The sequence below is a fragment of the Terriglobales bacterium genome (genome assembly GCA_035624455.1).
Lineage (GTDB): Bacteria > Acidobacteriota > Terriglobia > Terriglobales > Acidobacteriaceae > DASPRM01.
Genome location: DASPRM010000153.1, coordinates 1 through 57671, shown reverse-complemented (window position 1 = coordinate 57671; position 57671 = coordinate 1). Strand labels below are relative to the sequence as shown.

The 57671-nt window shown below is 56.9% G+C and carries 53 protein-coding genes (1 of these 53 running past the window's edge); 34 read left to right on the top strand and 19 right to left on the bottom strand.

Translation table 11 applies throughout. The annotated features are described in order from the left end of the window. Positions 1-236: the end of a hypothetical protein gene (locus VEG30_17185; protein ID HXZ81666.1), read on the top strand. Its footprint begins 403 nt before the window's first position; only the last 236 of its 639 coding nucleotides appear in the window; its start codon lies off the left edge, out of view; the stop codon is at positions 234-236. A 5-nt stretch (positions 237-241) separates the two neighbouring features. Further along, positions 242-1216, top strand: a complete 975-nt coding sequence (locus VEG30_17180; protein ID HXZ81665.1) for a hypothetical protein — start codon at positions 242-244, stop codon at positions 1214-1216. 76 nt (positions 1217-1292) lie between these two features. On the opposite strand, the gene VEG30_17175 is transcribed toward VEG30_17180, so the two are convergent. Beyond that, entirely contained in the window at positions 1293-2288 is a 996-nt protein-coding gene (locus tag VEG30_17175) for a radical SAM protein (protein HXZ81664.1), read from the bottom strand. A 238-nt stretch (positions 2289-2526) separates the two neighbouring features. Here VEG30_17175 and VEG30_17170 point away from each other — a divergent pair, with 238 nt between their 5' ends. Next, positions 2527-2904 carry a hypothetical protein gene (locus VEG30_17170; protein HXZ81663.1) on the top strand — a complete coding sequence of 126 codons (378 nt, stop codon included), beginning with the start codon at positions 2527-2529 and terminating at the stop codon, positions 2902-2904. Positions 2905-3022: 118 nt separating this feature from the next. Here VEG30_17170 and VEG30_17165 read toward each other — a convergent pair whose 3' ends face one another. The 4 genes from VEG30_17165 to VEG30_17150 all read right to left on the bottom strand — a co-directional run bounded on the left by VEG30_17165 (position 3023) and on the right by VEG30_17150 (position 6918). Further along, complete coding sequence (locus VEG30_17165; GenBank protein ID HXZ81662.1) at positions 3023-4126, bottom strand: carbon-nitrogen hydrolase family protein; 1104 nt, start codon at positions 4124-4126, stop codon at positions 3023-3025. A 95-nt stretch (positions 4127-4221) separates the two neighbouring features. Continuing rightward, positions 4222-5760 carry a hypothetical protein gene (locus tag VEG30_17160; GenBank protein ID HXZ81661.1) on the bottom strand — a complete coding sequence of 513 codons (1539 nt, stop codon included), beginning with the start codon at positions 5758-5760 and terminating at the stop codon, positions 4222-4224. Beyond that, the gene (locus VEG30_17155; GenBank protein HXZ81660.1) at positions 5757-6119 is read right to left on the bottom strand and encodes a DUF485 domain-containing protein; all 363 of its coding nucleotides are present in this window, start codon (positions 6117-6119) and stop codon (positions 5757-5759) included. The genes VEG30_17160 and VEG30_17155 overlap by 4 nt, the downstream gene beginning before the upstream one ends. A gap of 112 nt (positions 6120-6231) precedes the next feature. Continuing rightward, positions 6232-6918: a hypothetical protein gene (locus tag VEG30_17150; protein ID HXZ81659.1), complete on the bottom strand. Its 687-nt coding sequence runs from the start codon at positions 6916-6918 to the stop codon at positions 6232-6234. A gap of 195 nt (positions 6919-7113) precedes the next feature. Here VEG30_17150 and VEG30_17145 point away from each other — a divergent pair, with 195 nt between their 5' ends. The 3 genes from VEG30_17145 to VEG30_17135 all read left to right on the top strand — a co-directional run bounded on the left by VEG30_17145 (position 7114) and on the right by VEG30_17135 (position 10528). Continuing rightward, on the top strand, positions 7114-8091 hold the full coding sequence (locus VEG30_17145) for a DMT family transporter (protein ID HXZ81658.1): 978 nt from the start codon (positions 7114-7116) through the stop codon (positions 8089-8091). A gap of 97 nt (positions 8092-8188) precedes the next feature. Then, complete coding sequence (locus tag VEG30_17140; protein HXZ81657.1) at positions 8189-9772, top strand: Do family serine endopeptidase; 1584 nt, start codon at positions 8189-8191, stop codon at positions 9770-9772. Positions 9773-9937: 165 nt separating this feature from the next. Beyond that, positions 9938-10528, top strand: coding sequence for a peptidoglycan-binding domain-containing protein (locus VEG30_17135; GenBank protein HXZ81656.1), 591 nt, complete (start codon positions 9938-9940; stop codon positions 10526-10528). 51 nt (positions 10529-10579) lie between these two features. Here the strand turns inward: VEG30_17135 and VEG30_17130 are convergent, their stop codons facing one another. The 5 genes from VEG30_17130 to VEG30_17110 form a co-directional block, all read right to left on the bottom strand. Then, positions 10580-11302: a CpsB/CapC family capsule biosynthesis tyrosine phosphatase gene (locus tag VEG30_17130; protein ID HXZ81655.1), complete on the bottom strand. Its 723-nt coding sequence runs from the start codon at positions 11300-11302 to the stop codon at positions 10580-10582. A 76-nt stretch (positions 11303-11378) separates the two neighbouring features. After that, a complete protein-coding gene (locus tag VEG30_17125) occupies positions 11379-12596 on the bottom strand; it encodes an aminotransferase class I/II-fold pyridoxal phosphate-dependent enzyme (protein ID HXZ81654.1) in 1218 nt (405 codons plus the stop codon). Positions 12597-12647: 51 nt separating this feature from the next. Beyond that, positions 12648-13070 (bottom strand): hypothetical protein, encoded by a 423-nt coding sequence (locus tag VEG30_17120; GenBank protein ID HXZ81653.1) that lies wholly within the window; start codon positions 13068-13070, stop codon positions 12648-12650. Further along, positions 13067-13282 (bottom strand): hypothetical protein, encoded by a 216-nt coding sequence (locus VEG30_17115; protein ID HXZ81652.1) that lies wholly within the window; start codon positions 13280-13282, stop codon positions 13067-13069. Before VEG30_17115 ends, VEG30_17120 begins: the two co-directional genes overlap by 4 nt. Before the next feature lie 83 nt (positions 13283-13365). Beyond that, on the bottom strand, positions 13366-14877 hold the full coding sequence (locus VEG30_17110) for an aldehyde dehydrogenase family protein (protein HXZ81651.1): 1512 nt from the start codon (positions 14875-14877) through the stop codon (positions 13366-13368). Positions 14878-15172: 295 nt separating this feature from the next. Here VEG30_17110 and VEG30_17105 point away from each other — a divergent pair, with 295 nt between their 5' ends. The 20 genes from VEG30_17105 (at position 15173) to VEG30_17010 (ending at position 39196) form a co-directional block, all read left to right on the top strand. Then, a complete protein-coding gene (locus VEG30_17105; GenBank protein HXZ81650.1) occupies positions 15173-16453 on the top strand; it encodes a FecR domain-containing protein in 1281 nt (426 codons plus the stop codon). A gap of 216 nt (positions 16454-16669) precedes the next feature. After that, complete coding sequence (locus VEG30_17100; protein ID HXZ81649.1) at positions 16670-17728, top strand: rod shape-determining protein; 1059 nt, start codon at positions 16670-16672, stop codon at positions 17726-17728. 96 nt (positions 17729-17824) lie between these two features. Further along, positions 17825-19048, top strand: a complete 1224-nt coding sequence (gene mreC / locus VEG30_17095; GenBank protein HXZ81648.1) for a rod shape-determining protein MreC — start codon at positions 17825-17827, stop codon at positions 19046-19048. Then, positions 19048-19563 carry a rod shape-determining protein MreD gene (gene mreD, locus VEG30_17090; GenBank protein ID HXZ81647.1) on the top strand — a complete coding sequence of 172 codons (516 nt, stop codon included), beginning with the start codon at positions 19048-19050 and terminating at the stop codon, positions 19561-19563. Before mreC ends, mreD begins: the two co-directional genes overlap by 1 nt. A 148-nt stretch (positions 19564-19711) precedes the next feature. After that, positions 19712-21961, top strand: a complete 2250-nt coding sequence (mrdA, locus tag VEG30_17085) for a penicillin-binding protein 2 (GenBank protein HXZ81646.1) — start codon at positions 19712-19714, stop codon at positions 21959-21961. A 45-nt stretch (positions 21962-22006) separates the two neighbouring features. Beyond that, positions 22007-23098, top strand: a complete 1092-nt coding sequence (gene rodA, locus VEG30_17080) for a rod shape-determining protein RodA (GenBank protein HXZ81645.1) — start codon at positions 22007-22009, stop codon at positions 23096-23098. Between the two features lie 519 nt (positions 23099-23617). Beyond that, positions 23618-26605 (top strand): Rne/Rng family ribonuclease, encoded by a 2988-nt coding sequence (locus VEG30_17075; protein HXZ81644.1) that lies wholly within the window; start codon positions 23618-23620, stop codon positions 26603-26605. Positions 26606-27147: 542 nt separating this feature from the next. Further along, a complete protein-coding gene (locus VEG30_17070) occupies positions 27148-27735 on the top strand; it encodes a hypothetical protein (GenBank protein ID HXZ81643.1) in 588 nt (195 codons plus the stop codon). Between the two features lie 170 nt (positions 27736-27905). Next, positions 27906-28193 carry a hypothetical protein gene (locus tag VEG30_17065; GenBank protein HXZ81642.1) on the top strand — a complete coding sequence of 96 codons (288 nt, stop codon included), beginning with the start codon at positions 27906-27908 and terminating at the stop codon, positions 28191-28193. A gap of 146 nt (positions 28194-28339) precedes the next feature. Then, entirely contained in the window at positions 28340-29068 is a 729-nt protein-coding gene (locus VEG30_17060) for a hypothetical protein (GenBank protein HXZ81641.1), read from the top strand. Positions 29069-29195: 127 nt separating this feature from the next. Continuing rightward, entirely contained in the window at positions 29196-29855 is a 660-nt protein-coding gene (locus VEG30_17055) for a response regulator transcription factor (GenBank protein ID HXZ81640.1), read from the top strand. Between the two features lie 411 nt (positions 29856-30266). Beyond that, on the top strand, positions 30267-30950 hold the full coding sequence (locus tag VEG30_17050; GenBank protein ID HXZ81639.1) for a lipid-binding SYLF domain-containing protein: 684 nt from the start codon (positions 30267-30269) through the stop codon (positions 30948-30950). A gap of 63 nt (positions 30951-31013) precedes the next feature. Next, positions 31014-31913 carry a lysophospholipid acyltransferase family protein gene (locus VEG30_17045; protein ID HXZ81638.1) on the top strand — a complete coding sequence of 300 codons (900 nt, stop codon included), beginning with the start codon at positions 31014-31016 and terminating at the stop codon, positions 31911-31913. Positions 31914-31979: 66 nt separating this feature from the next. After that, positions 31980-32969 carry a UDP-3-O-(3-hydroxymyristoyl)glucosamine N-acyltransferase gene (lpxD, locus tag VEG30_17040; protein ID HXZ81637.1) on the top strand — a complete coding sequence of 330 codons (990 nt, stop codon included), beginning with the start codon at positions 31980-31982 and terminating at the stop codon, positions 32967-32969. 5 nt (positions 32970-32974) lie between these two features. Continuing rightward, positions 32975-33598, top strand: coding sequence for a hypothetical protein (locus VEG30_17035; protein ID HXZ81636.1), 624 nt, complete (start codon positions 32975-32977; stop codon positions 33596-33598). Positions 33599-33673: 75 nt separating this feature from the next. After that, positions 33674-34558, top strand: coding sequence for a dihydrofolate reductase family protein (locus VEG30_17030; protein ID HXZ81635.1), 885 nt, complete (start codon positions 33674-33676; stop codon positions 34556-34558). 15 nt (positions 34559-34573) lie between these two features. Further along, positions 34574-36214 carry an apolipoprotein N-acyltransferase gene (gene lnt, locus VEG30_17025; GenBank protein HXZ81634.1) on the top strand — a complete coding sequence of 547 codons (1641 nt, stop codon included), beginning with the start codon at positions 34574-34576 and terminating at the stop codon, positions 36212-36214. Further along, positions 36214-37336, top strand: a protein-coding gene (prfB, locus tag VEG30_17020) for a peptide chain release factor 2 (protein ID HXZ81633.1) whose coding sequence is annotated in 2 segments (ribosomal slippage) — positions 36214-36282 and positions 36284-37336 — 1122 coding nt in all. Because the reading frame shifts where the segments join, the coding sequence is not laid out codon by codon here. Before lnt ends, prfB begins: the two co-directional genes overlap by 1 nt. A gap of 61 nt (positions 37337-37397) precedes the next feature. After that, complete coding sequence (locus VEG30_17015; protein ID HXZ81632.1) at positions 37398-38066, top strand: HD domain-containing protein; 669 nt, start codon at positions 37398-37400, stop codon at positions 38064-38066. Further along, a complete protein-coding gene (locus VEG30_17010) occupies positions 38054-39196 on the top strand; it encodes a hypothetical protein (GenBank protein ID HXZ81631.1) in 1143 nt (380 codons plus the stop codon). The genes VEG30_17015 and VEG30_17010 overlap by 13 nt, the downstream gene beginning before the upstream one ends. 11 nt (positions 39197-39207) lie before the next feature. On the opposite strand, the gene VEG30_17005 is transcribed toward VEG30_17010, so the two are convergent. Then, positions 39208-39582: a VOC family protein gene (locus tag VEG30_17005; protein HXZ81630.1), complete on the bottom strand. Its 375-nt coding sequence runs from the start codon at positions 39580-39582 to the stop codon at positions 39208-39210. 90 nt (positions 39583-39672) lie between these two features. Between VEG30_17005 and VEG30_17000 the strand changes: the two genes are divergently transcribed. The 4 genes from VEG30_17000 (at position 39673) to VEG30_16985 (ending at position 42976) form a co-directional block, all read left to right on the top strand. Then, entirely contained in the window at positions 39673-40077 is a 405-nt protein-coding gene (locus VEG30_17000; GenBank protein ID HXZ81629.1) for a CoA-binding protein, read from the top strand. Between the two features lie 146 nt (positions 40078-40223). Further along, positions 40224-41246, top strand: coding sequence for a YncE family protein (locus VEG30_16995; GenBank protein ID HXZ81628.1), 1023 nt, complete (start codon positions 40224-40226; stop codon positions 41244-41246). An 87-nt stretch (positions 41247-41333) separates the two neighbouring features. Next, positions 41334-42539, top strand: a complete 1206-nt coding sequence (locus tag VEG30_16990) for a YncE family protein (protein HXZ81627.1) — start codon at positions 41334-41336, stop codon at positions 42537-42539. 140 nt (positions 42540-42679) lie between these two features. Further along, positions 42680-42976: a hypothetical protein gene (locus tag VEG30_16985; protein HXZ81626.1), complete on the top strand. Its 297-nt coding sequence runs from the start codon at positions 42680-42682 to the stop codon at positions 42974-42976. Between the two features lie 32 nt (positions 42977-43008). Here VEG30_16985 and VEG30_16980 read toward each other — a convergent pair whose 3' ends face one another. The 8 genes from VEG30_16980 to VEG30_16945 all read right to left on the bottom strand — a co-directional run bounded on the left by VEG30_16980 (position 43009) and on the right by VEG30_16945 (position 51105). Then, complete coding sequence (locus VEG30_16980) at positions 43009-43500, bottom strand: chemotaxis protein CheX (GenBank protein HXZ81625.1); 492 nt, start codon at positions 43498-43500, stop codon at positions 43009-43011. A gap of 2 nt (positions 43501-43502) precedes the next feature. Next, the gene (locus VEG30_16975; protein ID HXZ81624.1) at positions 43503-43946 is read right to left on the bottom strand and encodes a response regulator; all 444 of its coding nucleotides are present in this window, start codon (positions 43944-43946) and stop codon (positions 43503-43505) included. Positions 43947-43986: 40 nt separating this feature from the next. Next, positions 43987-45081, bottom strand: a complete 1095-nt coding sequence (locus VEG30_16970; GenBank protein HXZ81623.1) for a chemotaxis response regulator protein-glutamate methylesterase — start codon at positions 45079-45081, stop codon at positions 43987-43989. Next, a complete protein-coding gene (locus VEG30_16965; GenBank protein HXZ81622.1) occupies positions 45078-47222 on the bottom strand; it encodes a chemotaxis protein CheA in 2145 nt (714 codons plus the stop codon). The genes VEG30_16970 and VEG30_16965 overlap by 4 nt, the downstream gene beginning before the upstream one ends. Beyond that, entirely contained in the window at positions 47219-48118 is a 900-nt protein-coding gene (locus VEG30_16960; protein ID HXZ81621.1) for a protein-glutamate O-methyltransferase CheR, read from the bottom strand. Before VEG30_16960 ends, VEG30_16965 begins: the two co-directional genes overlap by 4 nt. 66 nt (positions 48119-48184) lie before the next feature. Then, a complete protein-coding gene (locus tag VEG30_16955) occupies positions 48185-48661 on the bottom strand; it encodes a chemotaxis protein CheW (GenBank protein ID HXZ81620.1) in 477 nt (158 codons plus the stop codon). A gap of 11 nt (positions 48662-48672) precedes the next feature. After that, positions 48673-50694, bottom strand: a complete 2022-nt coding sequence (locus VEG30_16950) for a methyl-accepting chemotaxis protein (protein ID HXZ81619.1) — start codon at positions 50692-50694, stop codon at positions 48673-48675. A 60-nt stretch (positions 50695-50754) separates the two neighbouring features. Further along, positions 50755-51105 carry an energy transducer TonB gene (locus VEG30_16945; GenBank protein ID HXZ81618.1) on the bottom strand — a complete coding sequence of 117 codons (351 nt, stop codon included), beginning with the start codon at positions 51103-51105 and terminating at the stop codon, positions 50755-50757. Between the two features lie 355 nt (positions 51106-51460). On the opposite strand from VEG30_16945, the gene VEG30_16940 reads away from it, so the two are divergent. From VEG30_16940 to VEG30_16925, 4 genes are all read left to right on the top strand, one after another. Continuing rightward, positions 51461-54784: a PAS domain S-box protein gene (locus VEG30_16940; GenBank protein ID HXZ81617.1), complete on the top strand. Its 3324-nt coding sequence runs from the start codon at positions 51461-51463 to the stop codon at positions 54782-54784. Next, positions 54781-55182: a response regulator gene (locus VEG30_16935; GenBank protein HXZ81616.1), complete on the top strand. Its 402-nt coding sequence runs from the start codon at positions 54781-54783 to the stop codon at positions 55180-55182. The genes VEG30_16940 and VEG30_16935 overlap by 4 nt, the downstream gene beginning before the upstream one ends. A 130-nt stretch (positions 55183-55312) precedes the next feature. Beyond that, the gene (locus VEG30_16930) at positions 55313-56716 is read left to right on the top strand and encodes a sigma-54 dependent transcriptional regulator (GenBank protein HXZ81615.1); all 1404 of its coding nucleotides are present in this window, start codon (positions 55313-55315) and stop codon (positions 56714-56716) included. A gap of 318 nt (positions 56717-57034) precedes the next feature. Beyond that, positions 57035-57671: histidine kinase dimerization/phospho-acceptor domain-containing protein (locus tag VEG30_16925; GenBank protein HXZ81614.1), on the top strand; the 637-nt coding region annotated here is incomplete at its 3' end.

Below are 57671 nucleotides of genomic sequence, written 5' to 3'. Positions count from 1 at the left end.
ATCCCGACCGCGTTTGCCAGCACGTCCATTACCTGATCACGGCTCCCGGACACAAGCCGCTCATCACTCAGCTCTACTTCGCAACCGATCCCGTGTTCGAAGGTGATCCGGCGAAGAACTACAACCGCGATCCTCTGATCAGCAGCCGCGAATTGGTCCGTCCAGTGATGCTCGTGGGCGATCCCAAGGATGTGCATGCCTCGGTGCATTTCGAACTAGTTCTGGAGAAGGCATAGCAGTGATGACTGACAGCTTTCGCATGCGAAATATCCTGCTGATATTTGCTGTCGCTCTCGCGATGACCGCCGGGGCGCAAAATCTTCGTCGCGCAACCCGAGTTACCCTGCCTGCCACTCCGCGCAGTGTGCAGTTCTCGCCAAGCGGGCAGCAGGTCGCCGTGCTTGCCGGAGACGACAAGCTTCGGCTCATCAATCTGCCTTCCGGGCAAGTTCTGCTTGCTGTCGATGCGCAGGATAAGCGCCGCATCACCGCCTTTGCCTATTCCGGAGATGGCCGCTGGCTGGCGGTCGGAGATCGCGCTGGAGCCGTCAGCTTAATAGACAGCAGGAGTGGCTCAGTGGCGAAGAAGTGGACAGCTGCGGAAAAGGGAATCGATACCCTAGTGCTCTCCGCTGACGGAAGCAAACTCGCGGTCGGGGCCGGTGATCTTCCCGGTCGAGTCTGGGATACCGCAAGTGAACCGGCCCTGCGCCTTACCACTCATCCTGAATTCGGCGGGCTGACGTCGGCGGCTTTCAGTTCCGACGCGCACCTCCTCCTGACTGCGGACGGCGATACCGTCGTGCGCCTCTATGACGTGAACTCGGGAAAGAAATTGGCGAGCAATCGGGATCTGCTGCTCGAATCGTTTGGCACGGCCTTCATCCCTGATGGCCACTACGCCGTCGTCGGAGGCGCAGACCCGGCGATCCTGTTCTTCGATCCAGCTACAGGAAAAACGAAACGAAAACTCGGCTCTCATCCCGGCGTAGTTGACTCGATTACGGCTGCGCCGGATGGAAAGCATCTCATCGTGACCTATTTCGATGCCACCGGTCTGACTAAGCCGATGCCGATCCTTTATTGGGACATTGCGACGGAAAAGTCTCAAGTCATCTCCGACGGCAAAGGAGTGATTGGTTGCGGCGTTGCGAAGGATCAGATCTGGGTTGCCACTGCAAAGGACAACACTCTCGAACTCTGGCGCTGGGAATAGTCGCCGAACGGTTCATGACCTTGTCCTTTCTAAACAAGTCTGACTTCTGACTGATGCAGAGTGCTGACTACTCTCCTCACCCGAACAGGCCTATCTGCTCCGGCAATGCCGGCAAAGATGTTTCCGCTTCTAGCTCCGCAAGGCGTTCGCTTCGTAAGAGCATCCCATGTTTCTTCTTCAGTGCCGACATCATCTGCGATATTCGCTTGCGATAGGCCGTGGGAACGAATGCCCGCTCCTGATATCGCTTGCGATAGCTTTCCACTAGCTGCGGGAATTCTCTCTCCAGGAACGGCAGGAAGACTGCCGCCGAGCACGGCTTCAGAAACAGCGGATTAGCGAAGATGTGCCTGGCACCGGCTTCTTTGGCTGCGGCTACCAGCGGAGCGAGATTGCGCATGCTGTCCGTGATCCCCGGAATGACCGGCGCACAACTGATTCCGGTCTCGAGGCCGTAGCGGCTGAGCGTCCTCACCGCCTCCAGCCGCAGGTCGGGACGCGGAGCGCGTGGTTCCAAAATTCGCGCCAGCTGCGTGTCAAGCGTGGTGATGGTGATGTTTACGGATATCTGGTTATGTTCCGCGATTCGCCGCAGCACATCCACATCGCGCAGAACCAGGTTTGATTTGGTCACAATACCGATCTCCAGCCCCAGATGATGAGCGAATTCTTCCAGGATCGCCCGCGTCACCTGATACCGGCGCTCCGCGGGCTGGTAGGGATCAGTGGCCGTGCCGATGGCGATCATCTCGCCGGGCTTGGTCTTCTTCAGGTCGCGCCGAAGCTGTGCCGCCACGTTCTGCTTAACATAGATTTTGCGTTCGAAGTCTTCGCCGTTACGCATCTCCATGAACTCATGCGTGTAGCGCGCATAGCAGTACTTGCAGGCAAATTCGCACCCGCGGTAGGGGTTGATGGTCCACTTGAACGGCATGTAGGGTGCGCTGCAGCGATTCAGGATAGACCGCGTATCGATGGTGAAGTATTCGACATCATGCCCCTCACGAATCGACTCACCCTGTGCCGCCAGACGCGCAATTCCCACCAGACCTTGCGGTTGCGATTCTTTCATTGAGGGTTTAAGGACGAGGGGAAGTGTAGCCATAGGTCAAAGCCCCACTTTCGCTTTTTATTCGCCTATGATACCACAAACGCCTAATGGTCTTCATTGAGGCGATTGAATGTATTGATCCTTTTTTTGAGGGGGGGTGACGACATTCTTGCGACAGAAAAAGCCGGCGCTACATCGATGGAGTTAGTGCGCACTGTGTACCAAGCACGCATGAGAAGTTCTGACCGGGGTTTCGACTATGAAATATCTGCTTACTGCAATCATGATCGCCAATGCTGCGCTCTTCGTGTTCGGAGCGGTGCAGCACGTAGGCTTTACGATTGGGCCATTTCACGAGCCGCATATTATTCCCGCCGCAATTGTGGAATCGATATGTGCGCTTTCGCTTTTCCTGGGCGCGACTGCGCTTGTTAGGCGCTGGTCGAATTCCTGGGGAACGTCTTTGATTACCAATCTAATCGCAATGTGTGGTGTCTTTTTGGGGATGATAGCTCTGGCTGCAGGCAGGGGACCGCGGACCGCCAGTAACGATCTCTACCACCGCATCATGCTCATCCTGATTGCTGTGAGCGTGCTGATCTTGTTCGCGGCGCGATCGGCGTTGAAGCAGAGTTAAGCGAGGTTGCCCTGAGGGGGCGCAATCTTGAAGGCTCTGTCTGCTTTCCCAGCGTAGGGACGAGAAAAAGGGCCGCCGTATCGACGGCCCGTTAGTTGCGAATTCCAAGAGTAGACTGTTATCTCTCAGCCAAGCCGGCTCGGACCCTCACCTTCTTTGCAGCGGCTGCTTCCTCATCGTCTGTCAGTTCTTCGTAATCGCACGGGGAAGGCACGTAGTCTTCAAAGGTGCTGGCGGTCTCGTACAGGCGGACCGGTTTAATTCGAGTCTGGTTCACACGGAGCTGGAAGACGTCGAACCGGTTGTACCGGCCGATGATGTCGTGCGCTTCTTTCAGGACGATTGATTCGCTGACATCGATATCGGCAATGGCAAAGCCCTCGCCGCCGACGATGGGCTCTCCAATGACCTGTCCATTGGGTCCCACGATCATCGAGGCCGATTTGGTGGCATTCTCAAGTAGCGTCCGGTTATCGGGAACTCCACCTGAGATCTGCTCGATGGCGTCATCGTCGAGCGAAGAGGATGAGGCAATCACAAACACCTTGCCTTCAAAGGCATGTGCGGCCGAGCGTAGGCGGATGATTTCTTTCGTGTCATAGGACCCACCTGCCGCGACACTGCGGCGGAAGGGCCAAGCCGGCGGATAAGTAGCGATGTGGATCTGCTCGCCCTGTGCAAGCAAAGAAAAACGAGCGAGAGTATTGGTGTTCTCACCGCAAATCAGAGTGCCAATCTTGCCAATCTCGGTCATCACGGGACGCAGATCGGAAGCATCGCCGGGAGTCCAGGCGAGCATTTCCGCCCAAGTCGGCATCAGCTTCCGATGGCGGTTAATGAGTTTGCCCTTTCTGTCAAACAAGAGCTGCGTACACCACATGGCACCCATGCTGTAGTCGCTCTTCTCGGTGCAGCCCACGGACAGGAAAATCTCGTTGGCCCACGCGATTTCTCCCAATTTTCGAGTACGAGCGCTGGGCACCAGCACGGCATTCTCGAAGAGCCGCTTGTAGTAATCGTGCTGATCAATCGGTGCGTGCAGGATCGTCCACACGGGAAAGGTAGGAATGAAGGATTCCGGGAAGACCACCAGATCTGCGCCCTTCTCTTTTGCCTTTGGGACCAACTGGGCGATCTTGTCAATGGTAGCGTCCCGGTCAAGGAATACTGGTGCCGCCTGCGCAGCGGCAGCTTTAAATACAGGGTACTTGTCGCCTGGCATCAAAGTCCTCCTTCGACGTGCTAATGATGCTGGTACGGAGCCGGAATTTGTCAGACTCGCGAACAGTGGCGTTACTGAGGCCTCCGATTTGGTCTTCAGGACTCGGCGCCCAGGCCGCTGCGCGACCGGACGGCAAGTTCCCGGAACTTAACGGCAGATGCTTTGTCCTGAGTGAAAACAGAACCTAGATACGTGAGCAAGAAGCCGATGGGCACGGAAACAATACCTGGGTTATTGAGTGGGAAGAGGGCATTCTTGCCCATGATTGCCGGTCCAGTTACCACGCAGAGCACGGCCACCAGGGCTCCGCCTAACATGCCCAGGAAGGCGCCCTTCGTGGTTAGACCTTTCCAGTACAAAGAGAAGATCAGGGTTGGCAAATTTGCCGTCGCAGCGATGGCAAATGCCATGCCTGCGAGGTACGCGACGTTCACATGTTGCACTGCCAAGCCGCCTAGAATGGCAAGGACGCCAATGGCGAATGCCGCCAGACGCGCCGTGCGAACCTGTCCCGCATGCTCCTGCTGGCCACGCTTAATCACGCGGAACCAGAAGTCGTAGGAGAAGGCGCTGGAGGCGGCAATGCAGAGTCCGGAGGTAGCCGCAATGATTGTAATGAACGCGACCGCTACCAAGAATGCCATGAACAGCTCACCGCTTAATGTGCCCGGACCGCCGGCCACAGTTCTGGCCAGCAGAGGCACGGCAATGTTGCCACCCGCATCGAGGGCCTTGATGACTTTGTTGCCCACCAGTACCGCAGCACCTAAGCCGAAGATGAAGGTCAGGATGTGGAACATCATCATGAAGGTCAGGCTCCACATCGCACTACCCTGAGCGTGCTGTTTTGTCGGTACGGTATAGAAGCGCATCAGCACATGAGGCAGAGCGGCCGTGCCGAACAGCAGGGTGAAGCCCAACGACAGTCTCTCGATGGGTGTCTTCACCATCGGCCAGCGTCCAGGTTCCAACCACGCGGTTCCCAGGTCCTTGGAATTGGCTACGGCGGCGAACAAGGCATTAATACTGAAGTGGAACTGCCGCATTACCAGGAAAGCCAGAATATAGGCGCCACACAGCAGAATCATGGCCTTGAGCACCTGTATCCACGTGGCTGCCACCATGCCTCCAAAGGTGATGTAGATGATCATCAACACGCCTACAACAACCAGCCCTGTGGAAGCCGGCACGCCAAATAGCAATTTGCTGAGTGCTCCAGCCGCGACCATCTGCGGGATGAGATACATCAGACTGATTAGAAACGCATTGACTGCCGCCAAGGGCCGAATGACCCTCTCGTCCAGACGGTAAGAAACGATGTCAGCAAAAGTGTATTTACCGGAGTTACGAATCGGTTCAGCCACCAGCAACAACACGACGAGATATGAGGCGAACCAGGTGATCGAGTAGATCTGCCCATCCACGCCCCAGAAGGAGATCAGGCCTCCGATCCCCAGGAAGGCGGCAGCGGTCAGGAATTCGCCAATAATCGCAAGGCCGTTCTGCCAACCTTTGATTTGCCGTCCGGCCGCGTAAAAGTCGGTGGTGGTCTTTACCCGCTTGGCTGACCAGTAAGTTATGTAGAGGGTGATTGCAATCAAGACCAGAAAAAGGGCGATAGCCAGATGATTCATTGTTTCGGCCCCCTTTCAAATTGACGGTTAAGCTCACGCTCCAGCGGATACACCTTGCTGCGGATGTAACGCACAAAAAGAAAACCGAGAATCCAAACAAACGGGAAAATCGCCATGGTGTAAATGAAGTTCACATTCACATATCCATAAACGCGATAGCGGGCCACTGCAGGAAACATGCTTTGAATGATCCAAAGCACAAGGAATACAGCGCTGAACGATAGCAGCGCTGGAATGACGAAACTGAACCGCTTGCGTGAAATCTCCTTGAAGGTGGCTGACTCATAGGCCTCAGCCCATTTGTCGGGGACGACACGCAGATCCGGTTTGGGTTTGAGTTTAGGGACGGCAGTGCTCATAGATTGCTCCTCACTTCTCGGAATCGGTGCTCCTGACACCCCTTACCGGACCCATTGCCGGCTGAACGAAAATTCGCATCGACGATGGGGAGCAGGGGTGCAGGTAAGTTCGCTACGCTGCAGCAGCTACTCGGCGAAAATTCGGGATCTGCACATAGGTTTGCGGAAGAAACATCTTCTGTGCCGCTTGCAAAAGCTCCCGCGGCACGGGACGAGTTCCTTTGCATTTCTCGGCTCTCCTCTTCTCCCATAACTCCCGCGTCAGAACGTAGGTGGGGCCGCCGCCAAGTTCGTGCCACTGTTCTGGACGAAAGATCAGTCCATACTCTTCCATCCAGCGCCGAAGACCGTTGGGACTCTCGGCAACTATCCAGACCTCCTCCTGCTTGAGGAAATCGAGATGGTGCTCCATCTTCGCGGCAAAGAGATGAGCGCCAATGCGGTCACCGCGACGGAATGCGAGAGTGTGGTATGACATTCCGATCCTATCGGTCAGCTTGCGGCTGTTCACGAGGCCGACAAGCTCGCCATTGACCGTGCCGACAAGACAGAACTCGTCTTTTACGCGAAAGCGGTACCAGCCCAGCAGCTCTGCATAGGTGCGGGCGGCAACGATGTCGTAGTAATCGTCGTTCACGCTTATGAGGGGCTTGACAGCTTCGAGCAGATGAGGCACCGCCTCCCGTTCGACCTCGTGTACAACCATGCGCTCGCCGCTCTTTAAGTCGATGACCTTTGCGGGATAGGGAACCATTGCTGACTCAGGCGGACGGAGTGCTGCTTCCACCTTGTCGACCATTGATGTTCCTCCTGATTTGGAATTGAGAATTGATGGCCCAAATATTGGCCGCGATCGGGGGCCTAGGAGTAGAGGTTCAACGCGCCAACAGCATCCTGCTGACATCGTGGAGCATGCAGTGACCAGCATCACGAGCGGTGGTGAGTTCTTGGTGCAGTATGCACTTCACTCCATCACACTCTGGTAGTCTAGGCAGTGTCGCGTTCCGCCAAAGCCCAGCTTCTTCTGGTGTTCATAACATTTCTCTGGGGTGCGACGTTTGTGATCGTTAAGAGTGTGCTGGGCTCGATCTCGCCGCTCCTCTTCAATGCCGCGAGGATGGTGCTGGCTGCCGGCCTGCTGGTGGCGATCTTCGCACGCCACTTGAAAAGCCTTTCCTGGGATGCCCTTCGTGCCGGTTCGCTCGTAGGTTTCTTTCTCGGTCTGGGCTACACATTTCAGACGACTGGATTGCGTATAACGACGCCTTCCAAATCAGCGTTCATTACCGGTCTCTACGTGATCCTGGTGCCCATCTTCCTGGCGATTGGCTGGCGCAGGATTCCCAACCGCTGGACGCTATTGGGGGTGATGGCTTGCTTGGCTGGCCTGTATCTGATGACCATCCCCGCCGGTAGCGGAGGAACCTGGAGCTTTGATCTGTCAAGGGTGAATGGCGGCGATCTGCTGACACTGGCATGTGCGGCGTCATTCGCGCTGCACATTATTTTTTTGGGTCGCGCCATGCAGCGCTTTTCCTTCGAGCAGATCTCGGTGCTGCAAATCGTGGCTTGCGCTATCTTAATGTTTGCGCTCGTCCCACTCTCCAGGCAAACTTATGTAACCTGGTCGGCGCGGGTAGTCGGAGCAATTGCGGTTACCGCCGTTCTCTGCACGGTGTTGGCCTTTACGCTGCAGGCCTGGGCGCAGCAATATACATCGCCGGCTCAAACCGCCCTCATTTTCGTTCTGGAACCGGTGTTTGCCGGGCTGACGTCTTATGTGGTTCTGGGGGAACGCCTTGGACTGAGAGCGACGCTGGGCGCAGCGCTAATCCTGGCTGGGATTCTGCTTTCGGAACTCAGAAGCCCTTGCGAGGAATCAGAGCGTGAGATTGAGCCCTCCACCTCGATAGTTGAAGAACAAAATGGAGGAAGCGCAAAACGTATTACCGCCGAATCGCGTCTAAAGTAACAGGGTGAGGATCAGTGTATCTTCCGATTCCAAGCCTCGGCAGCATTCCTGCCAGCTATAATTCCAAAGTTCTTAGAGTAAGTGGAGGAAAGACGTTATGAACCCGCGCGCAAGCGCTTTCTGGGCAAAGCTAAGATCCCATCGTTTTGGCTCAGTTCTGATGGTTTTGGCGACCCTGGCGCTGGGAATCCTGATTGGCACCGTCATTTCATACAGTGTAAAGGGCCAAGAAAAAAAGGTCGCGAACTCGAGTGACGCGACCCCACTGCAGATCCCGTCTCCGAAGCAGCTATCAACTGCGTTTTCGCAAATTGCCAAGCAATTGGAGCCGGCGGTAGTCAACATCAATACCGAGGCGACGATCAAGAACCCGCATCGGCGACGCCGCTCTCCCTCCCCGGGGGGGCCGGACGAGGACAACCCCTTCCAGGACTTCTTTGACCGCTTCTTCGGAGGACAGGGCCCGGACGGCCAGGGGATCAGGCAGCGTTCCTTAGGTTCCGGTGTAATCGTAGACGCGAAGGGGTACATCCTCACCAACCGCCACGTTGTGAACAAAGCGGACCGCATCCAGGTGAAATTGAAAGATGATCCGCCTGGAGCCCAACCGCATGAGGCCAAGGTGATCGGCACGGACGAAGAGACGGATTTAGCCGTAGTCAAGATCGATGTGAGCCGCCCTCTGCCCATTGCCAAATTAGGAAACTCCGATGGTGCAGAAGTAGGCGATTGGGTGCTTGCCATCGGCAGTCCCTTCGCGCTGGAGAACACGGTGACGGCGGGTATCATCTCCGCGAAAGGCCGCAGCAATGTGGTTCCCAATCGGCAATTTCAAAATTTCATTCAGACCGATGCGGCGATCAATCCGGGAAACTCCGGTGGCCCACTGGTCGATATGGCGGGCGAAGTCATAGGGATCAACACCGCAATTCTGACCGAAGGCCAGGGCTATGAGGGTGTGGGATTCGCGTTGCCTTCGAATCTGGTGGCGAGGGTTTATAACGACCTGATCGGACCCGACCACAGGGTATCCCGCGGATCCATCGGCGTGCAGTTCCAGGCGGTTCCTAACCCAGCGGTTACCCGCATCTATGGCGGAGGCGAAGGAGTTGTGCTTTCTGACGTCGTGGCCAACAGTCCGGCTGCGGCCGCAGGCTTGAAGGTTGGTGACGCCATCATCTCTGTAGACGGCAAGCCCGTAAAGTCCGGCGACGACCTGGTGGATGAGATTGCCGGCCGCAAACCCGGCACCAAAGTTGTGGTTGGATACGTGCGCGCGGGCAAAAAGCAGGAGACCACGGTTACCGTAGGCAATCGCAGCAAGCTTTTCGCCGGCCAGTTGGGTCTTGAAGAGGAACAAGGCGAAGAGGCTCAGCCTCAGCAGAGTAAGCTGGGTTTGAGCGTAGAAAACGTGACCAAGGAACTGGCTGATCGCTTCGACCTGCCTTCCACCAAAGGGGTGGTAGTGACGGAAGTACGTCCCGGTGGCTTTGCCGATGATGTTGGCTTATCGCGCGGCGATGTGATTTTAGAGATCAACAAACAGGCGGTGAATGACGCCAACGACTTCAGTCGCATTCAGCAGCAACTGAAGAAGGGGGATGACGTGGTGTTTCTGGTGCGTCCGGCGCGGGGTGGACGCAATGCTGCAACCGCGTTTCTGGGAGGGACCCTTCAGTAAGAATCACCAAGGTGGGGTAACCGCGGGCTGTACTTCCGAGAACTGGCACTGGGGAAGATGCTTCTGGCATCCTAGTAACAGTTACTGTAGGATATGTGACCTTCAGTGACTGTAGATGACTGATTCAGGGCAGGTTGCAAGATCGGGGCCTGCCAGGATATTAGCTTGCTGCAAATCGAAGGCCGGAGATCGAGGCGTTTCTTCATGGTGGGCTCGGTGCTCGTTGCCTTGGTGTGCGCTGCGGCCGGCACTGAGACCAGCACAAAAAATCCTCAGACCGCGTCAAAGCCGCAGAGTAAGTCCACTAAATCGGGAAGCAGCAAGTCCTCCACATCAAATCATCACTCCAGCACCACGCATCACGCCAACACCAGCCATTCCAAGTCACGCAAGTCGAAAAAGTCGGCAAAATCCTGGAAGAAGCACGGACAGCACGGGATTCAGTCAGACCGCACACATGAGATCCAGGAGGCACTCATCAAGCAGCATTACCTGAGTGGGGAGGCCGACGGAGTTTGGGACGTGCGTACGCAAGACGCGATGCGACGTTTCCAGGGGGATAACGGGTGGCAGACCAAGGTTCTGCCGGACTCTCGCGCTCTGATTAAGTTAGGCCTCGGTCCCGATCACTCTGGGGTGTTGAATCCCGAGACTGCGGCAACCAGTCCCTACCAACCCGGGGGTGGAGAACGCAGCGGCAATCCCAATAGCGATACGGCAAAGTCCCCTCAGCAGACTAAACCTGTTTCCCAGTAGATCGGATTCGAGCAGCGCGGAAATCTGTGCGGAATGCGTCTTCGCGTACCTCTATCTTTGTCCCCAGGCCAGGTCTTCACCGTCAACAATGGCCTGCGGATTTTGTTCCACCAGCATGTTGGCGGTTTCTTCACTGCTCAGGCGAGCGACCATATCACGTGCTTTCGAAAGTATCGGCAGGCGATCGTCAACACCATGAGCATCGCTGGCGAGCACATGAATGGCGCGCCGCTTGAGCAGCATCTCCGCTACCTCGCGTGCTCTTTTCCCCCAACGGCCGATGAAAGCTGAGGCGGTAACCTGAACCACACAGCCCAAATCCACCCACTTCAAGATTCTTTCCGGGGTGCGTTGCAGGATCAGGTTGCGCTCGGGATGCGTGATGATGGGCGAAATTCCAATCGAGAGAAAGCGGCGCAAGCTATCGGAAATTCCCGGAGGCATCGCGAATTCGCTCAGTTCCACCAACAGGTAGGGCGTGTCTTCAATGGTGTAACGTTCGGGATTGGCCATCGCGTCCTGGATGTTCTCGTAGGAGAGATGGAAATCGCATCCCAGGGAGAGGCGCACCGAGCCGGCCACTCTTTCCCGCAACTCCTGGAGCAGCCGGAGATTCGTATTCCGATCGTAGGAGAACTCGTCATTCGCGTGAGGAGTGGCAACGATGTGTCGAATGCCATCCTGTTCTGCCATTCGGCACATCGCCACGGAGACATCCCAGGATGTGGCGCCGTCGTCTACACCCGGAAGCAGGTGACAGTGAATGTCTACCATATTCGCATTAAATCACACGCCTGCAGGAGTGAGAGCGCCGTCAGATAAACAGAAGGTGCAGGCGACAACGGCACATCTAGCGGTAGTGTTCCCTCATGAAATCGCCCAGAGCAGCATAGGCCCGGCTGAGGGTGGCTTCGTCGGGCAGGAAAACAATGCGGACATGCTTGCTGCCGGGTTTCTGACCGAAGCCGCTGCCATGTACCAGCAACACATGCTTTTCGACGAGTACTTTCCTCACGAATTCGAGATCGTCGTCCGGAATCTCTAGTCGCGGAAAAGCATAGAAGGCACCTTCTGGCGGAATGCAGCTGACCCCGGGCGTCTCCCGGCACCACTTCATGGTCAGATCGCGCCGCGAGCGGAGCTTGCGATTGACTTCGGGAAGATGATCCTGCGGTCCTTCCAATGCGGGTCTAATCGCGTACTGCATCGGATGGCTGGCGCAAAGGCGCGCCCGCAGCAGTTTGTTAATGCCTTCAACATATTGTTTGCTGGCGGCGCTGTCTCCGCTGACGATACCCCAACCAACCCGCCATCCCGGGGCTAGGTAGGATTTGGACAAGCCACCGAAGGTCACGATCGTCACATCCCTGGCGAGTGAGGCCAGTGGGACGTGTGGCTTGGCATCGAATACCAACTTGTCGTAGATCTCGTCCGCAAAGATCACCAGATTGTGCCGGCGTGCGAGTTCGATGACTCGCAGAAGCGCATCTCTGGAATAAAGTGCGCCGGTGGGATTGTTGGGATTGATAACAACGATACCGCGGGTTCGCGCTGTGATCTGGCGCTCGATTTGCTCGAAGTCTGGCTGCCAGTTATGGTCTTCATCTAGATCATAAGGGCAGAGCGGCATCTCCAGTTTGGCCAGCACGGCTGAGTAGAGCGGGTATTCAGGACTCGGCGTCAGCACAGACTCACCCGGGTTGAGCAGTGCGCTTAGGCAGATATCGACAGCTTCACTGACGCCTGTAGTGATGAATACGTCGAGCACATTGCGGATGCCCTTGCGGTCTGCCTCCCCACGAATCGCCTCGAGGGCTTCGGTGACTCCCGAGGAAGGTGCGTAGCCATTCATCCCATCGTGCATGGCTTTGTGCACGGCTTGAATCAAGTGCGGCGGGGTCTGAAAGTCGAACTTCAGCGGATCGCCAATGTTCAGCGGCAGGATCTTCTTCCCGGTTTTCGCAACCTCATCGGCGAGAACCGCAAGGTCGCGGATGGCGTAGCGCACGTTCACCAGGCAAGAAGCCGGGGTGATCTCGCGAGTGGCGGTGACGGCAGGAGTTGGCATGTCGAGCGCCTCGATATTCGCAATTATTGTGGCATGCCGGAGTGAGGCGTGTCAGTCACGAATGCCAGAAGCACCGCGAGGAGACAGAATAGGAATGACTTCGCGTTTGTTGCGCCGATAGACACGGAAATTGCTCTCGTCCACCGTGAGGACAGTGTGGCTGGGATACAACTCGCTCATGCGGATCAGGCAGAGATCGGCCAGGTCAGGATTGCGATCCTCGTACTTCTCCGCCAGACCCCTCAATTGTTTGAGATTAGCAGGAAAGTCGAATGCGACCTGCAGGACCCCGCGGTCAAGTAGTGCCAGCACATAGCCAACCGATTTCAACTGGAAGGCAGTTTCCGCGAGGACGGCTTCACATGACAGTGCCGGCTCTGTTACCTGCTTTGCTACTTCGGTGGCCCAGCGATGATGAACGTCGTTGTCGCTTCCCAGGGCAACAATAAAGCCAGTATCGGCAATGACCTTCATCGGCTGGAAAATCCCTTGCGCTGGGAGAGGTCGGGAGGCCGCCCCTTCAGCTTGCCGGCAAACTGCACCAGCCGAGCTTTCTCGCCCGCGGATCGAGCCTTTTCCAGGTGCTCACGGATGATCCTGCCGACGGGAAGTCCGGTGGTTCGAGAGACTCTCTCCAGCCAAGCAGCAAGATCTTTCGTAAGACGGATGGTGATTGTCTGACTCATCTCACAAAATTGTAACACAAACGAGTTAAACTGCCCTTCCGGTCGGAGAGTGCGCAAGGCCGCAGTTGGGATTTTCCGACCCTCTACTCCGGCCGGTCGATCTGCGCTTTCTGCAGCTTGTCGGAAAAATCCACGTATACCGACTTCCACTCGGTATAGAAGTCGATCGCGCCCAAGCCGCCTTCACGGTGCCCGTTGCCGGTTTCCTTGACTCCCCCGAATGGCAGGTGGACTTCCGCTCCAATGGTTGGAGCGTTGATATAGGTAATCCCCGCGTCAAGGTCACGAATGGCGCTGAATGCGCGGTTCACGTCCTTGGTATAGAGCGCCGAGGAGAGGCCGTACTTGATGTCGTTAGCAATCTCGATGGCGTGCGCAAGATCGCGGCATGCAATAACCGACACGACTGGACCAAAGACTTCTTCTTGCGCGATGCGCATTTTGGGATCGACATCGCCAAACACAGTAGGCTCCAAAAACCACCCATGTTTGTGAACACCGCTGTCGAGCCGGTTGCCGCCGCACAGCAGCTTCGCTCCCTCTGACTTTCCGATCTCGACGTAACTCAAGTCGGTTTCCAGTTGCGCCTTGTTGATGGCAGGACCCATTTCTACCGACTCGTCAAGGCCATTGCCGACCTTCAACCTCTTGGCGCGATCGACCAGACGACTTACAAAATCGCCGTAGACACCTTTCTGCACGATGATGCGGCTGGTAGCCGTGCAGCGCTGGCCGGTGGTGCCGAAAGCTCCCCATAGCGCGCCATCGAGCGCGAGCTCAAGGTTGGCATCATCAAGGACGATCATGGGATTCTTGCCGCCGAGTTCCAGAGAGCAGCGCTTGAAAGTGCGAGCGGCAGCTTCGCCCACGACGCGGCCAACGTCGGTCGAGCCGGTTAGCGATACCGCGCGGATTTCGGGATTTTCAGTCAACGGACCACCGATCCGCGAGCCAAACCCGGTAACAATGTTCACCACGCCGCGAGGCAGACCGGCATCCAACAACGCCTGAACCAGGTTGAACACGGAAAGCGGTGTATCCTGCGCCGGCTTGATGATGCAGGTGTTCCCCGCGACGATCGCCGGCAGCAACTTCCAGGAAGGAATGGCCATGGGAAAATTCCAGGGAGTGATCATGGCACATACTCCCAGGGGTTGGCGGACCGCCATAGCGTACTTGTCAGGAAGCTCTGAGGGCACGGTGACGCCGAACATGCGACGACCCTCACCCGCCATGTAGTACGCAGTATCGATCGCCTCCTGCACATCGCCCCGAGTCTCATTCAGGATCTTCCCCATCTCGCGGGTCATGTCGCGAGCGTAGTCTTCTTTACGTTCGAGGAGGATCTCCGCGGCGCGGTAAACAATCTCGGCACGCCGAGGAGCAGGCACCAGGCGCCACTTGGAAAACGCGCGTTTGGCGGCATCGACCGCAGCGTCCACGTCGGCCTTGCCAGACTTCTGAAAAACCCCGACGATTTCGCGCGTATCGGCAGGATTGATGTCTTCAAACGTCTCACCTGTGCTGGCTTCGACCCACTCACCATCGATCAGGTTCTTGAAAATCGTGGTTACACGCACTGCCTCGGTCGCCATGGCACTCCTCCATTCCCAAAATAACAAGGTTCATCCTAGACGCGCGCTCTGGCCGCAGGCAAGTCTGCGGGAGTATAGGTTTCCACATCCGGGAACGTGCAATTTCGGAAAGAAATTCACGGGGCGCGCTCTGGGCCGCCCTTTTCGGCCAGACATCGATTGCCATTGTTGCAGTCGTAGCACCTTCGATTGCAAGCCATTGAGAGAAAAGGTATCAGCCTATTGCGCACTGCTTACTTTGTGCTAACCTCAGGCCCGAACCCTAGATTTTGCAGTTTCAGGTTTCTTGCGGGAAGTGGCCCCGAAGAACGACATTCCGAAGTTCTACATTTCATGGACGACGGTTACGTACCGGAGTGTCCTGGGCGCGATCTTGCTCGTCGCCGCGATCGCTACCGGGGCCTCCTACTTTACCTTTCCAGAACCCACCAAGAGGGCGGTGAACAATTCGCTTAATTACCTGCTCCAGTTGACGGATCGGCTCGCACCAGGCAAGACAAGCAGCAAGCCACCTGCCGGGCAGCAGCAAGCTAGCTTCACCATGCTGGAAGGCACAGTGCGCGTAAAGAAGGCGAACAGCAATTCCTGGGTTAACGCCGACTACACCCTACCGCTGGAGAAAGGAGATGTGGTTCAGACCGGCTCAGAAGGTATCGCCAAAGTGGTATTTCCCGACGGGACGAACTACAGCCTCAAGCAGGATTCGCTGATGGTGGTTCAGGAGAACTCCTCGAACGAAGAACAGCAGACCCAGGTAGCGGTACAGCTGAACACCGGAACCGTGGATCTAACAACGGGCACGTATACCCAGGGGTCCAAGTCGCAAGTGATTGTCGGCGGCGCTACGGCTTCGTTTGCTCAAGATAGCTCGGCTCTAGTGCGAAATGATCCTCATAGCGATCAGCATCAGATCCTGGTGAAGCGCGGTTCGGGCGAGGTCACACGCGGCGTCGAGAGCGTGAAACTTGCTGGCTACGAAAGCGTATCGTTCAAGAGCGAGTCTCCCAAGCTTGAAAAGCAGAAGGAAATCGCCCCACCCACGCTTATCGCTCCCGCGAATATGATGCCCATCTTCCTTTCGGACCAACAGGATTCCATCCAGTTTTACTGGTCGCCCGTGGTGAACACGGCGGAGTATCACATTCGCGTTTCACGCAATCCGTTTTTTTCCTCGACCCTGTTTGACCGGCGGGTGAATGAGCCCAAGGTTACCCTGCCTAACCCGGGAGAAGGAGCGTATTACTGGACGGTGCAGGCCGTGGACGCTGCGGGGAAGGAATCAGTCGACAGCGAAAAGAACCGTTTCACAATCATCCGCAAGGGGCCGGAAAATGTCTCGCTGGCTTTGGAGATCGCTCCCTTCGTGCAGCATGGCCATGTGCTGGAATTGCGAGGCAAGACCGAGCCCCACGCTCGCATTATGGTCAATGGGCAAGAAGTACCGGTGATTCAATCTGACGGCTCATTCCAGTTTTTTACCCCGCCCCTGCCCAACGGCGAGAACACCATCACCATCACCGCGCAAAACGCCAAGGGCGGCGTCAGGACGATGCAGAAGAAGGTAGTAATTCAGTAGGGACCACTAAGTTCAAGCCGGGTTTTTTTCTGGCATGATGAGCAGGTTTAGGAACTGTCCAGTTTCGGGCCGAAGGTGGTTGCGTGCAGCCGTGACCGAGGGGCAGACACTTCGGTGACGGTTGCAAATATCAACATCGAATACAATGAGAGTTGCTGCTGTCTTGCTTCGCGCAAGCCGGAACTCCCTGATGTGAAAGAATAAAGAATTATCCGTATGACATCGAACGGCTTCTCGAATTCGCGCTTTCATAATCTGCGCTCCCTGTTCAGCGTGTTTTCCAGTGATCTGGCCATTGATCTAGGTACCGCTAACACTCTGGTGTATGCGCGCGGCAAGGGCATCGTCGTAAACGAACCTTCGATCGTCGCTATCAACAAGAACTCGGGCGAAGTCGAAGCGGTAGGCAAGGAAGCCAAGGAGATGCTGGGGCGCACTCCCGGGAACATCGTAGCCATCAAACCCATGAAAGATGGCGTGATCGCCGACTTTAAAGTCACCGAGAAGATGCTGAACTACTTCATTCAGAAGGCGCACAATCGCAAGATGCTGGTACATCCGCGGATTGTTATCGGGGTGCCTTCAGAGATCACGCAGGTAGAGAAGCGTGCGGTGATGGATTCCGCGTATCGCGCTAAAGCCAGTGAAGTTCATCTGGTGGAGCAGGCGATGGTGGCGGCGATCGGGGCCGGCCTGCCTATTACTGAACCCAGCGGCAATATGGTGGTGGACATCGGCGGCGGCACAACAGATATTGCGGTGATCTCGCTGAGCGGCATCGTGTATTCCAGGTCCGTGCGAATGGCGGGTAATCAGATGGATGAAGCCATCATGAATTACCTCAAGCGCAAGTACAACCTGTTGATCGGCGAGCGAACGGCCGAGCAGATCAAGATCGAAATCGGTTCTGCCTACGCGTTAGACAAGCCGCTGACCATGGAAATTAAGGGGCGCAACCTGATCGAAGGAGTGCCGAAAAGCATTACCATTGATGATAGCGAGATCCGGGAAGCCCTCAGCGAGTGTGTGGCCACCATCATGAATGCGATAAGGGTGGCCCTGGAGCGCACCCCGCCCGAGCTATCGGCCGATATCAGCGACCGCGGCATCGTGCTGACTGGGGGCGGCGCTCTGTTAAAGAACCTCGACAAGCGCATTCGCGAGGAAACCGGATTGCCGGTCTCGATCGCTGATGATCCTCTGGCCAGCGTGGTGCTGGGCACCGGAAAAATGCTCAGCGACTTCAAGCTGCTGCGCAAGATCTCGATTGAATAGATTGGTTTCGCTGCCGTGGGATGCTGTGAGATGGAGAGCATGTCCCGGCGAGAAGCCTTCCTGCGACCAAGCGACTAAGTACTGGCGAGTGCTGTTATGGAAAACGTTATCGGCCGGCATAAGAACCTCGCCAACCTAGTGGTGTTGCTGCTCGTAATTTTCCTGCAGGTTCTCGGCTTGGCCATCCAAGTGAAGCGTCCCACCGATGCCGGTTCCGCCCGCCTGATCCAGGTGTGGAGTGTCTCCGCCATGACGCCGTTCATGAAGGGGGTGGTCCACAGCCAGCAATGGTTTACCGACACCTGGCATGGCTATTTCGATCTGCGACGGGTACGCAACGAGAACCGCAGCTTGCGTGACGAGTTGGCCCTCATGCGTGTGGAACAAGTCCGTCTCATGGAGGACGCCAACCAGGCGCGGCGCTTACAGCTATTGCTGGGATTCAAAGAAACGTACATTTCCCAGACGCTGCCCGCGCAAGTCATCAGCACCACTGGCTCGGAATTTTCCCGCGGCATCTATATCGACAAGGGGTCTCACGACGGGGTGAAGGTGGACATGCCGGTGATTACGCCCGAAGGAATCCTGGGAAAAATCCTGCGCATATATCCCACTACCTCACTGGTGCTGGAGATCAATGATCCCAGCAGCGGCATTGGTGTGATTCTCGAAAAGTCGCGTCTGCAAGGTATTCTCAAAGGAGACTCTACCGGGACCGGCGAACTTCAAATCCACTACATCATGAGTGATGAACATGTTGAGGTTGGAGAGCGGGTATTCACCAGCGGTGGGGATCGCATTTTTCCCAAGGGTTTGCCAGTTGGTGTCGTAGCCGAAGTGGCGCCCGCCACCGACCGCACCTTCCTCAAAATCCGGGTGAAGGCGGCTGCACAACTGAGCCGGGCCGAGGAAGTGCTGGTGATCACAAAAGTGGAGGATCGCTCGCCGCAGCTGGCGGACAACGGCCAGCCGGTGCGTGCAGTCGATGTCCTTGCTGAGCGACTTCCTACGGTGACTCCGCCCGCCAAAGACGCCAGTGCCGCGGAAGAGAAACCCAAGTCCGCTCCCGGTACTGCCACCGCCTCCGGCACAGGTACTACGCCGAAATCCAAACCAACTACGGGACCGAACAATCCAGCCTCTGGTGCAGGGCAGACGCGAAGCACTCCCACTGACGGCTCGAAACCGGCGGCACAGGTTATCTCGCCCAATACGGATGCTAGTGCTTCCCATGACCGCAATCCCTCTGGCACTCCCTCAAAGGCTGTAGCCGAGCAAACTCCGACAAGTGATTCCACTGCCAAGGACAATCCCCGCTAGTGCAGATCACCTACGGCAGAGAAGAGCGCATCGAGGTTTACCACTTCAGTATTTGGGTGACCGTGCTGGTGCCTCTGTTCGCGCTGGTGTTGCAAGCCTTTCTGCCGATCCGGCTGCACTTTTTCAGCATCTTCGACCTGCCGTTGCTGGTAACGATTTTCTTCGCGGTGGCACGGCGCAGCCAGATCAGCGGGCTGATGACGGGCGCGATTATTGGCCTGCTGCAGGACTCGCTAACGCATCAGCCGTTGGGAGTGTATGGAATTTCAAAATCGATAGTTGGATATGCGGCTTCGTCAGTGGGCGCCAAGATCGATGTGGAGAATCCAGGATCGCGGCTGCTGCTAACCTTCTGCTTCTATATCCTGCATCAGTTGATTTTTTTTGCCGTCGCGCGCGGGCTGGTGGGAGCCGATCTGCGTTGGATATGGATGCACGAGGTGCGTGGCGCCATCGCCAACAGCATCGTGGCGGTGGTGCTGTTTTATCTGCTGGATCGGTTCAAACACCAATAGGCAGGCCGGACTACACCGGTGATTCTTTCCAGCCGTACACGTCCTTACGGCGTGTCCAAGGCAGGCAAATCCGCACGCTGACCTTCTGAACCTGCTACACTCTTGGTGAACCTGCGGGCAGGTCCCTTCCCACAGTTGGCCCAAGATCATGGTGTTTGGCCGCGAAGACAAAGTCTCTCCCATCCGCATTTCCGCGGTGCAGTACACAATTCTTCTGATTTTTCTGGTACTCGCATTTGGGCTGTGGCGGCTGCAGGTCGCCGGGTCGGACTACTACGCGTCCCTCGCCGAGAAAAATCGCGTACGAACCGTGCCTATTCTCGCTCCACGCGGCAAAATTCTCGACCGTGAAGGTCGCATAATCGTTGACAACTACCCGTCTTTTTCGGCACTTCTGCTGCGCGACCAGAGCCGCGATATTACGGGCGACGTAGAGAAGATTGCAGCCGGTCTGCACATGGATCCCCAGGACGTAGCCGAGCGTATTCGTCGCTTTGCCTCCATGCCGCAATACCAACCCATTTTCCTCAAGGACGACATCACTCCCGACGAACTGGCCTTCATCGAGTCGCATCGCAACGAGATGCCTGAGCTCGACACGATCATGGCCCATCGCCGCCTTTATCCCAAGAACGGCTTCATGGCGCATGTCGTCGGATATGTGGGTGAGGTGAGCGAGGACATGCTCAACCAGGCGCAATGGGAGTTCTACCATCCCGGCGATATCGTGGGGAAATCGGGGGTGGAGCAGTACTACAACGACATCCTGATGGGTAAGGACGGCTCACGGCGTGAAGTTGTGAACAGCCGCGGCAAAGTGATGCGGCCGTTGGACGAAATTCCGGCTGTGCCCGGGCGGCCTCTGCGTCTGACCATTGACCTCGACATCCAGAAGGCAGCGGAGCAGGCGCTGGAAGGGAAGAGCGGCGCCATCGTGGCCATGAATCCCAAGAATGGCGAAATCCTCGCCATGGTAAGCCGTCCGACATTCGACCCGAACTCTTTTGCTGTCCGCATATCCAAAGATGAATGGTCGAAGCTGGTCAATGACGAGGGCAAGCCCCTGCTCAACAAAGCCATTCAGGCTCAGCTTGCGCCCGGCTCGACTTTCAAGATCATCATGGCGACTGCGGGCCTGCAGGAAGGGATTGCCCAGAACCTGCACGTTAACTGTGGAGGTGGCGCGACCTTCTACGGGCGTTACTTCAAATGCTGGGTCACCGCCGAGCATCGTGTGCACGGCGCGGTCGATATCCGGAAGGCAATTTATCAGTCCTGCGACGTCTTCTTCTACACCCTGGCCGAACGCCTGGGGATAGGACGCATCGCCAAATGGGCGACCTTGTTAGGTATGGGGCAGCGCACGCACGTAGATCTTCCGCAGGAAGCGACGGGGGTGATGCCCTCGGAAGAGTGGAAGATCAAGAACTTCAAACAGAAGTGGTACGCAGGAGAAACCATTTCTGTAGGCATTGGCCAGGGAGCAGTAGCTGCCACCCCGATTCAGCTCATGCGTGCTATTTCTGGTATCAGCATGGGGGGAGAATTGTTCCGCCCACATGTGGTAGCGCTGGGTGGAATTCCCCAGGATCTGCGACCGCACTATAAGGAAATTGCCGCTAAATACGAGGATGAGACACGGGTTCCTATCGATCCCAGCAACTGGGAAATCGTCACGGACGCTATGTCGGAGGTGGTGAATCCGATCGGCACTGCGCCCAGCGCCCACCTGCAGGGGATCGATTTTGCGGGCAAGACCGGCAGTGCCCAGACCATCAGCAACCAGGCAAAGGCAAAGATCGCAGGTGGGAAATCGAAATTCAAAGACAATGGATGGTTCGTGGGTGTAGCACCACGACGCAATCCGGATATTGTTGTCGCGGTCTTGATGGAGGGAGGCGAGCACGGCTACCTGGCGGCACGCACAGCTTCGCAGGTGATCAAAGCCTTTGTCGAGAAGCAACGGCGCGTGCTCAACAATGTGGCGTATGCCGCGCCGCCGGGATACGTGCCTCCGGCGAAGCCTAAATCATCGGAAACCGGAGCTCTGGGTTCTCCTGCAGCCGAGGTATCAACTAGAGCTACTGTTGCCGCGACGCAGGTTAAGCCGGCAGCGGAGCGATCGGTGGGATCGGCAACGGCGCCGGAATTAAAGACTGCTCCGAAGAGACTGCCCGCTGCGCCTGCTCCTAAACCGCAGCCTTCGCGTAGTCCGGAGAACAACCAGGCTCCCGGTTCACCGACCGCTTCTCTGAGCCCTCCAGTGGAGATCAGCGGAGTGTGGAACGCTGCCAGCGAGGACGGAAATGATGCTATTGGCGCGGGAAAATTCCAGGTAGCCGCTGGCACTCCGGCGGCGGCCATGGTAGCCGCTCCGGGCATTCCAGATTCGCGGTAGCGATTACGAATAGTAAATGCGGGCCTGAGCCCGCCGGGTCAACACATGCAACGTTACGTCTCATTGCGCGATTTCGATTGGGTTCTGCTGGCCTTCGTGCTGGCCATCTGCACGGTGGGCGTGGTTGAAATCTACAGCGCCACCCTGCACACCAAGTTTGTTGGATCGCATATCCGCCAGGTCTACTGGGTCCTCGGCGGCATTCTGGTAATGCTGATTGTCAGCCGGATTAACTATCAGACATTGCTGGAGAACGTGCCGTGGATGTATGTGATCTCGGTGGCCTCGCTGTTGGCGGTGCTGATCTTCGGCCAGAAGTATCTGGGAGCGCGGCGCTGGATCAAAATCGGCAGCGGGGTTCACTTCCAGCCATCGGAATGGGTAAAGCTGGTGCTCATTCTTGCGATGGCCAAGTATTTTGCTGACAACCGCCAACCGGAACAGACCTTGGGGGAAGTGGTGAAGGCAGGTTCGGTGGTCGGTATTCCCATGTTGCTGGTGCTGGTACAGCCGGATCTTGGCACGGCGTTAACTTATATGCCGATCGCGATCATGGGACTGTTTCTGGGGGGATTGCGCTTCAAGTACAGCGTGATCATCGTCCTGGTAGCGGCTCTGGCGATGCCATTGGCGTGGCACGGGCTGAAACCCTACCAGAGGGATCGACTCACGAGCTTTATGCGCCCCGAGGCCGACTCCCAGGGGAAGGGGTATCAGGTTATTCAATCCCTGATTGCCGTTGGAGCTGGCGGATTGTGGGGCAAAGGAACGACGCAGGGCTCACAAACACAGGGGTTATTCCTTCCGGTCCCGCATACCGACTTCATCTTCGCTGCTTTCGCGGAGGAACATGGTTTTGTGGGAGCCTTAGGTGTTCTCCTGCTATACTTTATGGTGCTGATGCGGTTAATCCACAATGCCCAGACGGCTCCCGACCGGGCAGGGGCGTTCGTGGTAATGGGAGTGGTGGCGGTATTGGCTTTCCACATCCTGGTGAACGTCGGCATGGTAGTCGGATTTATGCCGGTTACCGGAATACCCTTGCCATTAATGAGTTATGGCGGGTCATCGGTTTTGTTCACGTTCCTGGCACTGGGCATTGTTATGAACATTCGTATGCGCCGGTTCGTGAACTGAGTCGAATGGAGCAAGCGGGATCTGCTCCAAAGAAGTTTGTGCAATATCGGTTTCGAGATCACGATCACTCTCACGTAACGAGAGTACCCGGCTGAAAGTGCCGGACAGGATTGCAGTTATCCCAAGCGGCGCAGCCGTGAGGGATGCGGACAGCGCGACAGGGCGGGTAACGGCCCCCTCGCCGCTCGGAAGGAGTTTCGCGATAGGGATCGCGGTAACGTTCCAGACGAAGGCGCAGAGAGCGGTCACAAACCATGTTGGCGCATGTAACAGGTGCGTAAGATTCTAAAGCTCAGCCAACGAATCCAGCCCACCGACATAGTTCGTGGGCACGGCCACGCGAAGAGGTCTCTCGCTGCAGGCATAGACCGCCTGCATGGGAATGAGCAACTTCGGCATGGCCCGCATCTTTTGGCACGTCCTTCCTGCAAGCCTTTCTGCTTGACCTTCGGTTTCTGATCCGGAGGGCACTCGGCCGGAAGCGCGGCTCTGGGAGAAGAGCTAGCGCCCGGAGTCTCAATGACAAAAGAACTATACGTTTCTTCAACGCCGCATCAGACCAAGATTGCGCTTGTCGAAGACGATCAACTCGCAGAGGTCTACTTTGAACACGAGAACGAATACACCCTGGCGGGCTCCATCTACAAGGGCCGAGTTACGCGGGTGCTACCCGGAATGCAATCGGCGTTCGTGGATATTGGGCTCGAACGCGACGCCTTCCTTTACGTCTCCGATTTTTACGAGGTGGAAGACGAAGAGGAGACTGGTGAAGCAGTGCCGGTTGCCCGCCCGTATGAGGTAAAGCCGGAACCCCGAGCCTCCGTGCCCGATGAGCTTCGCAACGAAGCTCGCGGGGAGGCAGAAGACAGCTCAGCCGAGGCCAGGGACGTCGAGGACACCTCCCGCTCTGAAAATGGCAGCGACGAGAGCGAAGGAGGGCGACGCTGGCGCGGCCGGCGTCGCGGACGGCGCAACCGCAGCCGCGGATTTTCCGAATCCAAGTTTGCCCACCCAACCGCACCAGAAGCCCAGGAATCCGGAAGTGGGCCAGCAACCGAGCCTCCGATCTTGCCGGGCGAGTCATTGGCAAGATTTCGACGGTCTGAAGAAGAAACGGAAGCAGCGCAGGAAACCGAAAGCGAAGTTGAAGCCCCAGCGGCGAGGGAAGCCCACGAGGAGAGCAGGGAAGACGTGCGGCCGGCAATTCGTAACGAAGAGCCGCCGTCCTCACGCCATCAGAAGCAACCCGTCATTCTCCCCGGCGAATCCTTCGCCAAGTTCAACCGCAAAAACGAGACAACATCTAGCTCCTCTGAAATTCCTAAGCAAGGCCGGCAAGAGTCACGACGTCAAGAGTCACGAGGTCCACAGTCGTATCGCCCGTTCGAACCGATCATTCTTCCTGGCGAGTCCATCTCCAAGTACGAGCGATTGCGCGGTCACCGGGTGGAAGCTGCAACTGAAACTCATCACGCAGAGCCCTCACAGGAATCCGTAAGCAGCCATGCTGAGGCGGCTGCCCGGAAGGAGGCGACCGCAGAGGCACAGCATCCGGAGCCGCCGGTATCCGAATGGAGCCGAGCGGAGGAACCCCAGTACCACACGCTGGAGGCGACCACTCATGCAGGAGAGGACATTACGCCGGAACCCTCAACCGAGTGGCAATTGCAGCCGCCCACTCTTGCAGAGGGGCAACGTTCAGAGGAGTCCGAAGAGAAGTTTCCAGGACCCGAGCTTGCCGCTGATAGCGATAGCTCTGAGATCTATGGGACTTCAGCTGAGGAGCCGTCTTTGCAGTGGGAAGCGCGGCAGATTTCTTCCCATGACGAAGCGCTGGGAGAGCCGATAGCCCCCGCACCCAGCTACGAAAATGCACCCGCTGGCGCATTTGAAGAACAGGAGATCGAAGAGGATGAGGCTGACTTGCCGCATCCCGCGGAGTCGCTGGATGAGGGCGAAGATTTCATCGAATTGGAGGAGGAGACCTTCGAGCCGGGTGCGGCTCGAGCGGCCAGCGAACTTGCAGATGCCGTACAGGAGGTAGCCAAGGAGCGTGAGATCTTGGGAGGCTACAGTGCCGAGGGCGAAAACGACTTGAGCGAGCTCGAGGAGATTGAGCAGGACGTTTATCCCACTGCGAATGGGACGGTAGGGGAAGAGAACGAAATTTCGCGGGCAGAACTTCGCGGTCCTGCCGGTACGGCTGCGTTCCAGCAGCGCGCTGCCGCACGCCCTGAATTCGATCGTTACCAACGCAATCGACGCGGTGGGCGCAGGTTCCGTGCTCGCCGCGAAAATCAGCGACAGCCCGTGTTGATCAGCGACATCCTCAAGGAGGGCCAGGAGGTCCTGATCCAGATCGCCAAGGAGCCAATTGGCAAGAAGGGTGCGCGCATTACCAGCCATATTGCACTTCCCGGGCGATTCCTTGTGTACATGCCGACCGTGAATCATGTGGGAGTCTCACGCAAGATTTCCTCTGACGAGGAGCGGCAGCGGCTGAAGAGGATTGTGTCCAGCGAACGTGAGAATGGCCACGGCGGATTCATCGTGCGCACGGCGGCTGCGAATGTCAGCGAGCAGGAGTTGCGTGCCGATATCCGCTTCCTCAAGAGCCTGTGGAACGATATTCGTACGCGCGCGGACAATTCCAAAGCCCCGGCGCTGATTTACCACGACCTGAACCTGGTGGAGCGCACCCTGCGCGATCTCGTGACCTCGGACTTTTCCGCCATCTGGGTGGACAGCGAAGCCGAATACGAGCGCGTTCTTCGTTTCGTGAACCGCTTCCAGCCATCACTGGTGAAGCGTGTCAAGCTCTACACCAAGGAGACGCCGCTGTTTGAACAATTCGGCATCGAGGAGGAGATTAACAAAGCGCTCAAACCCAAAGTCTGGTTGAAGAGCGGTGGCTACATTGTCATCAACCAAACCGAGGCCTTGGTCGCCATCGATATCAACACCGGAAAATATGTAGGCAAAACATTGCGCCTGGAAGACACCATCTTCAAGACTAACGTAGATGCCTGTAAGGAGATAGTGCGCCAGGTCCGGCTGCGTGATCTGGGCGGTATTATCGTGATCGATTTCATTGATATGGATGAGCGCCGTAACCGCCAGCGCGTGATGCAGGCTCTGGAGGAGGAACTCAAAAATGATCGCGCGCCCTCTAAGGTTCTCCAGTTCAACGATTTTGGACTGGTTGCAATCACCCGCAAACGGGTAAAGCAGTCGCTCGAGCGCACCCTGGGAGTCACCTGTACATATTGCACCGGAAGCGGGTTCATCAAGTCGCCCCAGACGGTATGTAATGAGATTTATACCGAGCTGCGAAAGATGGCTTCGCGCCTGGAGAAGGACACTATCATCCTTCGCGTGAACCCGGAAGTCGCCAAGGAACTGAAAGCAGACAATGGGCGTTGGTTGAATGACATGGAGGAACTTACCGGGCGCAACCTTATTGTCAAGCCTGACGCCACGCTCCACCAGGAGCAGTTCGACATGTGAGTTCCTGGGGAACGCAGAAATCAATCCGATCCAAGGCCTACGCTGGAACTCTTTACTTGATGATTTCAGCAAGCGCGAAAGCCGCAGCTTCTGCGGCTCTCTCCTTATCCCGGGTTCCCGTTTCCTTCCTATAAACTGCAAATGGTTTCAGCCGATGACGGGAGGGCTGCCAACCCTCACATATTCCCCAACAACTTACGTCGGGAAAAGCTGGTAATCAACGTGCAGTTACTAAAGGACAACTCAAGTAGAGTGGGCACTCCCCCTGCTGACACGAATTTTCTATCGGCAGGCACTACGAACCCGCTGGGGCACGGACTTGGCGCTCGGCCCACAAGCAGCCAGGTCATTCGAGCCGTGCCCCGGCGTCTTCCCATGGAACTCTACTGATCAACCTCTGTACTTTCGAGACTTGGCAGAGGGCTGAGGTTTGCTCTGTTATAAATCGTACGGATACCCCTGGAATGCATTTAAGAGACTACCTAGGCCGGGTAAGGGAAGCGCTTCTGCGGAGATGGAGAAGTTGGTCTTCGGCGACTCGTTTGAGCGTGGTTGCAACTCTTTTCGTAATGTTCACATTGTGCTCGTATTTCGTGCTACGCGCTGAGTCAGCGACTCTTCAGTTCAGCGTGCAACATAATTTTCGTAGTGCCAAACTCAACCTCTTCGTCGACGAAAGACTGGTTTTGGCCAGCGATCTCTCCATTACCAAAAAACGGCTCGGAATCTTCGGTCACGCCCAGGGGGCTTTTTCTCGCACCATTCGCATTGCTGCCGGTCAGCATCGCGTGCGTGTGCATATTTGGGAGCCAAACGGCAGCTTTAACCAGACCCGCGAAAATTATGCGGAATTTGCGCGTGAACCCCAGGCGCACCTGCAGGTTGTTTGTGGCTCCCATGGGGGGATGGCCCTGAATTGGGAAAACCTTCCAGAACTTAGTCAGGAATATGGCACGACCCCAGCATCATCGAAGGCCGCGGCATCCACCCTGCCGAAATATTTGATCTCGGTGTTTCTCAGTTTGCTTTGGACTCTGGGTTCAGCAGTGGTTGGATTCTACCTGCAGGAATACATGCGTTCGCGCCGCCGCACGCAAGCGCTCGGCGCACCTCCGCAACGAACGAGTTAAAGGACACGAGCCGAGAACTCGTGGCCAGCGACCTTCCGCAGTCTGGCGTAACTGGAGAGCAGGACTGCATCTACGGTTGGCGCGGCACGCCCTGAATATCAGGTCAAGCGATAGGCATCTGCGTTACTTGCGTGTAATATCTCCGAGATTCAGGGCGGAGGAACGTCAGCATGACCTCGCTTAAGAAGGCGGTGGTAATCGGCTCTTTTTCTGTTGGGGCATTACTGCTTTGCAAAGGGAAGCGAACAGCGGGACTGGCGTTGACCACGGTTGGCGTTGCCGTGCTTGCCGCTGAATATCCAAAAGGGTTTGCTGTGGTCAGCGTTTTCATACCCGGCTACTTCTCACGTGCCGCCAGGATCTACTCAACCGTTACACAGATTGCCGATCAATTCCGCCGGCGGGATGATGTCGGCGCTGGCTATCCCCTGCAATACAGCCCCGACTACACAGATTGAGTTGTGGCAGGCTGTACTTGCAGCGTCGGCACAGAATTGGGCCCAGTTCTCTAAGCTATCTGCAATTCGTTGCACATAAAACGCTGCAAAATTCTGAGAAATGTAAACAATTTTGCTTTCCAGTTGACTTCTTCTCGATTGAGCGCATGATTGGCGCAACGGGGTGTGCTGTGGGGCAGCGTTCCTTCCTTTTGCTTCTCACTTTCGCCTTCGTTTCCGCGGCAATGGCGTTTGGCCAATTGCAAGGTGACGCGCATGTCACGCTTGATCGCGCCAGCGCATTTTTGCAGAAGTCCGCGTTTGCACACGGCTACATGCACGGATACGAAGAAGGCTTCCACGTGGCCGATTCCGATCTCCAGATGTACCGGGATTTCCGCGAAGTGAAGTCGATGGAAAAATTCCGCAAGTGCATAGGCTATCGCCCCGAGTATGGTGAGCGCCACATGTTTGACAGCGGATACCACGAGGGGTTCCGGGTCGGTTATTTCGATGGTTATGCGGGACGCCGCTTTCGTGCAGTAGAGGGAGTCCGCAGAGCTGCCGGCGATCTGCTGGATCACCAGCAGATGAATTTTCATCCCTCGCATAGCTTTGATGAAGCGGTGATGGCCGGGTACCTCACCGGCCGCACGCAGGGTCTGCAGGATGGTCGCGAGGCAAGCAGTTATCGCTCTGTGGCTGGGAACTGCAGTTCCATCCTCGACGCACGGCACGCCGGTGCCGGCCCTGAATATTGCGAAGCGTTCCGCCGGGGTTACCAGATCGGCTACGGCGATGGCTACACCAACCAGCGCCCGCCTTCATCTGAACGTGATTCTCCACCCGCAAAAGAAGCAGAAGTTGCCGCCAGCGAGCAATCCGGAGGACGGTAAGCGGACGGCCATTGGCCATTGTCCAGGCGTCCAGTGTCCCTTCGGGCATTGTACGAAGCGATTCCCCTATTCCCGCTCCGGTCAAATGCAGCTATGCTTTGTGCGAAGTTGATAGGGGACCCCACCCATGACGAAATCATCCAACTCACGGAAACCCAAGATTCACATTGCGGTCGTAGAGACAGACCCTCTGCGGCTGATTGGTCTTCGCGCGCTCTTTGATTCCGAATCGGACTTCGAATTGTCTTCTGCCGCACTCGCCCAGATCGCCACCTTGCCGAACGTCGATATCGTCCTCCTAGGCAACCAGGCCGGGCAGAATCTGTTCGATGTGATGGCTGGCCTGAAGGCCGCTCGGCCGGACCTGCGCATCATCGTTACCGGGACGGGAGCCGATGATGAAGCCATCCTGAAGGCTCTCGCGGGTGGGGCCAAGGGCTACGTAGACGAAGCTGCCAGTCCCGAAGAATTCATCCAGGCTATCCGCATCGTTCATCAAGGTTCGGTCTGGGCGCCACGCCGCGTTCTTTCCATGTTCATCGAGCGAGTCACATCTTCACCGGGGAGGATTTTCCCTGCTGGACGTGTGACGTTTACCGATCGCGAAAAGCAGGTGCTGGAGTTATTGGTAGCCGGCAGGTCTAACAAGGAGATCGGTAGCGTATTGGGCATCGAAGAGCGTACGGTCAAGGCGCACGTAGCCAAGTTGATGCGCAAAGTGGGCGTACAAAACCGTATTGCGCTCTCTGTCCATGCCATCACGCACTCGCTGGTTACCAGCAAGTAATCTTCTCAAACAAAGGCGTTTAGGTTCTGCCGCCTATTAGCTGGCATATCGGCCCGCGGCTGGTTTCCGCCAACAGTTACTTACTAAATTACCTTCGGACATTGGCCGAATTCGCACCTCCTTCTAATCTAGCGTAACTTGAGGACTTCGCGGGGCTGTCGCATACTCGGTGCACCTACCACAGAACCTGGGAGACGGGGGTTGGAGCCGGTAACGAGGGTCACTGGTTTCAACCCCTCATTTTTTCCCGTCCACAGTGAACGCCTCCGCAATCCAGGCTTTCATCCCTGGCGGAAAGTCGTGCGCGCTTCGTGCGGGTAACCAACTCAGCCAATGTTGTGCGGTCTCCGTTAGCCTTAGTATTCAGCTGTGCCTTTCGTCCGTTCACTCCAACCAAGAGGTTCTGCTGGCATGAAACGCTCATTGCTCGCGGTCTTGTTCCTGATTCCAGGCTTGCTATGGGGAGACGTTACTCGCGATAAGCCTGTAGAGCGCATCGACTCCGCCGCGGCGGTGCTCAAAGAAATCATGGATGCTCCCGATGCTGGAATTCCGGAGGAGATCCTCACATCATCGAAATGCATTGCGGTAGTTCCCTCGATGCTGAACGCTGCCTTCTTGTTCGGCGGAAACTATGGAAAAGGTGTGGCCAGCTGCCGTACCGATCACGGATGGAGCGCTCCCGCATTCTTCAATCTCAAGGGGGGCAGCTTTGGGTTTCAAGTCGGCGGGCAAGCGGTGGACTTGATCATGGTGATCATGAATGACCAGGGTATGCAGCACCTGCTTTCCAGCAAATTCGAATTGGGTGCAGACGCCTCCGGTGCAGCCGGACCTGTTGGCCGGCATGTGGAAGGCGATACCGACTGGAAAATGCGCGCTCAGGTTCTTACCTACAGCCGGGCTCGGGGAGTCTTTGCCGGGATCAGTCTGAAAGGCGCTGTGCTTACCCAGGATAAGGACGACACGCGGGCGTTCTACGGTCGAATGATTCGCTTCCGGACACTACTGACCGGCGAGGCCACGCCTACCGCCGACTCGCAGCCCTTCTTGGAGCAACTGAACAAGCAAGCTGGCGGCTCGGGCGGAAAATAGAGAGCCCGCCGGAATCCGGTTTGACACTGAAAATCTGCCGATGGTACCGTCCCCGCGTTGGCCATGCGCCACAAGCTCGAATTTGCCCTGGTATGGCTATTGGTAAAGCTCCTTGGCTGGCTGCCACGGTCCTTCTCGCACGCTTTGGCGATTTCGCTGGCATGGCTCGTGTATGTCATACACGGTCGGCTACGCCATGTGGGCAAGCGCAATCTGGAGCTGGCATTTCCCGAGAAGACCCTGGCGCAGCGCAAGAAAATCCTCAGAGGCGTTTTCACCTCAATGGGGCGGCAGCTTTCCGAATTCTGCCGCTTTCCCCGATACGACCGCGAAAATATCTCGACCTTGGCGGCTTACGAAGGCTTTGAGGCCTTCGATGCTGCTAATAAGCGCGGCAAAGGTGTGTTGTTCCTGACAGCACACATGGGTGGCTGGGAGATCGGTTCCTTTGCGCATGCGCTATACGGACATCCTCTGCAGATTGTGGTGCGCCCGCTCGACAACCCTTACGTGAACCAGTTAGTTGATCGCTACCGAACGATGCACGGTAACTCAACGTTTGAGAAGCAAGACTTCGCTCGCGGTCTGCTGTCGGCTATGAAGGCCGGAGAAACGGTAGGCGTGTTAATGGATCAGAACATGACGCCGCCCCAGGGAGTCTTTGTCGACTTCTTTGGGATTCCCGCGTGCACTGCCAGCGGGGTCGCGCGGGTTGCATTGCGCACCGATGCTGCGGTCGTTCCAGCATTCACGATTTGGGACGACCGGCTGCGCAAGTACCGTGTGTACTTCAACCCTGCGATCCCGTTGGTGAAGACTGGGGACGATGAGCGAGATGTGGTGGCCAACACCGCAGCCTTCACTCGTGTGATCGAGGACTACATCCGAAGATATCCGGATCAGTGGCTCTGGGTGCATCGGCGTTGGAAGACGCGTCCTACGGGCGCGTCGCCGTTATACTGAGTCTAGCTAGCATCAATTACGTAGACGCCGGGCGTGTGTAAAGAACTTCGTCACGCGGGATCCAGCATGAAACTGGAGAAAATCGCCGCCTCCCTGGGAGCCAAGCTGATCGGCCCGGCCTCAGTCGAGATTGTGCGGGTGGCGAGTATCAAATCTGCAACGGCTGGTTCGCTGGTCTTTGTTGAAAGCGAGAAAACGCTTAGCCTGGCTTTCGATTCGCCCGCGTCCGCCATCATCGCTGGTGATTTTGGCCGGCAGAGTGACGGCCGTAAGCCTCTGCTCATCGGTCAACAACCGCGATTGCTCTTCGCCAAGGCTGCCGCCCTCTTGGAGCCACCCCGGGACACGGTTGGTGGAATCCATCCCACGGCTGTGGTTTGCGACCAATCCGGCCTCGGGCCAGGCGTGTCGATCGGAATGTATTCGGTGATCGGGCCCGGAGCTGTGCTTGGCGAGGGCACTCGCATTGATTCAGGAGTCGTTATTGGAGAAGGCGTGCAACTGGGAGAGGGATGCGATATTCGACCCAACGTCACCATATATCCAGGAACGTGCTTGGGCAATCGCGTAATCGTGCATGCGGGAGCGGTTCTGGGTAGCGATGGATTCGGGTATGTTCGCGACGAAGGCACTGGAAAGTACCAGAAATTTCCCCAGATCGGAAGATTAGAAATCGGAGATGATGTCGAGATTGGCGCCAACAGCACCATTGACCGCGGGGCGCTGGACGCAACCGTTATCGCCAGCGGCGTAAAGATCGACAACCTCGTGCACATAGGCCACAACGTCAGCGTCGGAAAGAATGTCGTCATCGCTGCGCAAACCGGGGTATCCGGTAGTTCGGTCATCGAAGATAATGTGGTCGTGGCGGGCCAAGTGGGGATCGCCGATCATGTGCGCATAGAGGAAGGAGTCATCCTGGGCGCCCAATCCGGTGTCCCCAGCAACAAAATTATTCGGGGGAAGGGAATTCTGTTCTGGGGGACGCCAGCACGGCCGATCCGCGAGTATCTGAAAGAACTGGCGGTCTTGGCTCGTCTGGCAAGGAAGAAATAGTAGCCATGGCGATCGTGGTGGTGGGTGGACATTCGCGCAGCGTGGGCAAGACTAGCGTAGTTGCGAGCCTGATCGCGGCGTTGCGGGATAGACGGTGGACTGCGATCAAACTCACACAATATGGCCACGGCATCTGCTCGGCTGACGGCAAAGACTGCGACTGTGCATCCGATGACCACACCTGGGCAGTTACTGAGGAACGGGATCCAAAGGGAGACTCCGACACATCACGGTTTCTGGCTGCGGGGGCGGCGAAAGTATTTTGGGCGCGAACTCGTCAAGGCTACCTGGCAGAAGCCATGCCAAAGCTGCGAACCATCATTGCGCAAGCCGAGAATGTGATTTTCGAATCGAACAGCCTGATGAAATTCGTTCGGCCGGATCTTTACCTGGCCATCCTGGACTACGCGAACCCAGATTTCAAAGCATCTGCACGCGAGTTTCTAGATCGTGCCAACGCGATCATCCTGCATGAGCCTCAGGGGCATACCGTGCAATGGACTGGCGTCTCGCTGAAGCCAGTCGCGGGCAAGCCGATGTTCCGGATCGAGCCGCCGACATACGTCACTCCCGAGATCGTGGAATTCGTGCGGGGGAAGCTGGAGGCGGTGCACACCCCGGTTCGATAGTGCTCTCGTAGGTTTTCAGCGGATGCTGGCAGTCGTTCTCTGAATATCTGATAGCCTGTGTTTAGCCCGCATCTCATGCGCGACTTTGAAATTCTGTTCGATTACGGTGAGCCTGGGCCGATCAGCGACGCCGCCTATGCCCCCTACGGAGGTCTTGGCTTTCCTGAACCGCCGTCTGATCGTCCCTGGATCTATTCCAATTTTGTGCAATCGCTGGACGGGATCGTTTCATTCCTGGGCTTGGATGCGTCGGGCATGGCAATTTCCCAATCCGCCGAGGATCGTTGGCTGATGGACCTGCTGCGTGCCAACGCCGATGCCGTCCTCCTGGGAATGGGCACCTTGCGTGAAGAAACGCGTCTCGGCGGAACAGAAAGCCGGGGTCCAGTCTTTCGCATCATGAACGACAAATTGCGCGCCTTGCGAACACGCCTCGGGCGCGGCCGCGAGAAGAACATATTCGTGACAGGCTCGGCGTCGCTGGAATTTGGAAAATACCGGGTCTTCGATGGGAACCTGGTGCAGCCAATAATCGTGACTAGCACCAGCGGCGCTTCCAGGCTAACAGCTCAGGGCTACAAGCAGGTGACGGTGATTGCCACGGGGGAAGGTACACTTGTTGATCTGCAGGAAATGGTGCGCATTTTGCGGCGGGATCATGACGTTCGTTATCTGCTCTGCGAAGGCGGGCCCACTGTATACGGATACATGTCACGGGCGGGCCTCATCGACGAGAAGTTCCTCACGGTTTCGCCAGTGGAGGTGGGAGCGATTGTTCCGCCAGAGCAGCCGCGCGCAACGTGGGAGGACGCGACACGCCTATGCCGTCGTCCCACAACCTTCGAGGCGCCCGGATTTACCAAGCAAAACGCAGCACGTTGGAAATGGCTCAGTTGCCGCAAAATAGGAGATCATGAGTTCAATCGGTACCGTCGGCTGGCAGTCTCAGCTGAGAGCTGATCCTTACAGGTCCTCATGTCCGCTGTTGTCGCGAAAACACTGAAGCCAGTGGGCTCCCGCAGGCCGGAACCACGCCGCCCTCAGTCGCTGCAGGCAATCCGGCCCACCGCCTGGCTGCTCTCGTTGATCTCGGGTGTGCTGCAGGTGGTGATCTTCCCGCTCCCCAATTGGACATTCCTTTGTTGGATCGCGGTTGCGCCCCTTCTGATCGCCGTACTCTCGGCCCGGCGTGGACCGCAAGGCTTGATGCCAGCTACTGCTTGGCAGGCTGCTGCACTTGCCTATCCCAATGGGCTGATCTTTCACATTGGCACTTGTTACTGGGTGGCCAATGTGATGAAGAACTACGGCAAACTGAGCACACCCCTCGCCATGGGAGTGATGGTGTTGATGTGCATGGTTCTAGCGCTCTCACATGCTGCCTTCGGACTGCTGGTCGCGTTAGCTGCCGGCTGGAGAGGGCTGGGCACGCGCGCACTTCTGCTGGCGCCACTTTTCTGGGTGCCGCTGGAATTGTCGCGCCAATATGCATTTGGGTTTCTGTGGAACCCGATCGGTACGGTGCTGGTGGATAACATTCCCCTCTCGCGGATCGCCACCGTCACGGGCGTTTGGGGACTCTCGTTTGAGATACTGCTGGTAAACACGGTGTTTGCCGCGGCATTTCTGGGAAGGCGGGATCGTCGAATTCCCGTGCTGGCCGGCACCATCTTGCTTTGCGGCCTGCTGGAAACTGGGGCTTACTTCCAACCTGCAAAGTCAGCGGCCAGTGGCACGGCACGGCTTGTGCAAGCTGACATTCCTATCAAAGACACAGGCTGGAGTTATGAATATTTCCAGAATACGCTGGCTGACCTGACGAGGCTGAGCGTGCCTCATCCTGGCGAAGGCATGGCAGGAGATCCTCAGCCCGACCTCATCATCTGGCCGGAGACGCCTTCGCCGTTCTTCGATAATGATCCGCGTTTTCGCGGAGTTCTGTCCCAGGTCGCTCGCGACGCACATGGCTATGTCATCGCCGGTACTTTGGGAGTCCTGAGAGGCGAGCAGAACACGGAGCGCGTATCCAACTCAGCATCCCTGGTAGCTCCGAATGGCGACTGGGTGGCTCGCTACAGCAAAGTCCGGCTGGTGCCTTTTGGCGAATATGTACCGTTTAAGTTTGTCTTCGGCTTTGCTCACAAGTTGACCAAAGAAGTTGGGGATTTCGTGCCTGGAACCGAGCGTATGGCCTTGCCTGTGCATAGCTATAAGCTGGGCATTTTTATCTGTTATGAGTCGGTGTATCCGAACGAGATCCGGCAATTCGCCGACAATGGCGCCAATCTGCTCGTGAATATTTCCAACGATGGCTGGTTTGGGCACACGGCGGCACCCGAACAGCACCTGCGTCAGGCGCGTATGCGTTCGGTTGAGAATCACCGCTGGCTGCTGCGTTCCACGAATACAGGAATTACGGCGTCCATTGACCCTTATGGTCGTGTGGTAGCGCAGGCACGACGCGATTCACGGCTCGCAATTGATGTCCCCTACGGTGTTGAAACCGGCACCACGCTCTACACTCGCTATGGCGATTGGTTCCCGTACCTGTGTGCGATAATTTCTTTGGGGATGCTTTTTTTGCGCCCCGCATTCCGTAGAAAAGTGGTGAATTGATGGTAGAGGAACTGGAACAGGAATATACCCTCCTTCGGGAGAAAGTGCGCGATCTGCGGGAGTATCTTTGACCCGACCCAAGCCCACCGCCAGCTAAGCGAACTCGAAAAACAGATTGCCGATCCGGCGATCTGGTCCAATCCCCAGAAATCGCAGAGTCTGATGCGCGAACGGAAGCGCCTCACAGACATTGTCTCGACTGAGGCAGAATTAGCGCGCCGCGATGGAGAAATCAGCACATATTTTGAGCTCGCGCACGAAGGCGAGCAGGTTGACGAAGATCTCAAGCGAGAGATCGACGCCCTGCGAACGCTAGTGGATCGGCTGGAGACCGAAACGCTGCTTTCCGGTCCTAACGACGCTCTGAACGCAATCGTGACCATTCACCCAGGGGCCGGCGGCACAGAGTCGCAGGACTGGGCCGACATGCTGCTGCGCATGTATCTGCGCTGGGCTGAGCGACAGGGATTCGAAGCGGTCGTGAATGATTATCAGCCCGGCGAAGAGGCGGGGCTTAAATCAGCCACCTTCACCATCTCGGGCGAGTATGCCTACGGGCTTCTGAGCAGCGAGATTGGCGTGCATCGCCTAGTGCGAATTTCGCCATTCGATCAGGCCAAGCGGCGCCACACTTCATTTGCCAGCGTGTTCGTCTCCCCTGAAATCGACGAAAGCGTGGAAGTTGTGATTAAGCCGGAGGATTTGCGGGTAGATACTTATCGTTCGGGAGGCCGCGGCGGACAGCACGTAAACACCACGGATTCCGCTGTGCGCATCACCCATCTGCCCACGGGCATAGTGGTAAGTTGCCAGAACGAGCGCTCACAACACAAAAATCGCGATCGCGCGATGAGCATCTTGCGCTCGAAACTCTATGAATATGAGATGGAGAAGAAGCGGGCGGAAAGCAAGAAGATCGAGGAGTCCAAACTAGACATAGACTTTGGTTCCCAGATTCGCTCCTATGTCCTTGCTCCCTACCGGCTGGTGAAGGATCATCGCACCAAGGTGGAGATAGGTGACGTGGATCGCGTGCTGGACGGCGACTTGCAGCCATTCATTCGTGCTTATCTCCTGATGCGGCGGGGTGAGGGTCAGGCCGGGGTGTCAGCCCCTGCCTAGAGGGAAGGAGAAAGCTGGGCGAATGCGCACCAGTTCCCGAGGTAGAGTCGAGTTGGCAATAATGAGCAATGAATTAGTGGCAGCATCATCGAATCCAACATTTACCCGACGTTTCGAAGACGCGCTTTCCTATGCTGCCGAGCTGCATCGCAACCAGAAGCGTAAGGGCAACGCCAACATTCCTTACGTGGGGCACCTGCTGGGGGTGGCGTCGCTGGTTATAGAGGCAGGCGGCGACGAGGATATGGCCATTGCCGCCCTGCTTCACGACGCGGTAGAGGATCAAGGCGGAAAGCCCAGACTGGAGGAGATCCGACAGAAGTTCGGTGCGCGGGTGGCCCACATCGTGGACGGCTGCACGGATAGCGATCAGTCACCTAAACCGCCCTGGTTGGAGCGCAAGCGCCAATACATCGAGCACGTCCGCAAGCTGGCGGACAGCGACGTCTGCTTTGTTTCCGCCGCTGACAAGTTGCATAATGCGCGCACGATATTGTCCGACTTCCGCCGCCTGGGCGACAGCGTCTGGGAACGCTTCAGCGGCAAGAAGAAAGGCACACTCTGGTACTATCGGACGATCGTGGAGGCATTTCGCGAAGCGCAGAGCCGTAAAGGTTCAAATCACCGATTGGAAGCGGGATATGGCCGCATCCTTGACGAACTGGAAGGCGTAGTCGCAAAGCTGGAGCAGCTTTCTGGCACGCTGGGAGAATTGGCTTGTCGCGGTTGATTGAACTGATCAGGCGCTCGGCTGTCCCTGCCAACATGATGCGTTCCGCGGCGCTTGGAGCCCTCGCAATCCCAGAATCGGAAACGCTGGAAATTCTGGTGTGCCTGGCACAGCATCCCATTTTTGGCGAGCAGGCGCAATTTACGCTTGCCGGATGGGACGAGAATTCGCTGATCCGCGCCAGCCAGGATCCTGCCACTCCCGCCGAAGTCCTGGAATACTTGAGTTCACCGTCCAATATTCGTCCCAAGCTGCTGCCCTCCTTGTTGGCAAATCCCGCAGTACCCGAAGCCCGTCTCGTAGAACTGGCGGAGAGCAAGTCCCGCGAGACGCTCAGCCTCCTTCTTGCCAGCCAGCGTGCCCTCGGCCTTGAGAAGGTGCTGAGAACGTTGAGTCTTAATCATCACCTGCTGCCCGCTGAAAGTGAGCAGGTTGAGCAGATGCTCGCACAATTCGACAAACCCAGTTCTCCCCTCGAAATCCAAACTGCTCCCTTGTCCATTCCAAGCATTGATGACAGCGAAACCGATATTCTCCAGATCGAAAGCGAGATCGCGCGTTTTCATGCCGAACATGCGGCGGAGATCGCAGAGGCAGAGGCGAAGCCGTTTGAGTTGACCGATTTAACGGACGACGAGACGCGAGAGATCCAGCAATCGGTTGCGGCCAGGCATACGCAGGCCAAATCGCAGGTGGAACCCCAGCGCTTGTCCAACTTGCAGAGGATTGCGCGATTGACTGTGGGAGAGCGGGTTCAATTGGCAATGAAAGGCAACCGCGAGGATCGCTTCATCCTGATTCGCGACGGAGCAAAGATTGTTTCCTCAGCAGTCCTCGAGTCGCCCAAGCTAACGGACTCCGAAGCAGAGCAATTCGCCACCATGAAGAATGTTACTGAGAACGTTCTTCGTGGTATAGCCGGAAAACGGAAATTCATAAAGCTCTATCCGGTGATGAAGGCCCTGTGTTCGAACCCGCGTTGTCCCCTCGACCTGTCGCTTACGCTGGTTAAAAGCCTGATTGTCCGGGATCTGAAGGACCTCTCTGCCAATAAGAATGTCGCAGACACATTGCGCAAAGTGGCGCTCAAGCTGTTCCGCGAAAAGAACACTGTAAAGAAACGAGAATAGACTGGAGCCCGTTAAACGAATTGTGTCAATGACAATACATTGCCATCGGGATCCTTGAACCACGCAACCCTGGTACCGCCGGGCGCCGTCCAGATTCCGTGCTCATCCTGGCCCGGAAACCCGTATTTTTCAAATTGGACCCCCTTCGTCTGCAGCTCGGCGACCGCGGTCTGAATGTCGAGAACCTCCCATCCCAGGATCGTGAAGGGATCCGGCTTGAATTCCGGCACCCGGCTCAACCGCAGTATGATCCCGTTGGCATCAAAGATCAGAGCAAATTTGTCATCACTGAGGAAACGAAGGCCCAGTGTCTTTTCGTAGAAGGAGCGTGCGGCCTCAGGGTTGCGGGTGGGAACGAAAGTCATAATCTTCATCGCATTCAACATAGAGTCTCTCCTTACACTGCGCTGGTGATGTGCCCTTTTTGGCTCCATCCACTTTGCCTCTGTACAATAAGGCAGTTCTGGAGGTCCCGAGTGCCCGGGTCCGATCCCATTGCTGAGCTGCTGAGGCGTGCCAAAATCATTGCCGTGGTTGGGCTCTCCAATAGCCCGCTTCGCGAGAGCCACGGCGTGGCCGCCTACATGCAGACGCAGGGTTATCGCATTATTCCTGTGAATCCCAACGTCGATCATGTTCTGGGGGAAAGATCCTACTCCTCATTGCTGCAGGTGCCGGAGAAGATCGATATTGTAAACGTCTTTCGGCGCTCTCAGTTCGTGCCCGAGGTTGTAGAACACGCCATTCAGTTGAAGATCCCGGCGATCTGGATGCAGGAAGGCGTTGTCCACGAGGCAGCCGCCGAAAAAGCTCGCCAGGCTGGCATTTTAGTAGTGATGGACCATTGCATTCTCAAGGAGCATCGTCGCCGGTTCTCCTAGGGCGACCTTCGAAACGACATTTGTATTCTCGATTCAGCGGAGTGATTATGCACTCTTCGGGCTCATACTTTGCGGCAAGATGGCCCAAAAGGGTCAATTATGGATTTTTGCAGCTCTTCTGCGCGATCGCTCTCATCGGAATTTTCGTGCCGAGAAGTCAAGCGCAGGGCACATCAGCTGGAAAATATCAGGTAATTCACAAATATGTTCTCGGCGGCGACGGCGGCTGGGATTATCTGACCTTGGATGCTGGCGCCCGCAGACTCTACATCGCGCGTGCGACTCGAGTGATGGTCGTCGATCCCGACAGTGGGAAGCTGTTGGGCGAAATTGCGGACACACCCGGAGTGCATGGAATCGCTTTGGTTCCAGAACTGAGGGAGCGGTTTTCTGATGTGGTTGATCGCAGAGGAAAAGGGTTCATCTCCTGCGGTCGCGCCAATAATGTCGCCATCTTCGATATGAAAACGCTTGCCACCACAGCTCACGCCAAGACCGGGGATGGTCCCGACGCCATTACTTATGATCCAGCGTCCGGTCGTATATTCGCCTTCAACGGACGCAGCCAGGATGCAACCGCCATTGATGCCAACTCCGGCAATCCCGTCGGGACCATCAGCCTCGGTGGCAAACCCGAATTCGCGGTGGCCGATGGTACTGGTCGTGTATATGTGAACATTGAAAGCACGAGCGAAATTGCAGTTCTGGACGCGCGCAAGCTGACGGTGCTAAATCGCTGGCCGCTGAAACCCTGTGAGGAGCCTACGGGCCTGGCGATCGACGTGAAGACTCATCGGCTATTTTCCGGTTGCAGCAACAAACTCATGGCGATCGTCGATGCAGAGTCCGGCAAGTTGATCAGCACCCTGCCCATCGGTGCCGGCGTCGATGCCACCGGATTCGATCCCGGCAACCAGATCGCATTCAGCTCTAATGGCGATGGCACTCTGACTCTGATTCATCAGGATTCTCCCGATAGATATAGTGTGCTGGAGAACGTTGAAACCGCGCGCGGAGCCCGCACCTCAGCCTTTGATCCCCAGACACATAACATTTATCTGGTTACGGCGCAGTTCGGACCCACATCCGCGCCTAGCGCTGAGCAGCCCCGTCCGCGTGCGAGCATTATGCCGGATTCGTTCACGCTTCTGGTGGTAGGAAGAAGATGAGTGCAGGCTTGAGCGAAACAGTCTCGTCTTTGCGTCCAGAACGCTCTAGCCACTAGAATAAAGAATTCAAGTCTCAATCTCGGGTTCATGGACAAAGTCAAAGAAGTGGCCTCCTTGCTTTCTTGCACCTGCAGACTTAACCGGCCGAATTCGGCGGCGGTGGTGGTGATTCTGTTATTGCTGGTGTGTCTCTTAACCGGGTGTGGGGATACTTTCCGCCCAGTTGCGCTGCCAATCCTGACGCCAACTCCTAACCCAGCGGAAACTCATACGGTAGTGGTGGTAAACAACAATGCAGGCGCATCTGGGACTACGAACAATCTGGATGTCTCAGGCGATAGCAACGTGTTGAACCGTCAGGTAGGAAGGAATCCTGTACACGCTGCCCTGCGTTCGGATCAATCCTTAGCGTTTGTAGTCAATAATGTGGACGATACGGTTACAACCTATTCTCCGCGCTTAATAACCACTGATCCTTCAACGGTGGCACTGGCGACAGGTTCGGGACCGGTGTTTGTGTTGACTGCCGGAACTGGCGCCTACGTGGCCAACGCGGGCAACAACACAGTGGCAGCTCTCAGTTCACTCGGGCTCACTCAAGCGGCCACCGCGGTGGTTCCTGTGGGAAATAATCCGGTGGCGCTAGCCATCACGCCTGATGGTAAGAAAGTTTACTGCCTCAACAAGGATAGCGGCACAGTTACTGTCATAAATACCTCTGACAACTCCATACAAACGACGATCACGGTAGGTTCTTCGCCAGTTTGGGCTGTCATGTCTCCGACCCCGCTGTTGTTCGTACTGAACCAGGGAAGCGGGACCGTTTCGGTGATCGATCCCAACGTAGATACTGTGATTGGCACACTCAATGTTGGCAGCGGAGCAACCGAGGTGATTTACGATCCGCGCTTAACCCGCCTCTATGTAGCTAATTTTGCTTCCAATACTGTGAGCGTCTTTAATGCGGGAACTACAATTCCCACCCTGATTACTACCTTGAATACCGATGCAGGTCCGCGTGCTGTGACAGCCCTGTCTGATGGCACTCGCTTCTACGTTGCCAACTCCATTGCCGGCACAGTTTCCGTATTCGACGCCATCAGCCTGGCGTTTCGAAAGACGATCCCCGTGGGAACCACGCCCTACTGGATCGATTCCTCCCCTGACAGCACCAAGGTGTTCACGCCCAACCGCGATTCCAACAACATCTCGGTCATTCGCACCACCGATGACACGGTCGCGGCCACCGTTCCCTCTGCTTCGCCGAGCCCAGTTTTCCTGGTCGTGCAGTAGCAAGAATGTGGACCGCGATGTCGATGCTGGCGGGCGGCGCGGTGTTTGGGGGTGAGGTTGTCCTACGGGATTCGCTGCAGTGCAACCGGCTACGTGTGGGGTGTCCGTTCTGAATCGATGCCAATTCTGCCGGTGGCAGAATGTATGGCTTGAGCGATGACGAGATCGCCACTATTCGCGACGGGAATCTCGATGGCTTCACCGCGGCGCAAGCTGCATTGTTGCGCATGGCAGACGCCATGGCCGATACTCCGTCGAACGTGAGCGATGAGCTTTTTGCTGAGTTGCGGCGACACTTTTCCGAAGAGGAACTGATTGAGCTTGCGGCCAGCGCGGCCCAGGAGAATTTCCGCGCTCGTTATAACCGGGTCTTTGATGTGGGAAGCGACGGACTATACCGGAAGGGCTTGCATTTTAAGCAGCATCGAGTGGCTTAGCGTTGATGGTTTCAGGTTGAAGCTGCGGTCGATCAACCCACCATCACGGAGTCATGTTTTCGGCGGTGGTTATACCGCATAGCAATATTCATGAAGATCATGCCGCTGCTGGTATCAAAACACATGACTAGGGCTTCCGTATCCTCCGAACTGGCCCCACCATGGCTTGCAGTGTGGATCTCGGGAGGATGAACTTTGAAGTGGAAGCCCTGGTCGTTCAGCACCGTGACTGCATTGCCGATTACCTGGTTAGCTAATTCGCAGATCGCCTCGCGCACCATCTCCGGCGTGGCTGCGGAATCGTTGCCGCCTGCCAGACGTTGGGTCACGGCCTTGGCCGCTTCGGGCTCGAGGTCGAAAATGATGCGACCCTCGATGTCACCCTGAACAACGATCAGCGCGGCCACTCCATGCAGACAATATGCCTCTTGCTCCATGCTGACTGTGCCAATGCTGGTGGTGCACTGCAAGGTCTCAGCCAAAACCGCATCGGTTGCATTGATAAACGGCTGGATTAGATCCATCTTCACTGGGATACTCCCGCGGGCACAGCGCCCACCGTGGCTTCATCACCCAGAACGTATTTGATCACCTCGTAGAGCACTTCGGGCTTCACCGGTTTCTGGACAAAATGGCGCGCTCCCTTTTGCAGAGCGGCAATAATGTTTTCCTGATAGCCCACCGAGGAAACCATCACGATGCGCGCCTCGGGACTTTGGCGCACAATTCGTTCGGCCGCCTCGATGCCCTCCATCTGCGGCATCGTAATGTCCATCAGCACTACATCGGGCTGAGTGCGCCCGTACTCGGCGATGGCGGTACAGCCATCCCCCGCTTCCCCCGCCAGTTGTCCACCGAAGGACTCAATCATGCGTGCCAGGTTCTTGCGCGCAAAGACGGAGTCATCGACGACAAGGTAGCGGATGGGCCGCATGTCCTTGCTTCGAATCAGTGGGGCAAATTGTTCCATACCTTCCTCCGACCCCTTAGTGGTCCCAGAACTTCCTCTGCTAATGTCTAGAATCTCCCGCACTTTCGCCGACCGGGTCGGCATGAATGTGCACTCGATTGTTGTTGCATTGGGCCTGCAGAGTACTCACCAGGCCTTCCAGATTCACCACGCGCATCGCGTACCCTCGCTCCACCGCCATTCGTGGCATGCCGTACACCACACACGATTCTTCGGATTGCGCGATCGTGAATCCGCCCGCCAACTTAATCGCCCGCATGCCATCGGCGCCATCCTCTCCCATGCCGGTCATGAGCACTCCAATCCCGATTTCGCGCAATTCCTGCGCCAGGGAGTGAAACAGCACATCAACTGAGGGACGGTGCCCGTTCATGCGTTCTCCATCGCTGAGCACCACCACATCTCCCAGCGGCATCCGTTTCACACGCATATGGCGATTTCCCGGACAGATGAGCGCCCGACCCCCTAACAACAAGTCGCCGGAGCGCGCCTCGCGCACTTCAATGGCGCAGAGTTCGTCCAGACGTCGCGCAAACATACCGGTGAAGCCCTCTGGCATGTGCTGGACAATCAGAATTGCCCCAGAGAAATCTGGCGGCAGCTGTGTCAGTACATACTGCAGAGCCTGGGGTCCGCCAGTCGAAACGCCGATAGCAATGACCCGCGTGGCTGCATTGAGACGCTGTGCCTTGGGTCCGCGTGCAACCAACCGAGGCTCCGGCAACTGAACCGGCTGGCTCTTGGCCGCCACCTTGATCTTGGCAATCAGGTCCTTGGCGATCGCGTCCATGTCGGTGGTCGTGTTCTTCGGTTTGGCCACGAAGTCGAAGGCCCCCATGGCGAGGGCGCGAAATGTAGCTGCCGCCCCTTCCGTGGTATGGGCACTGACCACAATCGCCGGCAGACGATATTTGCGGGCGATGACGCGCAAGGCCTCCATGCCATCCATGCGCGGCATGTCTAGATCCAAAGTGACCACTTGTGGCTTGAGCTCTGGAATCTTGTCCAAGGCAAATGCGCCATCCATGGCGGTCCCAACCACCTGGATCGAGCTATCGCGCTCGATGATTTGCGGCAAAAGCTTGCGCATCAGCGCGGAATCGTCGACGACCAGCACTCGCACCGTGTTCTTCATGCAGAAGCCTCCACCCGCTTGGGATTGGCGACGCGTGAAGCCATGATCTGTGAAGCGGTTGTCCGGCCTAGCTTCTCTACTACTGCTTGCAGGTTGAGGATTAAGACCACGGTGCCGTCGCCGAGGATGGAAGCCCCGCTGACCAATTCAGTGGCGACCAGATGATCGTCCAGCGCCTTGATCACCAACTCGTCCTCGCCCACGAGTTGATCCACGATTAACCCGAATTTGTGATCGCCTACGGCCACCACGACCAGAAAGAAGCGCGATTTTTGTGGGCACGTTTCCCCTCCGCGCATGCGACTCAGGCGGATCAGCGTGACCAGTTGTTCACGCAGGCGCAGCACTTCCTGGTTTTCGACGAGATGGACGTCCTCTTCCCCGGCACGGGTGATCTCGACTACCGCTCCCAAAGGAACGGCGTAGATCTGCTTTCCGACCCGAAACAGCAGAGCCTTGATGATTGCCAGCGTGAGCGGCAGGGTGAGACGGAAAGTGGTGCCACGCCCTATCTTGCTCTCAATCGAGACCTCCCCCTTCAGGCGGCTGAGGACACTGCGAACAATATCCATGCCCACGCCACGGCCGGAGACCTCTGTGACCTCCTCGGCAGTGCTGAACCCGGATTCAAAAATCAGTTCAAGCTTCTGCTGTTCAGAGAGCCGCGCGGCGTCTTCGGGCGAGATCACACCGCGCTCCACGGCCTTGGCGACCACTCTTTGCGGGTCAATGCCGGCGCCATCATCTGTAACTTCGATCACTACGTGGTTTGCCTGATGATATGCGTCCAGCTGAATCGTGCCGCGAGGAGTTTTCCCGGCGGCTTCGCGTTCCTGCGGCAACTCAATGCCATGGTCTACGGCGTTGCGAACCAAATGGGTGAGCGGTTCTGCCAGCGCGTCCAGAATGCTCTTGTCCAGATCTGTTTCCTGGCCCGAGACACGCATTTCCACTTCTTTGCCGCAGCGTTTGGCAGTGTCGCGGATAATCCGGGGTAGCCGGCGGAACAACTGCTCGACTGGGACCATGCGGATCTTCATTACGGAGCGTTGCAGGGAATTCAGCATTTGCGCCTGGTGCGACATTGCATCGCTGAACCGGGTGTGCAGGGGATCCTTGGGAAAACGGCGGCCGAATTCCATTACCGCCTGGTGCAGCATAGATTTGCCAATGATCAGCTCCCCTACCAGGTTCATCACTGCGTCGATGCGCTCCGCGTCGACGCGCAAGGTAGTTTCTGAAACGGGAGCGGGCTGGAGATCTACGGCAGCAACGCCGCGATCAGTGATTGCCAAAATCGAATCCTCAGGATCGAGACTGAAAGTGCTGGGGTGATGGCTGGGTTTCTGGGTAGCGATCTCCAGAAGATCTTCGCGCGCAAGTGCCTCACGAGGGGGCTGCGCATTGACATCAGCAGTCCAGGGGCGAACGAACACTCGCTCGACGACGGTCGGGATTTTGCATTTGCCTTCGAGCCAATCTGCCGCGTGAACGCTGGACAGAGCCACTTCCAGACGCTCGACTGGAGCTTCGCCGCTTACTTCCTCTGGACGCCTCGCCAGGATCGTGCCATTGGTTCCCAAAACGTTCAGCACCAGTTGGGCTCCGGCAGCTGGCATAGGGCAAGCTGGGTCGATGGTGACCGCAATATTGAAAACCTGCGATCCGCTATCCAGAGTCTTCTGTATGGTCAGTTGCTCGTACTCGCTCCACGAAAAAGCTGGATGGGAACTCTCTGGCCGGCCAGGGGCAGGCTTTTGGGCGAGCCGCGCAATCATAGTGCGCAAGGGATCGCCATTCGGGGGCTGCATCTTGCCACGGTAAGCCGCCGCGAGCGCATCAAACATGTCTGCTGCGCTCAGCACGACTTGCGCTAAAGCGGTGCCTGCCCGCCCCGCCATTTCAGGTGTAAGCACATCTTCCAGTTCATGTGCCAACTCACTGAGCTCACGAAAGCCGCAGGCGGCGGAGTCTCCCTTCAGGGTGTGGACGGTCCTTCGCAGGTTGCGGACCACCTCCTCATCCGCAGGGCGTTTCTCCAGTTCGAGGCCCTGCTCGTTCAACACCTGAAGAAGCTCCTGGGCCGTTTCAAAGAACAGCTCGCGCAACTCGGCCGCCCGTTCATCGGAGAAGAAGCTCACATCTCCACCTCGATTTTCTGGTACGCGGTGCCGTTGTTCTGATGGAGCATGCGGAAGCGTTCAGTGAGGCCAAAGAGGCTTTCAGCGTGGCCAACAAAAAGATAGCCGTCGCGGTTCAAACAACGATAGAACTTCTCAATCAGCCTCTTCTGTTCTGCCTCGTCGAAATAGATCATCACGTTACGGCAGAAGATCACGTCGTTGTTTTGGGGAAGGTACTCGGTCTTGAGGTTATGGAAGTCGAAGTGAACTACATCACGCACCGCCCGTTTGACGGAGTACTGCTCGCCCAGCTTGTCGAAGTAGCGCAGGCGAAACATGTAGTCCACCGGCTCCATCTGCACCTCGGAATAAACAGCCTGTTGTGCAGTGCGCAGGGCAGCGTAGCTGATGTCGGAAGCCACGATCTCCACCCGCCAGGGCGGAGGAATCAGCGGCTTCGGTGTGGGCATATCGAAGGGCAAGGGATTCCGCAAATAGTAATAAGCCAGGGCGTCGGCAACCTGCATAGCTAAGGTGTACGGCTCCTGGCCGGTGGAGCATCCCGCACTCCACACCCGCAGAGTCCAATCGCGGCGCTCCTGCTTGCGATGCAGGATTTCTTCCAGCACCACCTTCTGGAACAGCTCCAGCTGCGGTTTATTGCGAAAGAAACTGGTCTCGTTGACGGTGAGAATTTCCAGTAAGGCCGCTAACTCGGCCTTCCCATCTCTGCTTGTGAGCAGGCGGTAGTAGCTGTAGAAAGAATCCAGCCGACAGGCCCGCAGGCGGCGTTGCAGACGATCCTGAAGAAAATGGGCGCGGCGCTCGTCGAAGTACATCCCGCACTCCTGATAGACGAGTGTCTGCAGAAGTTTCAGTTCCGGTTCGGTCAGCTGGATTGACGCGGTTGCCATGCCTTACTCGCAATCTCTTTTTGCCACCAGTGCCAGCCTAACCGCATGCTGGCATTTGTGCTGCCTCTACGCCGTGGTCCCCGGCGCCTTGTCCAATTCGCCTAGGCGGTGCAGATCTCCGCGCTGCAGGATTTTTTGCAAGTCCACCAAAATGATCAGCCGCTGATCGAGCTTGCCCACTCCTGTGACGTAGTTAAGTTCGTTTTCCTCGAATATCTGGGGAGGAGGTTCAACCGCGGAGGCCGCCAGCTTCAATACCTCAGAAGCAGCATCGACCACCAGACCAACCAGCTTGCCATTCAGCTCTACCACAATCACACGATTCTTCTTATTGGGAACAGTTTTGACTTCGCCAAACCGCTTTCGCAGATCCACCACGGGAATGATCTTGCCACGCAGATTGATGACACCCTCTACGAAGTCCGGCGATTCCGGTACGGCAGTGATTTCAGGAACGCGCACGATCTCGTGCACAAGAGAGATTGGGAGGCCAAAGCTTTCTGCTCCGATGCGGAAGCCGACGATATGATGTTCATTCGTCATCCACGTCCCTCTCAGCGGCGCGAGACCACCTGCGCGGGAATGGACCGGAAATCCGATCCCGGGTTGCTGCCGCGTCCGTTGCCATGAGCAAAGGCCTCGCCCTTGAAAGCTGCGCTTCCACTCACGCCTTCCAACACGAATCGATCCATGGCTTCCATCAGCATGCGTGACATCTTCGACATCTGCTCGGACGAAGCTGCCAGTTCAGCAGACCCGGAGGTAAATCGCTGCACCATTTCGCGCATGCGTTCCATGGCCATCACTACCGCCTGGGCTCCCGAGGCTTGCTCTTCCACTGAGGAGTTGATCTCGTGCGTGATCTCATTCAGCCGCGTGGTCGCTTTAGCAATTTGTGCGGAGCCATGCGACTGTTCGTTAGTGGCAGCTCCAATCTCCTGGGCAAACTTGAAGACTTCAGTTACGACATTGGAGATCTTCTTTAGCGCTCCACTCAGGTCGCTGCCGATGTTCAGCCCCTCGTTGACGATCGAAGTGCTCTTCTCCATGTTCTCCACGGCTCGCTGCGCTTCTTTCTGGATGCTCTGGATGAGTTCGGAAATTTCTTTGGTGGATTGCGCGGATTTTTCCGCAAGCTTTCGGACCTCGTCGGCCACCACGGCAAATCCCAGGCCATGCTCTCCGGCTCGGGCAGCCTCGATGGCGGCATTCAGCGCCAGCAGGTTCGTCTGCTCGGCCAAGTCATCGATGACCTCAATGATCTTGCCGATATCGTCGGCACGTTGCCCCAGCACATCGATAATTTCGGCTGATGAGTGAATGGACCCGTTGATGCGATTCAATCCCTCAGTGGTTTTCTGCATGGTGCCGATGCCGGCCTGCACTTCCTCACGCGAGCGCTGCGAGATTTCCAGCAGCACTCTGGCTGTATCGGCCACACGCTGGATGGAGGCCACCATCTGATCAATGGAAGCGGACGTCTCGCTTACGCTGGAAGCCTGCATTTGCGTGTTCTTCACCATGTTCTGCACGTTCACGCTCATCTCGTGCATGGTGCTGGTCACTTCGTCGATGGAAGACGAAGCCTGCACGCTCAGCTTGGCAGATTCTTCCGAGGCGCTGGAAACCTGGTTGGAGCCGCTGGCCACCTGGGAGGCACTGTCGCGTACGCTGCTGACCAGCGAGCGCAGGCCTTCGACCATGCGCATAAATGCCAGCGCCAAGGTGTCACGGTTGGAGCGCGGCCGGACCTCTACCGTGAGATCGCCGCGGGCAATGGCCTCTGACACAGATGACATTTCTCGCAAATAGGAGACCATATTGGCGAAGGTGCGCCCTAATTGGCCAATCTCATCTTCGCGGTTCATGTCGATCTGGTGGTCCAGATCACCGGATTCGCCGATCTCGCGGGCCACGGTCATCAGATGGGTCAATGGGTCTGTGATCGAGCGCGAAGTCCGGTAGGAAATCAGTACACCCAGGACCAGCGCTACCAGTGTGCCCAGGATCGCCAGCAAGAGGGTTACAGTACCTGCGATGGAATCTGTGTGCCGTTGATCTTCCAGTTCTTTGTTGGTCAGATTGTCAACCTGGTCGATATAGACCGTGGAGGACTGCATCCACGAGCCGGGATTCAGCTGCAGATACAGAATCTGCAGGTCACTGACAGTCGCATCGCCGGCATCGACCTGTCTGCGCTTCTCCATTAGCGGCCGTGCGAAGCCCTCTTCCCATTGGCGCTCGGCATCGTTCAGCTTGCCCAGGGTGGAGCGCTGCTGCTCGGAACCCACCTTGTCGGTGGCCTGGCGGATCAATTCGTGCAGCTTGCTGGTCCCATCAGCCAGATTGCCGATCTCGCGGCTATCCCCACTTAACAGGTAATTGTTGAGGAACTGGCGATTAGCCATCATCTGATTGCGAATCTCGCCGCTCGAGTGTGCCAGTTCCCAGGATCGCGCCGCCGCATTACGCGCCGAGTGCTCCCGTTGCACGGCCACAATGTTCACCAGACAGAGCACCACCACGATCGCCAGCAGTATTCCGAAGTTTTTGTACAGCCGTTTGCTAATCGTCATTGCCACTCCTACGACCGCCAACCCTAAGTCCAACCCGCGCCAGTGGAGGGAAAACCACCCTCACTGACCGTCAAAATGGAATTCCACCGTGGCGCTGGTCTCACCTGCGGCGCGCTCATAACGCCACTTCTTCACTGCATCCACACAGGACTCCACGAGCACAGGGTGGCCGCCGATCACCTTTGCCGTCTTTACAACTCCATTGGGCGCAATCACCAATTGCAGCTTTACCGTGCCAGTGATGTTCATCTTCTTGGCCAGTTCTGGATAAACCGGCACTACTTTGCTCTTGGGGTGCCGTAGCTCTTCGTCGTCGGCAGCCCGCGACGGTGATGCGGCAACCATCAGCAGGCAGAGAACGACCGCTGTTGCGCTACAGCTCAAGCAGCGAATGACATTGCTGGCAGACACTCGTCCTCCTCGCCTGAATAGAGTCCAGCCGAAGAATGCGTGCACGGTTGATGCCAGCCTATGAAAAGGGTGCCTAAGGGTGGCGTCGCAGGAGTAAGTCACTGGTAGACAACTGCTTACAGAGCCTCTTGCTAGCAGAAACGGGCGCTCTTTGGAACAGAGTTCGTCTCAAAGGTCTGATGAAAGGGAGGTTACATCTCAGGCTGAGATCAGGCGCAGTTGTTCGCAAGTGGTTGCCAATCCGTAGACTTTGCAGCCAAATTCCTTGACTCAAAATGAGATTCCAGAGTACTTTTGCAGACCTCCACAGAGCAGAGCTTCTTCGGAAATCAGTGCGCTAAGTATTTGTTTTCTCATGATGATCGGCCAACAGAACGATGCCGCTTCTCCCCCGTCAGCTCGCCTCGATTCCTTCCAGCGGTTGCTGCTGCAGCTAACGCGGGTGGCATCGGAGAATGACGACTTTAGGTATTTGATTGACCTTTTCTGTCAGTCCAGCCGCGAGGCTCTTGGCCTTGGCGCTATTTATTTCTGGCAGGCTGTCTCTTCCGATGTTTTGGTAGGGGCAGGAGGGAATGGCCCAGAAGCGGCAGCCACCCGTGACCGGCATCTCGACCCTGGTCACCGTCCGATCGTTTGGCAGGCCCTGCGCTCTCGGCGAGTCGTCTCGGATGCCAGTGCAACTCCCCAACCGGCCCCGGCGACAGTGCCCGGAAACCCGCACTCGATTGCCGCACCCGTGCTGGTCGGCGATCAACCCCAGGGGGTGCTTCTTTTCGTATGTTCCGCGAGCACTCCACAAGCAGATCCCGCACTTATACAACAGATCACGATTCTGGCTGCGCTATTTGGAGACTCCGTAGTCGGCGAGCTGCGAGCGCGAGAGTTGCAGCAGTTGGTGGGCATTACCGCCGAGCTGAGTGCAATCAGGAAGTTGGACGAGTTTTATCAGCGATTGCTCGTAAGGGCAGCGGGGTTTCTTGGATTCCGGCGATCGGCTATGGTGCTGCTGCACAACAGCCAGGCGACGGTGAGTTGGTTAGCTGAAGCGAATAATGTCCGTCCGGTTCGCGTAGCGCTGCCCGAGTTCTTCACCAAATTGTGGTTGTCCAGCACAGAGCCGGTGTCGTCTGAGGATGTCACCAGGGAACCACTCGCGGACCTCGGGGTAGCTTCTCAACTAAAGATGAAGCAGTACTTTGCCCTGCCGCTGGCCGGTCAGGATCGCCGCCCCATGGGCTTCGTATTGCTGCTCGACAAGTTGGCTGGGAATGCGATTGGACCGGAAGATACGCGCCGTGCGACGCTGCTGGCAAACGCAGTGGCTCCTCTGCTGGAAGCCGTGCTGCGCATCGATGCCTCCCAGCAGAACCGTAAGCGGGCAGAAAACCTGATGGCGCTCTCGCTCGAGCTAAATTCTTCGCTGCGTTTGCCTCAGTTTGTGCGCAGTTTTACGGAGCGAGCGGCCGACATGCTAGACGCCAGGGCAGGAGTGTTGGCTCTGGCACAGCGTTCCATCCTCGAAACGGTGGTTCTTCCGGAAAACTCCAGCATTAGCGATCGCAACCTAGTCCGCCGTCTCAATGCCGCTCTAACCGAGTTGGCGTCGCGGTCCGCGGAGCCGATCAGCTCGGGCAACGCGGCCGGGCTCATCGGGCCCGCACTCGCTGGATCCCTGGGATGGGAGGAACTGACGGTAGCCCGGTTGCGCAGCAGCGATGGCGACATCATCGGAATGCTGTGTCTCATTGATCGCCAGGAAGCCCTCGCCGAGCCGGAAAAGAGTCTGCTGACTGCGCTGGCCGCCCATGCTTCGGTGGCGCTGGAAAATGCCCGCCTGTTTACTCGCATGGATCAGGCTAATCGCCACTGGGTGGAGATCTTTGACGCCATTACAGATTTCATCGTCGTGCACGACGAGAACAACACCGTACTACGCGTCAACCGCACCCTGGCGGACTTCATCGGGGTCCGCCCGCCGGAATTGATTGGAATCAGCATGCGTGCGCTGGTGGCCATGGCCTCTGATCACAGCACGCAACCATGTCCTTTCTGCCGGGTAGGGCTGGATGGTGCCGATGAATACATTCATCCCGTGCTCGAACGCACCTACCTGGTTTCCACTTCGCGGATTCATGGCGCGCTCAACGAAGGCTTTCAGACGATTCACGTGCTTAAAGACATTACTGATCGCCGTGAGGCAGAGCGTCGCTATCGCGAGTTGTTCGACACCATCCAGGAAGGCTTGTTCTTTTCCACCCCCGAGGGGCGGTTCATCGAAGTTAACGACGCCCTGGTTCGCATGCTGGGATACAACAGCCGCGACGAGTTATTGCAAATCGATATAGCGCCGCAGCTCTATGCTTCGCCCGCGCACCGTGAGGTCTTTCGCCGTGAAATAGAGAAGACCGGCACCCTACGCAACTATGAAGAGCTTTTGCGACGGAAAGACGGCTCTTTGATTCACACCTTGCAGAACGCCTTCGCGGTTCGCGATTCGCAGGGAGCAACCCTGCAATACCGCGGTCTGATTCTGGACGTCACCGAACAGAAGAACTTCCAGTCTGAGTTGCAACGGCAGCGCGATTTCAACAACAAGATCCTAAACGCTACGCAAAGCATGATTCTGGTAGTGGACACTGGGGGGCGCATCAGCTATGCGAATCGGCGCTGTTTTGAAGCGGGAGGCTACCGCCAGGAAGATCTGATCGGCCAAAGGCTTACCGAACTGGTCCCCCCGGGCAGGCGCGAGAGCTTGGCCGAGTCGTTGGCTTCCACCACCCGAGGCCAGCAGGTCGATAACCTCGAGCTTCCGATTGTGTTGGGTCGGGGCCGCGTGGGGCAGTTTGCTCTCAACCTCAGCCCCATGCGAGATGAGTCTGGCGCAGTCAACAGCATTGTGGTGGTAATGACGGACATCACGGATGCAGCTATGCTGCAGGCCAAGCTGATGCACACCGAGAAAATGGCCGCGGTGGGCCAGTTGGTTTCGGGAGTCGCTCATGAGGTTAACAATCCCCTGACGGCGATCCTGGGGTTTGCCGACCTTCTGCTGGAGCACCCAAATATTCCCGAATTTGCCAAAGCGGATCTGCAGGTGATTCTGCAGGAGGGCCAGCGCACCAAGCAGATTGTCCAAAACCTCTTAAGCTTCGCCCGGCAGATGCCACCACAACGCCAGCCGGTGCGGCTGAATTCTATTCTGCGCCAGACATTAGCCCTGCGATCTTACGATTTTGCCAATCATGCGGTACGCGTTGTGGAGAAGTTCAGCGAGCCCCTGCCTGACGTGATCGGCGATTCTCACCAACTCCAGCAGGTGTTTCTGAACATCGTGAACAATGCCTACGATGCAGTGCTGGAGGCAAAACGGCCTGGTGTAATCGAGATCGCAACCAGTTACGGGGACGGCTACGCAGAAGTTTCCTTCCGTGACAATGGCAATGGAGTTCTCTATCCGGAGCGCATTTTTGATCCCTTCTTCACCACCAAGGAAGTGGGGAAGGGTACGGGGTTGGGCTTGAGCATTTGCTACGGCATCATTCGCGAACACTCGGGCGAAATCTTCTGCCGCAACAATGCGGACAGCCCGGGAGCCACTTTTATCGTCCGCCTGCCGTTGCCTGGAGATCAGGAGACCGCCCCCGCCGCGGGCGCCGAAGCTGGAGCAATGCAGTGACTCCGGCCCGCCCAATTGCTGCAGGGAAACCGCCGATTCTGGTGATCGAGGATGAGCCTTCGGTCATGTCGTTCGTTCGTGCAGCATTGGAACGGGGAGGCTACCAGGTGATTGCCGTAACCACCGGGGTCGAGGCCTTGAGGGTCCTCGAGTCGGGAGCCTTTCTCGGAGTGGTGTCGGACATGCGCACTCCCGGTGGGGTGGATGGCTCTGACGTTCACGCCTGGCTGGCAGCCCACCGCCCGGAACTGGTCTCGAAGCTGATTTTCATTACCGGCGACATCGTGAATGAGGAAACTGCGGCCACACTCACGCGTACCGGTGCACCCTGTGTGGAAAAACCTTTTCGCATTCAGCAGTTGATGTCGGTGGTACAGAGAGTGGTCGGCGAGCCGTAATGCCAGTTTTGAAAAAGCCGAGGTTCTTAGCCGCAGCGTCGCGACACGACGTGCTTGCAATCCAGGAGGCCGTCCGGAGCGGCCGACGGATCTGCAGTTACGGTTGCGTTGTCAAAAGTGACGATACTAAATGACCGACGAATTCCGCATACACTTCCTCATCGTGGATGACGAACAAAGCATCCGCAAGCTGTGCATGACCATCGGCGCCTCGCTGGGCTTCGATTGTGTCGAGGCAGAGAGCGGCGAGGGTGCGCTGGCCTTGCTGGAGACGGAATCTCCCGACATTGTGCTCGTGGATCGCATGCTGCCCAACATGACCGGGGACGAGTTGCTGCGCCAGGGCAAACAATTACTTCCTCGCACTGAGTTCGCCATCATCACCGGCCATGGCTCAATAGAATCCGCCGTCGAAGCTATGAAGCTGGGTGCCTATGACTACATTACCAAGCCTTTTGGCGCCGGGCAATTGAAGCTGCTTCTGCAGCGGATGAAAGAAAAGGTCCGCCTGGTGGCGGAGAACGAATATCTGCGCCAGGTGGTCAGCAATGAAATGGAGTTGAATGTCATCGACGGATCCTCGGCCAAGATCCAGGATATTTTGCGAATGGTATCTCGGCTGAAAGACACGCGCACGCCAGTCCTGATCAGCGGTGAAAGCGGAACCGGCAAGGAATTGGTAGCGAGGGCCATTCACTTCCGGGGCTCGTTGCGAAAGCGGCCGTTCGTGGCTGTGGACTGCGGTTCGCTGGTGCCGACACTGATCGAGAGCGAGTTGTTCGGCTACGAAAAAGGGGCGTTCACAGGCGCGCTGAAGTCCAAAGAGGGTCTCTTCCGCGCTGCTGACGGAGGAACCATCTTTCTTGACGAGATCGGCGAATTGCCGCTGGAGATGCAAGCCAAACTGTTGCGTGTCCTGCAAGAAAAAGAAGTGCGTCCCGTGGGAAGCAACGATCGGATCAAAGTGGATGTGCGCGTAGTCGCCGCGACCAATCGCGATCTGGAAGCTGCCTACCGCGCCGGAACCTTTCGCAAGGATCTCTACTTCCGATTGAACGTGGTGACCATCAATCTGCCAGCTTTACGTGAGCGCCGTTCCGACGTACCTGCCCTGGTGCAGGCGTTTCTGGCTCGCTACGCAACGAATTCGAAGATTCAGCTCACTCCGGCCGCCATGAACTGTTTACTACAGTACGATTGGCCGGGAAATGTCCGCGAGCTGGAGAATTGCATCGAGCGCGCGATCGCGCTAGGCAATCATCAGACTATCGATGTGCACGATCTGCCGCCTGCCATTCGCGCCTCATCGGATGGGCTGCCGGTCATAAGAGGCGATGTGTCCGCCTCGTCTTCCAATCTCGAAGATCTGGAGCGCGAGACCATCCGGCGCGTGTTCGAGCAGGCCAAGGGCGACAAGGTGCTGGCTGGGAAAATGCTGGGTATCAGTCGCGCCACTCTATATCGCAAGCTGAAGCGTTACAACATTGAGCTGCCGCGGGGAGCTGGGGTCACCGAAGTGGTAAATATGAGCTAGACCTCAATTTCATTCCTGGCAGCTCAGGTCTCAACAAACCCACAAGAGAGCCTGAGGATCCCGAACTCGTCCCAGTTCAAATTTCTGCTTCTCCGCCTGATATGGTGAGACCGAGAAACCATTTCACCTTGAGACACAGGCCTACCGCTCCCCTGCTGCCCTATTAATTTTCGCCCTGAAATCAGCTACTTACCTTACTTCGGGCTTGATGGCGTTTTGGCTGGCATCTTGCACTCCCTTTCTCCCAGTTCGACGTGTCCCCCCGCTTTCGCCAACCAGCGGAGCGGGAGCGGACACCGTCGTAACGGAGATCTCAAGGTGAACCAACCAACCGTTTTGATCTTCTCCGACGACCCTGAATTCACGCATTCCGTGATGGCGCGCTGGCAGACGGAACGAAGTGTTCCTGCCTTTGTGGTGATCACGTCGGAGACGAGGCCGGCAAACTGCCCCATCGATTTTGATCTGGCTATCGTCGGCACTGTCCGCCAGGAAAATTCCGCTGAAGTCCTCAAGGCACTGAACTATCAACAGCGTCCCGTACTTTTTGTCGCGCATGGGTCGGGCCAGGCGCAGAGCGTACGCGGCACGCATCCGCGGGTCCTGGTGCTGAATGACTATGAGGGCTGGGTCAACGCACTAGTTTTGTTGGCGGGTGAGGCTTTGCGGCGGGTGGAGGCAGTGAAACGCGCTAAACGCGCGGAGCAGGCGGTCACTGACAATCACAAGCACGCCACACTCGGCCGCTACATGCTCGACATGCGGCACAGCCTGAACAACGCCCTGACTTCCATCATGGGAAATTCCGAACTGATTTTGCTCGAACCGGGAGCGCTTTCCGGAGAAGTTCGCGAACAGATCGAGACCATACACAACATGTCGCTGAGGGTGCACGAGATCATCCAGCGTTTCACGTCGCTGGAAAGCGAAATGCACTTTGCGGAGAAACAGTCTC

Bases quoted from the DNA above. Each gene is read 5' to 3' on its own strand.
- VEG30_17180 (HXZ81665.1), top strand. From the start codon at position 242: ATGACTGACAGCTTTCGCATGCGAAATATCCTGCTGATATTTGCTGTC.
- VEG30_17175 (HXZ81664.1), bottom strand. From the start codon at position 2,288: ATGAAAGAATCGCAACCGCAAGGTCTGGTGGGAATTGCGCGTCTGGCG.
- VEG30_17170 (HXZ81663.1), top strand. From the start codon at position 2,527: ATGAAATATCTGCTTACTGCAATCATGATCGCCAATGCTGCGCTCTTC.
- VEG30_17165 (HXZ81662.1), bottom strand. From the start codon at position 4,126: ATGCCAGGCGACAAGTACCCTGTATTTAAAGCTGCCGCTGCGCAGGCG.
- VEG30_17160 (HXZ81661.1), bottom strand. From the start codon at position 5,760: ATGAATCATCTGGCTATCGCCCTTTTTCTGGTCTTGATTGCAATCACC.
- VEG30_17155 (HXZ81660.1), bottom strand. From the start codon at position 6,119: ATGAGCACTGCCGTCCCTAAACTCAAACCCAAACCGGATCTGCGTGTC.
- VEG30_17150 (HXZ81659.1), bottom strand. From the start codon at position 6,918: ATGGTCGACAAGGTGGAAGCAGCACTCCGTCCGCCTGAGTCAGCAATG.
- VEG30_17140 (HXZ81657.1), top strand. From the start codon at position 8,189: ATGAACCCGCGCGCAAGCGCTTTCTGGGCAAAGCTAAGATCCCATCGT.
- VEG30_17130 (HXZ81655.1), bottom strand. From the start codon at position 11,302: ATGGTAGACATTCACTGTCACCTGCTTCCGGGTGTAGACGACGGCGCC.
- VEG30_17125 (HXZ81654.1), bottom strand. From the start codon at position 12,596: ATGCCAACTCCTGCCGTCACCGCCACTCGCGAGATCACCCCGGCTTCT.
- VEG30_17120 (HXZ81653.1), bottom strand. From the start codon at position 13,070: ATGAAGGTCATTGCCGATACTGGCTTTATTGTTGCCCTGGGAAGCGAC.
- VEG30_17115 (HXZ81652.1), bottom strand. From the start codon at position 13,282: ATGAGTCAGACAATCACCATCCGTCTTACGAAAGATCTTGCTGCTTGG.
- VEG30_17110 (HXZ81651.1), bottom strand. From the start codon at position 14,877: ATGGCGACCGAGGCAGTGCGTGTAACCACGATTTTCAAGAACCTGATC.
- VEG30_17100 (HXZ81649.1), top strand. From the start codon at position 16,670: ATGACATCGAACGGCTTCTCGAATTCGCGCTTTCATAATCTGCGCTCC.
- mreC (HXZ81648.1), top strand. From the start codon at position 17,825: ATGGAAAACGTTATCGGCCGGCATAAGAACCTCGCCAACCTAGTGGTG.
- mrdA (HXZ81646.1), top strand. From the start codon at position 19,712: ATGGTGTTTGGCCGCGAAGACAAAGTCTCTCCCATCCGCATTTCCGCG.
- rodA (HXZ81645.1), top strand. From the start codon at position 22,007: ATGCAACGTTACGTCTCATTGCGCGATTTCGATTGGGTTCTGCTGGCC.
- VEG30_17075 (HXZ81644.1), top strand. From the start codon at position 23,618: ATGACAAAAGAACTATACGTTTCTTCAACGCCGCATCAGACCAAGATT.
- VEG30_17065 (HXZ81642.1), top strand. From the start codon at position 27,906: ATGACCTCGCTTAAGAAGGCGGTGGTAATCGGCTCTTTTTCTGTTGGG.
- VEG30_17060 (HXZ81641.1), top strand. From the start codon at position 28,340: ATGATTGGCGCAACGGGGTGTGCTGTGGGGCAGCGTTCCTTCCTTTTG.
- VEG30_17055 (HXZ81640.1), top strand. From the start codon at position 29,196: ATGACGAAATCATCCAACTCACGGAAACCCAAGATTCACATTGCGGTC.
- VEG30_17050 (HXZ81639.1), top strand. From the start codon at position 30,267: ATGAAACGCTCATTGCTCGCGGTCTTGTTCCTGATTCCAGGCTTGCTA.
- VEG30_17045 (HXZ81638.1), top strand. From the start codon at position 31,014: ATGCGCCACAAGCTCGAATTTGCCCTGGTATGGCTATTGGTAAAGCTC.
- lpxD (HXZ81637.1), top strand. From the start codon at position 31,980: ATGAAACTGGAGAAAATCGCCGCCTCCCTGGGAGCCAAGCTGATCGGC.
- VEG30_17035 (HXZ81636.1), top strand. From the start codon at position 32,975: ATGGCGATCGTGGTGGTGGGTGGACATTCGCGCAGCGTGGGCAAGACT.
- VEG30_17030 (HXZ81635.1), top strand. From the start codon at position 33,674: ATGCGCGACTTTGAAATTCTGTTCGATTACGGTGAGCCTGGGCCGATC.
- lnt (HXZ81634.1), top strand. From the start codon at position 34,574: ATGTCCGCTGTTGTCGCGAAAACACTGAAGCCAGTGGGCTCCCGCAGG.
- VEG30_17015 (HXZ81632.1), top strand. From the start codon at position 37,398: ATGAGCAATGAATTAGTGGCAGCATCATCGAATCCAACATTTACCCGA.
- VEG30_17005 (HXZ81630.1), bottom strand. From the start codon at position 39,582: ATGTTGAATGCGATGAAGATTATGACTTTCGTTCCCACCCGCAACCCT.
- VEG30_16990 (HXZ81627.1), top strand. From the start codon at position 41,334: ATGGACAAAGTCAAAGAAGTGGCCTCCTTGCTTTCTTGCACCTGCAGA.
- VEG30_16985 (HXZ81626.1), top strand. From the start codon at position 42,680: ATGTATGGCTTGAGCGATGACGAGATCGCCACTATTCGCGACGGGAAT.
- VEG30_16980 (HXZ81625.1), bottom strand. From the start codon at position 43,500: ATGGATCTAATCCAGCCGTTTATCAATGCAACCGATGCGGTTTTGGCT.
- VEG30_16975 (HXZ81624.1), bottom strand. From the start codon at position 43,946: ATGGAACAATTTGCCCCACTGATTCGAAGCAAGGACATGCGGCCCATC.
- VEG30_16970 (HXZ81623.1), bottom strand. From the start codon at position 45,081: ATGAAGAACACGGTGCGAGTGCTGGTCGTCGACGATTCCGCGCTGATG.
- VEG30_16960 (HXZ81621.1), bottom strand. From the start codon at position 48,118: ATGGCAACCGCGTCAATCCAGCTGACCGAACCGGAACTGAAACTTCTG.
- VEG30_16955 (HXZ81620.1), bottom strand. From the start codon at position 48,661: ATGACGAATGAACATCATATCGTCGGCTTCCGCATCGGAGCAGAAAGC.
- VEG30_16950 (HXZ81619.1), bottom strand. From the start codon at position 50,694: ATGACGATTAGCAAACGGCTGTACAAAAACTTCGGAATACTGCTGGCG.
- VEG30_16940 (HXZ81617.1), top strand. From the start codon at position 51,461: ATGATGATCGGCCAACAGAACGATGCCGCTTCTCCCCCGTCAGCTCGC.
- VEG30_16930 (HXZ81615.1), top strand. From the start codon at position 55,313: ATGACCGACGAATTCCGCATACACTTCCTCATCGTGGATGACGAACAA.